We start from the raw sequence: 57,671 nt of genomic DNA on the forward strand, positions 1-57,671 counted from the left end.
CGCTTAATTAATTCTTCAGCGGTAACTTCAGTTGAATACCTGAAGTTACCGCTGAAGAATTAATTAAGCGCGTGCTTAATATCCTAGATGCTCACGGTTTAAATTACGACATCGATTGGGTGTTCAATGGGTTACCTTTTTTAACTGGTGACGGTCCATTATTAGAGGCAACTAAAGCCGCGATACTTGAGGTTACTGGTTATGAAACTGATCCACAAACCTCTGGTGGTACTTCAGATGGTCGTTTCATTGCCCCAACCGGAGCACAAGTGATCGAGCTTGGTCCTGTGAATGCCACTATTCATAAAATTAATGAATGCGTGAAAATTTCAGACTTAGAAATTTTAGCGCTGTGCTATGAATCTATTTTGGAAAAGCTACTTTGCAAATAAAGTTGCCATTACCAGCACTAGCACATCCAGTCCTGTATGGGCTGGATGATGCTCACTTAGTCCCATTTGGTAATTTCCTGCTAACTAAAGCAACATTATCAGCCTTTAAATCAATGCAGCAAAAAGCATTAGCTGATGGCATTGATATCCAAGTATGTTCTGCTTATCGCAGTTTCGAACGTCAAATGGCAATTTGGAATGGAAAAGCTCAAGGCAAACGCCCTTTACTTGATATTCAAAATCAGCGATTAGATCCATCATCTTTATCAGATAATGAATTGGTTGATGCCATTTTATGCTGGTCAGCTCTGCCCGGTGCATCGCGGCATCATTGGGGCACAGATATCGATGTTTTTGACGCAAAGCAGATTAATAAAGCTGACTTGCAATTAGTTAGTGATGAATATGCCAATGAAGGACCCTGCGCCAATTTGGCCCATTGGCTAAATAATCATGCACAGCAATTTGGTTTTTACTTACCTTATCAACCAAATCAATCTGGGGTTAGCCCAGAGCCATGGCATTTAAGTTATTACCCTGAGTCTTCAAAGCTCTTATCACAATATCAACCAAATTCCTTAAGACAGCTCTTGTCTCAATCTGAAATCACTTTACAATCTGCCCTGCTTAAAAGGCTCGATGAACTAGTCGATCAGTATGTGTTTTATGTTGCCGATATCCCGAAGTAAATCGCTGGCATCATTTAACTAGCGAATTTGAATTATCGATAATTAAGATACAAAGCTTGCTTGTAAATTAATCTATATTAATAACATTAATCACCGTTTCACTTATTTGAGAACTCCATGACGCCATCAAAATCTCACTGCTTTAACATCAATAATCAAAACCTTCACTTTACTGATGTTGGCCAAGGACCTGTTTTATTTTTTATTCATGGTTTTCTTGCAGATAACACAATGTGGCAGCCTCAAATCGATGCCCTAAGTGAACATTATCGCTGTATCGCAATCGATTTATGGTCACATGGTAAATCAGATCCAATGCCATCAGGTACCACATCACTGGTGACAATTGCTGAACATTGCTTAGCCCTTCTGGCCTCATTAGACATCAGCCAATGTTCAGTCATTGGTAATGGCACGGGTAGTGCTATCGCTGCAGAAATGGTACTCGCTAAACCGGCACAAATAACGAAATTAGTGATGGCAAATGGTTTTATTGGGTTTGAGCCACAAGTCAATTGTGCTAAATACCAAGCTTGGATTGATCAAGCCAGCCAGCAAAACAAGTGTAATGAAGAGCTAGCTATAACTGTCGCCGAAAAATTCTTTACCCCAAATAGTCAATCAGAGGCTAAAACCGTCTTTACGCAACAACTAACCCAATTGTCTAAACAGCAAATTGAACACCTCGCATTATTCAGCCCATTAGCCTTATATAAACGCGATACATTAGAGCTTGTTGAACAGTTTACCTTGCCTTGTTTAATTGTGATTGGTGAACAAAACCAGCTAAGAACCATGCTAGAAGCTTATTTGATGCAAGACTGCATTACAGGTAGTCAGTTAGTCCAAATAGCAGAAGCTGGACATTTTGCTAATATCGATCAACCGACAAAAGTGAATCAACTCTTGTTAAGTTTTCTTAACGGGGCTTGAAATGTTTTCAAACCGTTAATTCAAATGGATAGACCAGCATAATCAAATTTGCTGATATACTCTTGAAATTGATGAACATCAGCTAAATAGCTGATTAAAATATACTCTACATCTTTCACTTTTATTTGGGTCTATAACAATAAATGAAATTACTTAAGCCTCTTTTTGATAACAATCGCCGCTGGGCTGAGCGTATAAACGAAGAAGACCCTGATTTCTTCAAACAACTGGCAGAGCAGCAAAATCCAGAATACTTATGGATTGGTTGTTCAGATAGCCGTGTACCCTCAAATCAAATTATTGACTTGATGCCAGGTGAAGTTTTTGTTCACCGCAATATCGCAAACATGGTCATCCACACCGACCTAAACTGCTTATCAGTGATTCAATACGCTGTTGAAGTATTAAAGGTTAAACACATCATGGTTGTAGGTCACTACGGTTGTGGTGGTGTTAAAGCGTCAATGAGTAACGAGCGCTTCGGCCTCATTGATAACTGGTTAGGCCATCTAAAAGATATTTATCGTTTGCATCAGGCGGATCTTAATGAGCTCGACGAAGAACAACGTTTTAATCGACTGTGTGAGCTGAACGTCATGGAGCAAGTTGCCAATGTCACCAGTACATCAATAGTTCAAGATGCGTGGGATAGAGGTCAAGAAGTTGCCGTTCACGGCTGGATTTACGGAATTAATAATGGTTTGCTGACGGATTTAGATGTCACAGTGTTTAGTGAACATGCTAAAAATAACTCAGAAGATTCAGCCGTCTAAATACACAAACTAATTGATTCTCAATCGTAAATATTGAGTTTTAAAATATCAAAGCCCACTTAAACGTGGGCTTTGACGTTTTTGTCTACAATAAACTAGCATTAGTGCATTGAATTTAGTGTGCTTCAGACGAAAATTAGCTTTTAATGAATCTAAAGCGCTTTATCTGCCATACAATCACACGTAAACGTCATATAGTTAATGCAATTAACGCCCTAACCCAGTTATAATCTTCGGGTTTATTTAGCGCGACCTCGCGCACTGCATTTTTTAGGAGATAATTTCCATGCCAGGTTTTGAATTATTTGGTCCAGAGGAAAAGCAAGAAGTCGCTGATGTGATGGAAAATGGTTTTACCTTTCGTTATAACTTCGATCACATGCGTAATGATCGTTGGAAGACTCGTGAGATGGAAGCCCTTCTTTGCGAAAAGATGAATGCTAAGCATGCGCATCTTGTTTCTAGTGGCACCGCCGCATTACAAACAGCTATGGCTGCCGCAGGTATTGGCGCTGGTGATGAAGTTATCGTTCCTCCGTTTACTTTTGTTGCCTCAGTAGAAGCTGTATTTATGGCTGGCGCTGTGCCAATTTTCGCTGAGATTGACGAAACACTTTGTCTATCTCCTGAAGGTATTGAAGCTGCAATTACTCCACGCACAAAAGCAATTAACCTTGTTCATATGTGTGGTTCTATGGCTAAAATGGATGAAATTTTAGCGGTATGTAAAAAACACAATTTAGTGATCCTTGAAGACGCTTGTCAAGCCATTGGCGGCAGTTATAAAGGTAAAGCATTAGGCACTATCGGTGACGTGGGTTGTTACTCGTTTGATTCTGTTAAAACCATCACTTGTGGTGAAGGTGGCGCTGTAATCACTAATAACGAAACTATTTACAACCATTCTCACATGTTCTCAGATCATGGTCATGATCATGTTGGTAATGACCGCGGCGCTGAAGGTCACCCAATCATGGGGCTTAACTTCCGTATTTCTGAAATGAACTCAGCAATGGGTCTAGCTCAGTTACGTAAATTAGACAAAATCATCGATATTCAGCGCACTAACAAAAAGCTAATTAAAGATGCAATGGCAGATATTCCAGAAGTCACATTCCGTGAAATCCCTGATCCTGAAGGTGATTCTGCAGGCTTCCTTACTTTCTTAATGCCAACTGAAGAGCGCACAGTTGAAATCAATAAGAAGTTAGCAGAAAACGGTGTTGATGGATGCTTCTACTGGTATGTGAACAACTGGCATTACCTAAATAACTGGAAGCACATTCAAGATCTTAAATCTCCTGCTGCATTACCGATCACATTAATTCAAGATCGTCCAGATTACACTAAGGTTAAAACACCTAAGTCTGATGCCATCATGAGCCGCACTATTTCAATGTTAATTAAACTGTCTTGGACAGAAGAAGAAATAGCCCAGCGTATTGAAAACATCAAACGTGCTTTCGCTTAATTAATCAGATTATTTCTATCGCGCCTTATATTTTCTGGCGCGATAGTACTTTTTACAGTACTAATCTCAACGGAGAATGTTGTAATGAGTTTCAAAAATTTCAAATGCGTACCAAAAATGATTTTTGGTCGTGGATCATTTGCTCAATTAGATGCAGTGCTAGCTGAAGAACGTAAAGTTGAAAATGACTTCGTTGTATTTCTAGTTGATGACGTTCATCAAGATAAGCCTCTTGCTGGCCGTGTACCAGCTAAAGCACATGATTTACTTATCTATGTGAACGTTGATGATGAGCCAACAACTAAACAAGTCGATGCACTGACTGAACAAGTTCAAGCGTTCAATACTAAACTTCCAGTGAGTGTTATTGGTCTGGGTGGTGGTTCTACACTCGATTTAGCAAAAGCTGTTTCACTCATGCTGACTAATGAAGGCGGCAGTGCTGAATACCAAGGTTGGGATCTGATTAAGAACCCTGCAGTTCATCACATTGGTATTCCAACAGTTTCAGGTACTGGTGCAGAAGCATCACGCACCGCTGTTCTTTGTGGCCCTGTTCGTAAACTTGGTTTGAATTCAGATTACACCGTATTTGACCAAATCATCATGGATTCAGAACTTATTGCTGGCGTACCGACTGATCAATGGTTCTACACTGGTATGGATTGCTACATCCACTGTGTTGAATCGTTAGAAGGGACTTACCTAAACGAGTTTGCCAAAGCATTTGCTGAAAAGTCTATGGACTTATGTCGTGAAGTCTTCGTTGATAACCACGAAGAAAAAGACGATAAACTAATGATGGCATCGTACATGGGTGGTATGAGTATCGCTTACAGCCAAGTCGGCGCATGTCACGCTGTTTCTTACGGTTTAGGCTATGTACTAGGCTACCATCACGGTATTGGTAACTGTTTAGCGTTTGACGTTCTTGAAGAGTTTTATCCTGAAGGCGTTAAAGAATTCCGTAAAATGATGGAAGTTCATAACATCACGTTACCGAAAAATATCTGTAGAGATTTACCAGATGAAACTATCGCTAAGATGGTTGCTGTCACCAAGAGCATGGGACCATTATGGGACAATGTTTACGGCGCAGGCTGGGAAGAAAAAGTTACCGATGAAATGCTAACTAAGCTATTCCGTCGTATATAGTTTAGCCCTAAGCTAATTATAAGGGCTCATTAGAGCCCTTTTGTTTATCGTTTAAGATAAGTAGGTTTATTGATGAAAGTTACTCTTTTAATCCCTGCTAGATATGGTTCTAGCCGTTTTCCAGGCAAACCATTAGCACCAATCAATGGTAAGCCAATGATCCAACACGTTTTCGAACGTGCTTCATTAGCCAAAGGATTAGATAATATTTATGTTGCAACCGATGATGACCGCATTAAAGAAGCGGTAGAGTCATTTGGTGGTCAAGTTGTGATGACAAGCCCAGAAGCAGCATCAGGCACAGATCGCATCAATGACGCTATTAGCCAGCTAGGTTTAGCTGATGATGATTTAGTGATTAACCTTCAAGGCGATCAACCTCTTATTGATCCAATTTCTATTGAACAAATTATCAGTCTTTTTGAACGCCATCCAGGTGAGTTTGAAATGGCGACATTAGGCTTTGAGATTATCGACAAACAAGAACGTGATGACCCACTTCATGTTAAAATGGTATTCGATAATGAATTTAACGCATTATATTTTTCTCGCTCATGTATTCCTTTTGGCCGCGATACTGACGACTATCCAGTTTATAAACACTTAGGTGTTTATGCATACACCCGTCGCTTTGTTAACGCTTTTGCTAAGTTACCTCTTGGACGTTTAGAAGATTTAGAGAAGTTAGAGCAGCTCCGTGCACTAGAATATGGCCATAAAATCAAAGTCGCAATTAGCGCGTTTGATTCGCCAGAAGTGGACACACCTGAAGATATTCGCAAATGTGAGCAACGTTTAGCTGTTGATTAAACGCATTATAATTCATTGAGGTCGCCATGGATTTATCTGGTTTAGAAGTATGGATTATTATTATCTTAGTTGTTGGCATCATTGCCAGTAATTTAGCAGTACTGAAATACAGTGCTAAATTTAAGATGCCTCAGTTTGGTGATCCTAAAAAGCCTAATAATGAAAGTCACTCTGATACTGATAGCGACAAAACTGAACCTTCTGCTGATAGTGACAATAATAAAACGGGTCACTAAAACAAAGCACACAGAACCAAATAAATTGCACTTTAAAAAAAGAGACTCATTTGAGTCTCTTTTTCAATTCAGCTTTTGAACCTATCAGTTAGGTTCTGCTTCATCATCTCGTTTAGCAACTAATGGCTGACCAGTGTCAGGCCAAGCGTTAATCACAGCTTTGACAAGTGATGCTAGTGGGATTGCAAAAAATACTCCCCAAACTCCCCACAGGCCACCAAACACTAATACTGCAGCAATAATTAACACAGGGTGCAAATCAACAGCGTCTGAAAATAAAATAGGAACTAGCACATTACCGTCTAATGCCTGAATAACGCCGTAACCTATCATTACATAACCGAACTCAGGACTCACGCCCCACTGTACAAACGCAACCAGTGCAATTGGTAATGTTACTAATGTCGCGCCCACGTAAGGAATGAGAACTGATAGCCCTGTTAATACACCCAATAGCGCTGAATATCTTAATCCCATAACAGCAAAGAAAATATAACTTACAGTACCGACAATCACGATTTCAATTACTTTACCGCGAATGTAATTGAAGATTTGCTGATCCATTTCAAACCATACATTTCTAGCAAGGTCACGATTGTTTGGGAAAAAACGTTTACTGCTTTTGATAAGTTGATCTTTATCTTTTAAAAAGAAGAACACTAATAACGGCACTAAGATAACGTAAACCATCAGTACAAGTAATGAGGCTGAATAACCCAGTAACTGTTTACCGATATCCAATAGATGTTGTGTATCAACAAGCTTTTTAAGTTCAATCACCATCGCATCAATTTGCTCAACACTAATGTACTGAGGATATTTTTCGCTGAAAGAAACCAGCGATTGCATCCCAGTATCAATCATTAGCGGTAAATCAGTAGCCAAGGATATGCCCTGTCTCCAAAGACTTGGAACAAGTCCAAATGCGACTAACACCATCAAACCGATAAAGAGCACTAATATCAAAGAAGCACCTAACGTTCGGTTAATACCAAAACGTGCAATTTGCGCAACAGGCCACTCCAGTAAAAATGCCAACACTAGCGCCACTAGTAACGGTGCCAGCAAACCTCCAGCAAAATAAAGTAATAAACCAATCCCAAGCAAAATAAACAATAATGTAATCGCTTGTGGATCACTGAACCTGGCTTTATACCAATCGTTTAAAAATGAGAGCATTGTGTTACCTAAAAAGAAGTCACAGTTTGAGTTGTTATAATCGAAGTTTATCTTAATAGAATACTAGGATTATACTTATATATTGTTAAGTTTTGTGATGCTTAATGACATTGATTTGTCATTGTCATCGGTTATTTGAACTTGGTAGCCAAATTTTTTTAAAAACAGCGGAACATCTTGGCGTGAACCAGAGTCAGAGATACTAATTGCCAACTTTTCACCTGGTTGCATTTTTTTTAATGCTAGCTTAGTTTGCACCAAGGGATAAGGACATTGATAAGCTGTTAAATCAATAAATTTCATTATGAACTTGCTTTACACATTCTATGGCTATTATCCTAGCAAGGACAAAAAACCACAAGCGATACCATTGAGGTGTGGTGGTATTTTTGCTCTCCACCCTGTTGAAATAATTATAATAAAGGTTTCATTTGCGCAAATTATCGTTTTCTCAGTTTTCTAAAGGTGTTGTTACCACTGCTGTCAGCTTATTGCTAACCGCAGGAGTTGCTAAAAGCTTCGCAAATAATGACCTTCCTGATCTTGGTACGGCTGCGGTAAATACCTTCAGTCTCGAAAAAGAAATGGTTTACGGTGACGCTTATATGCGCGTCATACGCTCCTCGGCGCCAGTTATTAGTGACCCAGTATTAAACCAATATTTATCCGAGCTTGGTAACAAATTAGTGGCACATGCGACTGGTGTAAAAACGCCCTTTTATTTCTTCCTATTAAGAAATGATGAGATTAACGCATTTGCATTCTTTGGTGGTCATGTTGGGGTTCATACAGGGCTATTTTTACATGCAGACACTGAAAGCGAATTAGCATCGGTTCTTGCACATGAAATTACTCACGTTACTCAACGACATTTAGCACGTTCTCTTGAAGCACAGGATAAAAGTTCAACAGCGACAATTGTGGGTATGCTAGGCGCAATTCTGTTAACTATCGCAGCTCCTCAAGCTGGTATGGCAGCCTTAGCAACAACCCAGGCACTATCCACTCAAGCAAGAATTAACTTTACCCGTCTGCATGAGCGTGAAGCAGATAGAATCGGCATGCAAATTCTGGCTGATGCCGGTTTTGACCCTAATGGTGCATCTGACTTTTTCCAAAAACTTGCCATTCGCTATCGCTTCACTAGCACGCCACCACAAATGTTATTGACTCACCCATTACCAGAATCACGTATTACCGATGCGCGAAATAGAGCGGCTCAATATCCGAACCGATATATACCAGATCAGCTGAACTATCAGTTAGCAAAAGCGCGAATTCAGGTTCGATTTTCAAGCTATAGCGATCAAGCTGCGATTTCATTATTTGAAAAACAATTAAAGAAGAAAAACTACACATTTAAAAGTGCGGCGCTTTATGGCAAAGCCTTAGCTTTATTTAGAACCAAAAAATTTGAAGAGTCTGAAGCCATTATTGATGAGTTGCTCGAAAACGATCGTAATAACTTATTTTATATTGATACCAAGACAGATTTATTAGCCCAGCGTGATGATTACGAAACGGCTATTGAATTACTAAAGCATCACCACAGGTTGAAACCCACATCCTTGGTGATTGCGGCAAACTTAGCCAATATCTACGTTGAAGCTGATCAGCCGCGAAATGCTATTCCACTATTGGAAGATCTGATTTTCTTAGACAGGCAAAATGTATTGCCGTATCAAATAATGACTCAAGCTTATCGTAAGCTAGGAAATAAGGCACTTGAGCATTACAGTAACGCAGAAGCAATGGCACTTGCCGCCAATTATGACGGCGCGATTGATCAGCTCAATTACGCTTATCGTCACTCCGAAGGCCAAACCTTACAAATCGCCAGAATTGAAGCTCGTATCCGACAATTCCGCCAAGCTAAGCGTTCTTTAGACGCATTACAATAATTTTCAATTTCAAATCTAACCAAGCCACATCGATAGATGTGGCTAACCAACCTAATCAAAGTTTGATAAACTGTCGCCAAAATAAAGATAACAAGTGATCCTATGACCAATGTAACGCTTTACCACAACCCTCGCTGTTCAAAAAGCAGACAAACACTCGCCTTGCTTGAAGAAAATAATGCCAATGTCACTATTGTTGAATACTTAAAAAATGTACCGACAACTGAAGACATCAATCAAATTTTGGCACTACTTACGATTGATCCTAGGCAATTAATGCGCACCAAAGAAACTGAATACAAAGAACAAAATCTATCCGATGAAACACTTACTCAAGCTCAACTAGTGCAAGCGATGATAGATACGCCAAAGTTAATTGAAAGACCAATAGCCCTTGCTAATGGTAAAGCCGCAATTGGCCGTCCACCTGAAAATGTTTTAGCTATTCTGTGAGTAATAAGATGACCACACAAACTTTATTTCAGCTTTGTCGTACTGGTTATGTTGCATTACTGATGCTGTTATCTGGATGGTTTATACAACAAGGGATGACTGGCGAATACTCTATGGTATTTAGCTTATTGTGGATAGTACCGTTACTTTTACCAATAAAAGGAATATTAACAGGTAAACCTTACACTTACGCATGGGCAAGTTTTATTTTATGTCTATATTTGCTCCATGGTTTAACCTTAGTTTATGTTACTGAAGACGCACTTTATTTTGCGTTGATTGAATCAGTATTAATAAGTGCTTTATTAGTCGGGTTTCCATTTTATGCACGTATGCGTGGTAGAGAGCTAGGTTTAGGTTTAAAGAAAAAATCTAAAGATAGCTAATTTGCTAACGTATCAATACAAAGCGCCTTTCGGCGCTTTTTTATTCGACAAAACAGGGTAAATAAAACATTAATTCGCTGTTACTAGTCAGTTAATCCACTCTTTTTGTACAACAAATCCCATGCTATAGTGAAATGTCAGTCATTTGATTGAATGTGGTAATAAGCAACGGAGATTGTGTATGAAGACGTTAAGCCATAACGCTATGTTTGATAAAAGTAATTTGAACAAGCTAGCCTGTAAAAAACAGCAATATAGAGCCCCAAAGTATGCCATATTAAATTTGGTGGTTGCTTCAGTTATTCTAAGTGGCTGTGGTGGTTCTAGCGATTCATCAGACAATATAGATCAAAGTACGCCAGATAACTCATTACCCATTAATACTTGTGAAACTAGCTCTGGTCTTACTCAAATCAATACCTCTTCAGCACTTAGCTTCAATGTTGAGCAAGCTTATTCCGCAGGACAATCCGCTGTAATAATTGCCAGCGTTAACAACAGTAATTCAGCTGGACTCACTTATCAGTGGCAGCAAACATCTGGCCCTGCCATTTCTCTTGTATCTCAAAACAGTCCCGTTTTATCGTTTATTATTCCAGAGTCAGGTGAATATGGCTTTTCAGTCAATGTTTCAGGCGCACAAACTAACCTTAGTGAAACTATTAGCATTACTGCTAATGAAACAACAAACCAATTAAACATCAACAGCGATCATCAAGTCGTTCAAGGAAACGGTGTCAGCCTTCGTGTTGAGCGCATAAATAACCAATTGGTTGACGATATTGAATGGTGTTATTTCTCAAATCAAGCTGTAGAACTTGATTTAACAAACCCTGAACGCCCCTTGTTTACGGCTCCTGCAGTAAGCGCTGATAGTATTATCGGATTAAAAGCCACTGGCCAGTTTGCCGGTGAAACTTTTTCAGATGAAGTGTTTGTTATGGTGACTGCGGAATCTAGCATTACATCACCTTATTTTGACCAAGCTGTTGCACGAACTTATTCGTATAATCAAACATCAATTTATGCTGAAAATGCATCTGATTGTGTCTATTCAAACCAGCTGAATCAAACTTGTAATATTGCGGATTTACCCTTAATTGGCCAAGTCGCTAATTCTGAAAATATTAATTCGGTTATGGACCGAGTTGTGGTTTCACACGATTGGATGGGTGAGAACTTCGAAACCTTTTTGACTCAAGCAGATCCCAATAGCGATTTCATCAAACTACTTCAATCTGTAACCGCTGTTGTCATTAGCTCAGATATCAGACCTTCTTTTTATTGGGTGGCAACAGGGGCTATTTATTTAGATCCTGAATATCTATGGTTTACACCAGAGCAACGTGACAGCATTAACGAAGCACCAGATTATCGAAGTGATTTTGGTAATGATTTGCAATTTATAATGCCTTGGCGATATGTAAAAGATAATGACTATGCCTACAGTAGCTACGATCGAACCCAAAGACAAACCAGAACATTAGCAGACATCACCCCAAGTTTAGCCAGTTTGCTTTACCACGAACTGGCTCATGCGAATGACTTTTTCCCGCGCTCGATTCATAGCACGTTAACTGGTCCTACATTAATTGATGACTTTTATCGCCGTACGGACAACAACGCCCTCATATCGGATCAACTACAAAATGTTGACCCGCTGACTAGTAGTGAAATGTTTGGGTTAGCTGGGGTCAGTTTTTTAGGCGATACAGCAAATAACACCCAAAAAGCTTATTTACCAGGCGATGTAACAAGTTTCTTTTTAACTGACCATGCCAATGACTATTATGCCTATTCTTCCACACGAGAAGATGCAGCTATGTTATTTGAAGAGTCATTTATGAGTCATCGATATCAAATACAAAGAGATGTGGCTGTCACTGACACCACAGAGTATATCGTTGACTGGGGTCAACGAGGTCGAATAGGCTCGGCAGAACTACTGGATAGAGCTGCATTTGTAATTGATGAAATTATGCCTGAAGTTGATGGTAAAACATTACTCAATGCTTTGCCTGAACCCATTAATATGACTGCGGGCTTAGATTGGTTTGAAAACATTGGTATTAGTCCAAGCAATACACAGTCAAAGTCTATCATGAGCAGTATAAGTGCAATGGGTACAGAGGCTGAGAAGCGTCCTCTACAAGTTGGAAGAGAACATAAAGAAATGCCATTACCTAAACGTTAACGCATTCAGTGAATATTAATCGCTGCTATGTAACTATTTATCAATTTATCAAAGTGATTGGTATCGAATAACCATAAAGTCACAATCAAAAAAGCCACCTTCTCGGTGGCTTCTTATTCATCAATTAACCTAAATTAAAGCCTTAACATTTCTTTTATGAAAGGAATGGTTAACTTGCGCTGATGAACCATAGAAGCTTTATCGAGCTTATCAAGAACATCAAATAATGTTCGTAAATCACGTGCCATTCGCGTTAATAAGAAGCGCCCTACTTCATCAGAAAGCTGTAAGCCTCGCATTGCTGCTCTTCGTTGCAATGCAAGTAACTTCTCTTCATCAGCCATTGGCTGTAGCTGATAAATTAAGCCCCATTGCATACGAGAAATTAAATCAGGTAATGCAAAACCAGCTTCTGTTGGAGATGAACTACCGCTGACAATTAATCGGCAATCATCTTGTTCAGCAACGCGATTATACAAATGAAATAACGCTTCTTCCCAAATAGGATGACCTGCAATGGCATCTATATCATCAATACAGATTAAATGAAGTGACTCAACACCTTCGAAAAGCGCAGGCGAAATACTGGCATGGATCCCGAGCGGAATATATAAAGTACGTCTATCAAGATCGTTTGCATGGGCACAAGCAGCATGCATTAGATGAGTTCGGCCAGACTTAACGGGGCCAAATAAATATAAACTAGACGACAAACTGCCTTCTGCAGTAGCTTGAAGCTTTTGAATTAACTCATCATTACCCACAGCTGGATAATAACTTTGAAAAGTTTCATCGTCAGGTAAGTATACGGGTAACGATAGTTGTTTTGGTGAGTTTTGGGTCACTCAAAAATTCTCTAATAATGTAAACAAGCGACTGTAAGTATAACACAATCGTTTCAATGTCTGTTGCTGAATAAGCGGTCTAACTTGTTCAACAGCGAACAGTTAGACCGTTATCACGTATCTATTGAGGAAAAGGCATTTTGCGTAATATCATTTGCTCAAAAAATAGCACTAATGATTAATGCCACTGATAGAAAAGAGTCGTGACTTGCTCAGGAGCAAATTTCATGTCAGCTAATTCATCATTGGTATCTAATTGAGGGATTTCGGTGAGACGCTTATTAATATTCAGTAACTTCTGTAAATCATCTGCATCACCAAATAATTCAAGCTTATAAGTGACGGTATTCGCTTTAAATTGACTCAAACTCACCGCTTTAATTGCACTAAGTTGATTCAAGTAAGACTCAATTTCAACTAACTGCGCCATACTTTGGACGCCAGTCAAAGACAGTAATGTTTCGGCGCTATTGCCACTATCAGCAAAAGCATACTGGCTAACAAAGTATTCGGCTAAAGTGCTAAGAATTTGATCTGTAGCCTCTTGGTAATCAAGTACTTCAGCTTGGTGATGGATTAATGGTTGCATGATGCCGCCTTGACTGTCTTTATCAAATAAAGACACTTGAAAACGAACAAAACCACCTACTTTATCCATATCTGCAACAGCAAAGTAATCGGCACGGTATCTCGTTGATGCATCAGCAACCACATCAGTAAACATACCTCTTACATCAGATACGCTGATTTTCATCACATCATCTAAATCCATTACAGGCAAAATGACCGGAATACCTTTATTACTTGAATCTAAATCAATCTGAGCGCGAGTATCAAGCTCGGATGCATCAGATAAAATACTACGCTCACCTTCATCTTCAATCGACAACCACAATAACGTTAACGGGCGTTGACGTCCCCAAACAGGGAGATCTGCTTGGCGAAGCGTAGATATAATACGTTTATGATCAAAGTTGGCTTTTAAAGTCAGTTCATCATCTATTTCCCTATAGCCGTATTGGGTTAACAAGACTTCAGGTTTATTGATTTGCGCTTTAACTAACGGGTGTTCTAAGACAGAAGGTAAACCTGAATTTTTTACAAATACTGATGACAATGCTGTTTTTAACGCAGCTTGTCGCTCCGTTCTTGCTCTTGAAGACACAACAACATCAGCCTCGTCTAAAAGGCCAATTTCAGCAGAAATCGTTTTAGGACTATAAATGCCAAATAGCGTACTAATAACAATAATTTGTAAAAATATTTTTTGCATAGGAAAATAATAGCAATAGATGAAAGTGCTCGAAGTGTAGCATATTAATTTTGCTTCTAAAATTACATTCCCTTACCAATGTTTGAAGTGTTTTAGTTCATCTCTGTCAGTAAACAGCTCATAAACTTGATTTATATTACAGACATTTAACCAATATTGGCCTATCTTACAGCTTAATTTATACCTGAATGGAAACTATCAACATATGAATCGTTTATTCATCCCATTGCAAGGAGCTCAAATGCTTTTTGTCGCATTTGGCGCTTTAGTATTGATGCCGCTGCTCAGTGGTCTAGATACCAGTGTGGCATTATTCACTGCAGGTATAGGTACCCTGTTATTTCAATTAGTCACCAAAAGACATGTCCCTATTTTCCTTGCTTCATCCTTTGCGTTTATTGCACCTATTATGTATGGCGTACAAACATGGGGGATACCCGCGACCATGGGCGGTTTAATGGTTGCTGGCTTTGTGTATGTCATATTGGGAGCATTAGTTAAAGTTAAAGGTAGTGGTTTTATTCATAAGCTTTTACCACCCGTGGTTGTCGGTCCGGTGATCATCATCATTGGCCTTGGACTTGCGCCTATGGCGGTGAATATGGCTTTAGGTAAAACAGGTGATGGCAGTGCAGTTTTAGTTGATCAAAACATTGCCCTATTTATCGCTATCATGTCCCTTTCAACCACAGTTGCCATTGCCGTTTTCGCTAAAGGTATTTTAAAGGTTATGCCTATTTTAGCAGGGATTTTAGTCGGTTATGGCTTAAGCATGGCATTTGGTATTGTTGATTTCAGTCCAGTTCAACAAGCTCCTTGGCTCGCAGTCCCAAGATTTGTCGCACCAGAATTTCACTGGCAAGCAATTCTGTTTATGATCCCAGTAGCTATTGCTCCAGCTGTTGAGCACATTGGTGATTTACTGGCAATTTCAAATGTTACTGGTAAAGATTATATGAAAAAACCAGGCTTGCATCGCACTTTAACAGGTGACGGCATCGCAACCATGGCAGCATCAGCTTTTGGTGGTCCACCAAATACCACTTATTCGGAAGTTACAGGCGCAGTGACGCTAACAAAGAGTTTTGATCCGCGGATCATGACATGGACCGCAATAACGGCAATCATTTTGGCTTTCATCGGTAAATTAGGCGCACTGATGCAAACTATTCCTTTACCAGTAATGGGCGGAATTATGTGTCTATTGTTTGGTTCTATTGCTGCAGTAGGTCTAAACGCATTAATACGTAATCAAGTTGATTTAAATGAACCACGAAACTTAAGTATTGTTGGCGTGACATTAGTATTTGGTATTGGCGGAATGGCTTTTGGTATTGGAGAGTTCAGTTTAACGGGGATTAGTTTGTGTGGTTTAGTAGCAATCGTTATGAATCTTATATTACCTAAAACCCCTGAATCAGAAAAAATAGAAAGTTAAAACCTTAATAAAAAAGCCCTAACTGAATCCAGATTAGGGCTTTATTGTATCAAGCTAACTCAACCTACAAAATAGGTCTATTGAATATTATTCAGCGTCTTCTTCTGTGCGAAATTTATCAGCAGTTTCTTTGATAATTGGCTGTAATTCGCCTTTTTGGTACATTTCAGTGATGATGTCACAACCACCAATCAACTCACCTTCTACCCATAATTGTGGGAATGTAGGCCAGTTAGCAAATTTTGGTAATTCAGCACGAATATCTGGGTGCTGTAAAATATCAACGAATGCAAACTGCTCACCACAGTTAATCATAACTTGAGCGACTTGAGATGAAAAACCACAGCTTGGTAACTTTGGTGACCCTTTCATGTATACGATGATTGGGTTTTCACTGATTTGCTGTTTAATCTTGTCTACTGTTTCCATTGTAATTCCTAAGTGCAACTTAATAATCTTCAGCCATTGTACGCGAGCTAAGCCAAGAACAAAATCCCACAGTTTGTAGGGTTATAATAAAAATAACTTTTTTAGATTGCGTCTATCGACATAAATCATCAAACAATGATTCACATCACAAAAATTTTAAGTACAATGTCGGCAGAGCAATGATGCCTAAGTGGTACTCATAAAAAAACGATAACCTATGTCCATGGAGAGATAATAATGGCTTTCGAATTACCAGCATTACCATATGCTAAGAACGCACTTGCACCACACATTTCTGAAGAGACTATTGAATATCACTACGGTAAGCATCACAACACTTACGTTGTTAAGCTTAATGGTCTTGTTGAAGGTACTGAATTTGCTAACAAAACATTAGAAGAAGTTGTTAAAACTTCTACTGGTGGCATGTTCAATAACGCTGCTCAAATCTGGAACCACACTTTTTACTGGAACTGTCTAGCACCTAACGCTGGCGGTGCTCCAACTGGCGCGATTGCAGATGCAATCAATGCAGCATTTGGCTCATTCGAAGAATTTAAAGCTAAATTCACTGACTCTGCTGTAAACAACTTCGGTAGTGCATGGACTTGGTTAGTCAAAAATGCTGACGGTTCAGTTTCAATCGTTAACACAAGTAATGCAGCAACTCCTCTTACTGATGAGTCTGTCACTTCACTACTCACTGTTGATGTATGGGAACATGCTTATTACATCGATTACCGTAACGTTCGTCCTAACTATATGGCTGCGTTTTGGGAATTAGTTAACTGGGATTTCGTTAACGCGAACTTCGCTGGTTAATCTACCTATTTAGGTAAAAAGAGATGAGATAAAAGGAGCCTTCAGGCTCCTTTTTTATTACTCAAAATGAGATAGATAAACTCATAATTCGCCATTCATATTTAGAACACATTTCAGTATTAACTTTTGCAATAGTTGCAATTGCAACTGTTTATCTTTGTTTTTATTGAAGTTTTCATATTCTCTTCCTCGCAAATATCCAACCTCTGACCTAGACTTAAATTAGCAAACAGTTTTTAAAGATAAAAAATAATCGAAAATATTTTCAACTTTACCAACTAAAAATGCGCTATCAATCACTTTCTTTCGGCTAAGTTTCAAGGGGTTTCTTATGGGCATATTCGAACATTACCAACAACGTTATGAACAAAAGCTAGATGAAGAGTATTCACTGCAGCAATTTCTCGAAATCTGTAAAGAAGATAAAAGTGCATATGTGTCTGCAGCAGAAAGAATGCTAATGGCCATTGGTGAATCAGAAACTATCGATACTTCAAAAGATCCGGTGCTTAGCCGAATTTTTTCAAATCGACTCATCACACATTATCCTAGTTTCAAAGACTTTTACGGTATGGAAGAGTCAATCGAACAGATTGTGTCTTACCTTAAACACTCAGCTCAAGGGTTAGAAGAATCAAAGCAGATTTTATATTTACTTGGCCCTGTAGGTGGTGGTAAATCTTCACTTGCTGAAAAGCTTAAATCGTTAATGCAAAAAGTACCGATTTTTATTTTAACTGCCAACGGTGTTCGTAGCCCAGTTAATGACAGCCCGCTGTGTTTATTTGATTCAGAAGAAGACGGCGAGCTATTAAAAAACGAATATAATATTCCCACTCGTTACATTAAAACCATTATGTCACCTTGGGCTGTAAAACGGTTGCATGAATTTGGTGGCGACATTACTAAATTCAAAGTCGTTAAAGTCTACCCTTCTATTCTTGATCAAACTGCTATTGCTAAAACTGAACCCGGTGATGAAAACAACCAAGATATATCGGCGCTTGTGGGTAAAGTCGATATTCGCCAGTTAGAGCATTTTTCACAAGATGATGCCGATGCTTATGCCTACTCAGGGGCTTTATGTCGTGCTAACCAAGGTGTAATGGAATTTGTGGAAATGTTTAAAGCACCGATAAAAGTGCTACATCCATTATTAACAGCGACACAAGAAGGGAACTACAACGGTACTGAAGGGTTATCAGCCTTACCTTATAATGGCATGATCCTCGCTCACTCTAACGAATCAGAATGGACAACATTCAGAAACAATAAGAACAACGAAGCATTTTTAGACCGTGTTTATATCGTTAAAGTGCCTTACTGTTTACGTGTATCTGAAGAGATTGAAATCTATCAAAAACTTTTGAGTAACTCGGAGCTTTCAAGCGCCCCTTGTGCCCCAGGAACGTTAGAGACACTAGCTCAATTCAGTATTTTATCTCGCCTTAAAGTACCTGAAAACTCGTCTATTTTCTCAAAAATGCGTGTTTATAACGGTGAAACATTAAAAGATACTGATCCTAAAGCGAAATCATTCCAAGAATACCGTGACTACGCGGGTGTAGATGAAGGAATGAATGGCTTATCCACTCGTTTTGCATTCAAGATTCTATCTCGAGTATTTAATTTCGATGATACTGAAATAGCAGCTAACCCAGTGCATTTATTTTATGTGTTAGAGAAACAAATTGAACAAGAACAGTTCCCCAATGAAATCAGTGAACGCTACTTAGAGTTCTTAAAAGGTTACCTAATACCTAAATACGTTGAATTTATTGGTAAAGAAATCCAAACCGCCTATCTTGAGTCTTACTCAGAATACGGCCAAAACATCTTTGATAGATATGTCACTTATGCCGACTTCTGGATCCAAGATCAAGAATTTCGCGACCCAGAAACAGGCCAGTTATTTGACAGAGCGGCACTTAATGCAGAGCTAGAGAAAATTGAAAAACCAGCGGGTATTAGTAATCCAAAAGATTTCCGCAATGAGATAGTCAATTTTGTATTACGTGCTCGCGCCAATAACGAAGGCAATAACCCTCTGTGGACCAGTTACGAAAAACTCAGAGTCGTGATTGAGAAAAAAATGTTTTCTAACACCGAGGATTTACTGCCTGTCATCTCTTTTAATGCCAAAACCTCTGCTGACGATCAACGTAAGCATGATGATTTTATCAATAGAATGATGGAAAAAGGATATACACAAAAGCAAGTCAGGTTACTTTCAGAGTGGTATTTGAGGGTTCGTAAATCGTCATAAGTCTTGCTCACTTTGGCCTTATTCCGCTTGGTTCGTTTTAAGGTCAAAGTTCATTAGGAGTTGTGTATGGCAAATTTTATAGATAGACGCCTCAATGCTAAGGGCAAAAGTACCGTTAATCGACAACGATTTATCGAACGTTACAAAAAACAAATCAAAAAATCGGTAAGTGAAGCGGTAACACGTCGAAGCGTGACTGATATCGATAAAGGCGAAAAAATCAGTATTCCAACACGCGACATCAGCGAACCGATTTTTCATCAAGGTCAAGGTGGTATTCGTGAGCGTGTTCACCCTGGTAATGACCAATTTAACCAAGGCGATCAAATAGAACGACCTAAAGGTGGAGGCGCTGGAGAAGGAAGCGGTGAAGGAGAAGCGTCTAATACTGGTGAAGGTAAAGATGAGTTTTTATTTGAAATTTCAAATGACGAATATTTAGAATTATTATTTGAAGACTTAGCCCTTCCAGAGCTGCAACAAACTAACGCTAAACAAATGGTTGAGTTTGAAACATACCGTGCAGGTTTTACCAATGTCGGTGTACCAGCCAATATAAATATTGTTCGTTCACTTCGATCGTCACACGCTCGCCGTATCGCTATGACGGCAGGGAAAAAGAAGCAACTAGCAGAACTTAAGTCCAAATTGAATGAGCTTGAAAATACCCCTGGTACCCAAGCTGAAATCATCATGGATTTGAAACAACAAATAGAAGATTTACAGAAAAAAATTGATAGCGTGCCTTTTATAGACAGCTTCGATTTACGTTTTAATAATTTTGCTAAGCGAGAAAAGCCTTCAAGCCAAGCCGTGATGTTTTGCTTAATGGACGTGTCAGGTTCTATGGATCAAGCGACCAAAGATATGGCAAAACGCTTTTATATTCTGTTGTATTTGTTTTTAACTCAAACTTATAAAAATCTAGAAGTCGTTTATATCCGTCATCATACACAGGCAAAAGAAGTCGACGAACATGAGTTTTTTTACTCTCAAGAAACTGGCGGCACTATAGTGTCTAGTGCATTGAATTTAATGCATGAGATCCAGCAAGAGCGTTATCCTGCAGATGAATGGAATATCTATGCAGCGCAAGCATCTGACGGAGATAATTGGGCCGACGACTCCCCTGCTTGTCGGCAGTTACTAGCAGAGAAAATACTGCCCGTTTCACGCTACTTTAGTTACATAGAAATTACTCGCCGTGCTCACCAAACCCTTTGGCGGGAATACGAAGCGTTACAAGAGCAGTTCAGTAATATCGCTGTTCAGCATATTAAAGAGGTTAATGATATCTACCCCGTGTTCCGTGAATTATTTAAAAAGCAGCCAAGCTAAGGAGAACACAATGACAACAACGAATAATCATTTCACCGAAGCTGACAGTGTAAAAAAACAGCCTTTAGATGATGGTCCAGACTGGAGCTTTTCGTTACTTGAAACCTATATGGAAGAAATTGAAAAAGTGGCCGCTTTTTACAAGCTTGATAGCTACCCCAACCAAATTGAGGTCATTACAGCAGAACAAATGATGGATGCCTACGCTGGCATTGGGATGCCGATAGGTTATACCCATTGGTCTTTTGGTAAACGCTTCATCGAAACCGAGCAAGGGTATCGTCGTGGCCAAATGGGTTTAGCGTATGAAATCGTAATTAACTCCGATCCATGTATAGCGTATTTAATGGAAGAAAATACCATCACCATGCAAGCCCTCGTGATGGCACATGCAAGTTTTGGCCATAATAGTTTTTTTAAAAACAATTACCTCTTTAAAACTTGGACTGATGCCAGTTCAATCATCGACTATCTTGTATTTGCTAAAAATTATATTCATGAATGTGAATTAAAGTTTGGAGTTGAACAAGTAGAACTGACTCTCGATTCTTGCCACGCGTTAATGAATTATGGCGTTGATAGGTATAAGCGCCCTGCAGAAGTCTCTTTTAAAGAAGAAAAAATGCGTCAAAAAGATCGTGAGAGTTATTTGCAAAGTCAGGTGAATGATTTATGGCGTACTGTGCCCAAAAATCCAGATGAACAAATAAACGATCAGCAAGTTAACTTTCCTGATGAACCACAAGAAAACATACTGTATTTCATTGAAAAAAATGCGCCTTTACTTGAGCCATGGCAACGTGAAATTGTCCGTATCGTTCGCAAAATGGCGCAATATTTTTATCCTCAAAAGCAAACCCAAGTAATGAATGAAGGCTGGGCAACTTTTTGGCATTACACCATATTGAATCATATGTTTGATGAAGGCACTGTGACAGATAGGTTTATGCTAGAGTTCTTGCAAAGTCATACGGGCGTTGTTGCACAACCAGCTTATAACAGCCCTTATTACAGTGGCATTAACCCTTATGCGCTAGGCTTTAATATGTTTGTTGATATCAGACGAATTTGCGAAAGTCCAACAGAAGAAGACAAAAGATGGTTTCCTGATATTGCTGGTAGCGATTGGTTAACGACAGTCACTTTTGCTATGGAAAACTTTAAGGATGAAAGCTTTATAAGCCAATACTTGTCACCAAAAATTATTCGAGACTTTAAGTTATTCAGCATTCTCGATGATGATAGCTGTAATAAATTATCAGTATCAGCAATTCATGATGACCGCGGCTATCATTTAATACGCGAGAAACTATCGCAGCAATATAACCTATCTAATCTAGAACCCAATATACAGGTGCAACGAGTAGATATTAATGGTGACCGTTCATTGACTTTACGCTACGTCCCTAATAAACGCATCCCTCTAGGTGGAAGCAATGAAGAAGTATTAAAGCATTTACACAGATTATGGGGCTTTGATGTATCTCTGGAACAAGTTGATGCGAGCGGAAAGATTAAAACATTAGCCCAATGCCCACCGCCAAGCGAAGATAGTAAGATGACAACCCTATAAAGGATTCTATAACGATAAAAAAACCAACCTCAGAGGTTGGTTTTTTTGTTTTGAAATTAGCGTTTGTTATTTATCGTTGTTTGCTATTTCTGCTGGCATATCATCACGAAGCTTTTGCCACATAATGCCACTATTAATGCCATTAGCTTTCATCAGTGCATTAACTTCTGTGTATTTACCTTCAATTGCCAATTGTTCTAATGCTTTATAAAAATCTAAAGCAATAGTTCGTGCTTCTTGGCTAGAAAAGTAATAACGACCAACTCGGCTATACAAACCTTTAAACCCATTCAGAATGAGTACATAAAGTGGATTACCAGATGAAAATGCTAATGCATGATGCAATTCATAATCGTAATCAGCATATGCTTCAGCCGTATCTTCTAACTGATGAATTTTTGCTAACACTTCTTGTGCTTTGTCAGGGTTATTACGAACCGCACCGCGGAAATAAATCGTGCTCACATTGGCTCTTGCAGATAATAATTGATCTACAAGTAACGGAAAGCCATCTGGATTTAAATCTGCGATAGTTTCAAGGATATTAAGCCCTGACGTTTCCCAAAAATTGTTAACTTGAGTTGGTTTGCCGTGTTGAATCTTTAACCAGCCATCACGTGCCAAACGTTGTAGTACTTCACGTAACGTGGTTCTTGTAACACCAATTAATTCTGAAAGCTCACGTTCTGCAGGCAATATAGAACCTGGTGGAAACTTGTTTTCCCATATCGAACGAACGATATACTTCTCTGCAAAACTTGCAGGACCTTTTGCATTGATAATTGTCAACTTGAACATCCCGTGGTTACCCAATGAACTGATCATACCAGAGCTAATGCAATTACACACCATTGAGAGTTGTTAAACCGCTGAATTGGATAACTTAGCGACCAATTTTTAAACAGTGCACGCAAAGAATGTGATATAGCAGTTATATTCGTTACCTTTTTGTCGTCGAATAAATTTATTCGCATTACAATGCGATTCAGTTTGCGCTAAAATACCGCGCAAATTATGGATGTAAGTTAGTGGCACAGCTAACGAATTTTGAGTAATTCAAATATTAAGCGCTAAGAATTAATAAAATTAATCACGAAAAAACGCTAAGTCGTTACTCAATAAACAAAAAATAGTTTATGTACGGTTTTGCAATCAGTGATCATTCAATCAATTATTTCAGCTAAGATTTGTCCGCAAAATTCCTTCCTCCAACGTTCACTATTTAAAATTCACAACTGGAGAGGCTACTATGCCGTCAACCACTGGTGCTGCATTTTTTAGTAACTTCTTGGGTAATTCTCCAAGATGGTACAAATATGCAATATTATCGTTCCTTGTAATAAACCCATTATTATTCTTCTTTGTCAGTCCGTTCGTTGCCGGATGGGTACTTGTCTTAGAATTTATTTTTACCCTGGCTATGGCACTTAAATGTTACCCGCTTCAACCAGGTGGTCTGCTTGCCATACAAGCTGTCTTTATAGGCATGACTTCACCTACCCAAGTATTGCATGAGATAGAAGCAAACTTAGAAGTACTTTTACTGCTAATCTTTATGGTTGCAGGCATTTACTTTATGAAGCAATTACTATTATTTGTGTTCACAAAAATGATCACAAAAGTACGTTCTAAAATCATTGTTTCATTAATGTTTTGTGTTTCTTCTGCTTTTTTGTCAGCTTTCCTTGATGCGTTAACGGTTATCGCAGTCATTATTGCTGTGGCCATTGGTTTTTATTCGATTTACCACAAAGTGGCTTCAGGTAAAGACTTCAGTTGCGATCATGACCATACCTCTGAAGAACGTGAGCAGCTAAATGATGACGAATTAGAGGCTTTTCGCGGTTTCTTACGTAATTTACTTATGCACGCAGGTGTAGGTACAGCGCTTGGTGGTGTTTGTACTATGGTAGGTGAACCACAAAACCTCATTATTGCAGCCCAAGCGCATTGGCAATTTAGTGAATTCTTTATTCGTATGTCTCCTGTGACCATTCCAGTTTTTGTAGCTGGTATCACTACCTGTTTCATCGTAGAAAAGTTCAAATGGTTCAGCTACGGTGCAGAGCTACCTGATGCTGTGCATAAAATTTTGAGTGACTACTCTGATTACGAAGATCAAAATCGGACTAAAGCAGATAAAGTAAAACTATTGGTTCAAGCGTTAGTCGGCGTATGGTTAGTGGTTGGTCTTGCCTTTCATTTAGCATCTGTTGGCTTAATTGGACTGTCAGTTATTATCTTAACCACGGCATTTAATGGCGTCACTGATGAACATGCATTAGGTAAGGCCTTCGAAGAAGCACTGCCGTTCACTGCATTATTAGCTGTTTTCTTCGCCGTTGTAGGTGTGATTATCGATCAACACTTGTTTGCACCTGTTATTCAATGGGCACTAAGCTTTGAAGGTAATGCGCAGTTAGTTGTCTTCTATATTGCCAATGGTTTGCTTTCAATGGTCAGTGACAATGTCTTCGTTGGTACGGTTTACATTAATGAAGTCAAAGCGGCATTAATTAGCGGCCAGATCACTCGAGACCAATTTGACCTTCTTGCTGTAGCGATTAACACTGGTACTAACCTACCTTCTGTAGCAACGCCAAATGGGCAAGCAGCCTTCTTATTCCTACTCACATCAGCATTAGCACCATTAGTTAGATTATCTTATGGCCGAATGGTTTGGATGGCATTGCCATATACCATCGTGCTATCTATTGTTGGTATCGTGATGATTGAATCTGGTTTCCTAACTGAATCAACTCAATACTTCTATGATAATCACATCATTCTTCATCATTCAGCCAAAGATGTAATTGGCGGCGGTATTGGACATTAATACTGTTTTGATTTAACGTTTGTTTTGAAAACACCCTCATTTGAGGGTGTTTTTTTATCGTCATAAATCGACAGGAGATTGATTTGACTGGATTACAGAAATTTAGCCGTTCTCGAACAGCATGGATTGTGCTATTACTTTCCGCAATTGGACTTGAAGCCGCTGCTCTATTCTTCCAATACGTAATGGAGTTAGACCCATGTGTGATGTGTGTTTATGTGCGCGTGGCAGTATTAGGGTTAATAATTGCGGGCATCATCGGCGCTATAGCACCAAAGTTTTGGCTCACCAGAATTCTGGGACTCGTTAGCTGGGGTATTAGTGCAATATGGGGGCTCAAGCTTTCACTAGAGTTAAATGAGCTACAAGTTGACCCTTCCCCATTTTCAACCTGTTCGTTTTTCTCTGAGTTTCCTTCATGGATGCCTTTAGATGAATGGTTACCTGCTGTTTTTTCACCAACAGGTATGTGTAGTGATGATCCGTGGACATTTCTATCTGTCAGTATGGCGCAATGGATGATAGTTACTTTCATCATTTACTTAATCGTTTTAGCGGTTATGCTCATTCCGGCTTTAAAACCACTAAACTCAAAGTAATAGCAGATTGAGATGAAGCCCGTTTCTGTCAACCCTTGAGCATTTACAATCATGTACTTCAACTCAAGCGGTTAAATTCAAGTTGTTAAACAAAAAAAGCACTCTTAATAGAGTGCTTTTTAGATTTTAAAACAGTTCAGACGTTAATCTACATCTTTTAATGGCCAAATCACGATATGGTCAAATACATCACGCACTTTGTTTTCGTTGATTGTCTTTCCTTTGACGGAAATCCCCGCCGCATGCATGGCATCTTTAGAGCCTGTAATTAAAGGGTGCCAGCTAGGTAATTCTCTTCCTTGATGAAGACGCTTATATGCACAAGAGTCTGGCAGCCAAGTTAACTCAGCTATGTTGTCAACGGTAATAGCAGTACAAGCTGGTACGTATTTAAAACGTTCAGGGTAACGACGGCAACTACAGGTTTGATCATCTAACAAATGACAAGCAGCATCCGTGTAGTACAACTCTTCCGTTTCATCATCAATTAATTTATTTAAACAACATTTACCACAACCATCGCACAATGCTTCCCATTGTACGGTGGTGAGTTGGTTTAGTTTTTTCTCAATCCAAAAAGACATATTTGATACAGCATTAACTTTACATTGCCGATATTATATCACTAATTGATTGGCGGATTTTTGATTCGTTCTGAAAGGTAAGTCACAGTGAGTAAAAAATGTTCTTTTACTGACCATGCTTGTAATAAACGGAAGTTATTATAAACCAAATATTGGCGACCATTTTCACCATCAGGCATTAACAGCGACACTTGCATATCATCACGTTTAGGCAAATCATTACCGTTGTAACGTCTTACACCAAGCTCTTGCCAATCATTAAAGGTTTCAGTGTGTTCAGCACCGACAAGCTGGCTAGAAATAGGATTGATTGAGCTAACTTGACGTCCCCAAGTTTCATCATTTTTCCAACCCGATTCTTTTAGCATTGACGCTGCGGTAGCAAAAGCATCAAATTGGTTATTCCAAATATCTTTTACACCATCACCATTGCCATCTTGAGCATAGGCCAGATATTGAGAAGGCATTAATTGCATATGACCCATGGCACCAGTAGATGAGCCAATTAATTGTTCATATTGCACTTGATTGGTATCAAGAATTTTTAATGCTGCAATAAACTCGTCGATATAAAACTGTTCTTTATTACCTGAGTAAGCATTCGAAGCTGTCACTGACAAAATAGGGAAATTGCCCTTTTGTTCTCCAAATTCAGATGTCATTCCCCACAAAGCAACTAAAAATCTGGGCTGAACACCGTATCTATCGCCTAAGGCAATTAGAGCATCTTGTTGTTCTTTGAACATTGCACGAGCTGTGCTGACGGTAATTTCTGGAGAGTTTTGCGGGATGTAGCTTTCAAGGTTTAATGCTTTGTTTGAACCATTAGCAGTGGCGCGCTTAAACACTTTTATTTTGGCAAAGTGTTTATCAATTGTGTTTTGTGAAACACCTGCAAGCGCCGCTTTTTCTTTTAATGTAGCTAAGTAATCATCAAAACTTACACCCTGTTGAGCGTAAGCTAAGTTAACAGTAAACAAGGTTACTATTACAGATGAAATGATCTTCCCAATCATAAATTGTCCTAAATTAACTCATTATTGCTATTTTTGTTCTTATTAACTAAACGTTAACACATTTGTGTTAACGTCGAAATACAAAATATATAACCATATCAAAATCAAGCTATTATCTTATACAAACTGGAATTTAAAACAAACCAAATTGCAAAAATACCACTCTATTAAAAAAATACCACTCTATTAATAAGCGACGCTAGTCTTTTATTCCTAAACTTTTGCGGTGCTCATTCAATAAATTGGTTACTGGTGGTGGAATTTGCAAATAAAAACCTTTGTCATCTAACTCAGATTTAACTTTTTCAATATCAGCCATCGCTAACTCAGTTCTTTTTGATAAAGGAACCATCATCACCAATTTTGGCGTACCGAACATTTTCATTAAAGGCTCTGGAACTGCATCAAAAACATCACGTTTTTCAACAAATAAGTAGGTATCCAGTTTTCGGCTACTTTTATATACGGCGCATATCATTTTGGAGTTAAATTCCTCTGTTTCTTGCTTGATAGTCAACTACGCACACTATAACATGGACAGCTATTAATTTAATTGCAATTCAGTTCGTACACTGACATTTTTTGGAGATTATCGCCTGGATGGCCATACAAAGTCTTGAGTTAAAAGCCACTTCTTTTACTCTTTCTGTGCTTCATATAAATACTCATGATTTTAATGCAATTGCTGCAGATCTAGATAATAAATTATCTCAAGCACCTCAGTTCTTTATTGGTGCTCCTTTAATTTTAAATTTAAGTGCAATTGAAAATCATGAAGTAGATCTCGCTGCATTAAAACAACTTCTTACTGATAACCAACTGATCATTGTTGGTGTAACATCGGCTAATGAAAGCATTAGTCTGCAAGCAAAAGCGTTAGGCTTAGCCATTGTTAAATCAGGCAAACAGGCTAAAAATATGCCTGCCCCATCTAAAGAAACCAAAATCGTTAAGCAAAACGTCCGCTCAGGGCAGCAAATTTATGCTAAAAACGCAGACTTAATTATTTTTGGTGCTGTAGGTAATGGTGCTGAGGTTATCGCTGATGGTAGCATTCATATATATGGCGCTTTACGAGGTAAAGCGATGGCAGGAGCTGCAGGTGATAAAAATAGTATCATCATTGCAAACTCGCTCGATGCCGAATTAGTTTCAATTGCTGGACAATATTGGCTAGCAGAACATTTGCAGCAGCATTGTAGCGATCAACGAGGTTGCGTTCGCTTAAGTAGCGATACACTCATGGTTGAATCATTGCCTCAATAGTTGGCAACATAAAAGGATATAATAACAAATGGCACAAATAATTGTTGTCACATCAGGTAAAGGTGGCGTTGGTAAAACAACTTCAAGCGCTGCAATTGCAACTGGTTTAGCCTTAAAAGGCAAAAAAACAGTTGTTATTGATTTCGATATCGGTCTTCGTAATCTTGATTTGATTATGGGTTGTGAACGCCGTGTGGTTTATGATTTCGTTAATGTCATCAATGGCGAAGCAAACTTAAACCAGGCACTCATCAAAGATAAACGCTGCGACAAGCTATTCATTTTGCCAGCGTCGCAAACTCGTGACAAAGATGCCTTAACCAAAGAAGGGGTTGGCGGCGTATTAGACGAGTTGAGTAAAGACTTTGACTATATTGTGTGTGATTCCCCTGCCGGCATCGAGCAAGGCGCAATGATGGCATTGTATTTTGCTGATATTGCCATTGTCACAACAAACCCAGAAGTGAGTTCTGTTCGAGATTCTGACCGTATTTTAGGTATGTTGCAGAGTCGTTCTCGACGCGCTGAGCAAAATATTGAACCAATTCAAGAGTTTTTATTACTAACTCGTTATTCACCTGCTAGAGTTAAAACCGGTGAAATGCTAAGCGTTGAAGATGTATCAGAAATTTTAGCGATTAAATTAGTTGGCGTTATACCTGAGTCACAGGCTGTATTAAAAGCCTCAAACTCTGGTATTCCAGTCATTAATGATGAAGAAAGCGATGCAGGCCTCGCTTACGCTGACACAGTACAACGTTTACTTGGTGAAGAAGTACCATTTAGGTTTCTTACTGAAGAGAAAAAGGGATTCTTAAAAAGGATTTTTGGTAGCTAATTATGTCAATACTCGATTATTTCAGAAGCAATAAAAAACCCAATACTGCTGTGACTGCAAAAGAGCGTTTGCAGATAATTGTTGCCCATCAACGTGGTGAGCGTGATGCGCCAGATTATTTCCCTAAAATGAAACAAGAAATTATTGAAGTTATTCGTAAGTATGTTCAGATTTCTGAAGATCAGGTATCTGTACAACTTGACCAAAATGATGACAAACTTTCAGTATTAGAGCTCAATGTGACTCTTCCAGATGGCAAATAACTCTGATTGAATAACCATTTGAAGTATTGTGTTCAATATACTAAAAAGCCTAGATAGCGATATCTAGGCTTTTTTTAATTGATTTGAAGCATTATCATCGATTGATTAACCGAATTTGATTGCATCAAGCGAATCAGCAACCAAACTACCTCGCCAGCCAGTCAATAATAACGGCGTTTGAGTTTGCTTTTTATGGTGCAGCCATAATAAAAATTCATGTATCAATCTTTTTGATCCAATGAACTCAATTGCGACGTCTTTTTCTTCTGCTATGGCCGCCAAAATGACTTTCACTTCTTTAAATGATGCTTTATAGCCATTCTTAAGTGCAATAACATCAACAGCTTCAGGTAGATTCTCTAAATCAGCTGTTTGTAATACCTTAATCAATTCTTTGCCATGAAAACGTTTCTCATGATCAGTTAAATCATTTAGCTGATTTAACTCAGTAACGGTTTTGGGCTGTTTCTTGGCTAAAGCAATCATCGCATGGTCTTTAATGATAAAACCCAGTGCCGAATCTTTTTTAAGCGCCTTTTGCAAACGCCATGTTGCTAATACTTTTAAATAGGCAAGTTGCTTAGGAAACAGCTGAAAAGCATTCTTTACTTTAAGATAAGCAAGCTCTTCATTAGGCGGTGTTAGACGCCCTTCTGTCATTCGCACACCTTCTTCAAGTAACCATTCCATTCGGTTAGCTTCTGTCACTTTAGCTAACAACTCTGGGTAAAGTTTATAAAGGTAATAAACATCGTTGGCAGCATATTGAAGCTGGGCGTCAGTTAATGGCCTTTTCATCCAATCAGTGCGAGATTCACCTTTATCAATTTCGATATCTAAGAACATCTGGACTAATTTTGCATAGCCAACACCGTGACCCAATCCGCATAAACTTGCGGCAATTTGGCTGTCAAAAAGAGGAGTTGGTTGGCAATTTCCGTAACGGGCAAAAACTTCTAAATCTTCACTACAAGAATGCACTAACTTGGTAATCTTAGGATCAGATAGCAGCTGCCAAAAACTACTCAAGTCTGGTAATGCAACAGGATCAATTAAGGCCAGCGTTTTACCATCATAAGCTTGAATTAAACCTAATTTAGCATAGTAAGTTCTTGTTCTAACAAACTCAGTATCTAATACCAGTAAATTACTTTGCTGGTATTGGGCGACTAATTGCTCAAGACTTGCTTGGTCGCTAATGTATTCAAACGATAACAAAATTCTCTCCAGTTTTGACTTTGCGCCAATGTAAGGGGGAATGACATGCAATAAAAAGCCGGCTATTGCCGGCTCTACTTTACGCTGATTTAACTTCGTCTCGAAGTTCTCGTCGTAAAATCTTACCTACATTGGATTTTGGTAACTCATCTCTGAATTCTACCAGCTTTGGTACCTTATATCCTGTTAAATGATGACGGCAATGCTTAATAATATCGCCTTCAGTTAATCCGTTATCTTTAGCAACAACAAATATTTTAACTAACTCACCACTAGCATCGTTAGGTACACCTACTGCAGCTACTTCAATAACCTTAGGGTGCAGTGCAACCACATCTTCTACTTCATTCGGGAAAACATTAAAACCAGAGACTAAGATCATGTCTTTTTTACGGTCAACAATGAAGAAAAAGCCTTTTTCATCCATATAACCAATGTCACCCGTGGCTAACCAACCATCTTTATCTATCACCTTGGCGGTTTCTTCAGGGCGTTGCCAGTAACCTTTCATCACTTGAGGACCTTTAGCGAATAGCTCGCCAGTTTCACCTTGTGCTAAAACATTACCTTCATCGTCACGGATTTGTATGTCTGTCGAAGGAGCAGGAAAACCAATAGAACCATTGTAACCATCAAGATTATATGGACAACACGTTACCAAAGGTGATGCTTCGGTTAATCCATAACCTTCAAGTAAACGCGTCTCGGTAATAGTTTGCCACTTATCTGCTACGGCCTTTTGAACAGCCATACCACCACCGATAGATAGTTTTAGGCGACTAAAATCTAAACTCTTAAAATCTTCATCATTCACTAATGCATTGAACAAAGTGTTAACCCCAGTTAATGCTGTAAATGGATACTTTTTAAGTTCACCCACAAAGGCAGGTAAATCACGAGGATTGGTAATTAATAAGTTTTTACTGCCCTTATGAAGAAACAATAAGCAGTTAACTGTTAGCGCAAAAATATGGTAAAGCGGTAGTGCCGTCACGACAAACTCTGAGCCGTCTTTAAGCGCTGGAGAATAGGCGCCATTTGCCTGTAAAACGTTACTTAACACATTACCATGTGTCAGCATTGCACCTTTTGACACACCTGTAGTACCACCTGTGTATTGCAAAAATGATAAATCTTCAGAGGTGATTTCTGGCTTGATGTACTGCAGTCGACGGCCTTTTGTCAGTGACTGTCTGAAAGAAAGTGCATGGGGTAAATCGTATTTAGGCACCATCTTTTTAATATACTTAACGATGAAGTTTACTAAAGTCCGCTTCGGTGCACTTAACTGATCACCAAGACCTGTAATGATCACTGATTCAACTGGCGTTTCAGCAACAACTTCTTCTAAAGTACGAGCAAAATTAGAAACGACCACAATGGCTTTAGCACCTGAGTCGACTAATTGATGTTTCAATTCTCTAGGGGTATAAAGTGGGTTTACGTTAACCACAACCATACCGGCTCGTAACACACCAAACAAAGCAATTGGGTATTGCAATAGGTTTGGCATCATTAAGGCAACACGGTCACCTTTTTCAAGCTTCAATTCATTTTGTAAATAGGCTGCAAATGCACGACTTCTTTCTTCTAACTTACGATAAGTTAATGTCGCCCCCATATTAATAAACGCAGGTTGGTCAGCATATTTTGATACTGCAGATTCAAACATATCGACTAGAGAAGTAAATTGGTTAGTATCAATTTCTGCCGGTACGTGTTCTGGTAAGTTATTTATCCAAGGCTGGTCCACAATTTTCTCCTATTTATCCTGACACTCACCATGAAGCAACGACTTCAATAATCAATGTGTCAAAGAACACTGCATATAAAGCTAGCGTAAATTTTTATTGTTATTACTAGCTACAGTAAAAACGTTATTGTTAATTATTATTTTCAATCATACAAAATCATACGACCGTTTAAATTCGAACCATAATCACATAAATGAAAAAAAAATCCTAGTGATTTTAATCTACAAAAGGCTTAATTTAGAATAAATGTTCTAATCATGTTAGCAACTTGGTCTGCGCTTCCCATGTGTAAATGGTGATCACCCTCTATTTGCACATCGATTAAATCGTTAAACCATAGTTTTGCTTGGGGTAAAGCTAATTTTAACTGTTTAAAGCCCTGTTCGGCTAATATTAATAAACAAGGGGTGTCACTGACGCTCATTAAAACATCAACCTGTTCAAAGGTTAGTCTATAAGGTGAATCCAGTTTTAAACGAGGATCACTTTTCCAACAATATTGCTGATTTTTAATTTCAAGATTGCGCTGAATAATTAACTCACACCAATGCTTATCCATTCCGGTCAGCTGATGGCGAGCATTAACCGCTCTTTCAAGGGTGAATTCTCGGCTCGTATCAGGTTTAAGTTCGCTTGCCGATCCCGTTTCAAACTGAGGTGCATCAGATAGTTTTTTGTGATTTGTTTGATTAAAACGATGATGCTGCTTAAAACTGCGCGCTAATCGTTCTTTAGAGTGGCTTGCTGACTCAAATAATGGTGATAGTGCTTCAATAAGCACTAACTGAGTCACTTTATGTGGAAATGCGGCGTTATATGCCGCTGCGACAATACCGCCTAATGAATGGCCAATAATACTCACAGGTTGAGTTTTAGTTAGCTCAGTCATCAATTCGTCTAAATCATACAGATAGTCTATCCAGTGCAGTGGATAGTGACCAGGTCTATGTTGAGACAAACCATGCCCTGGCCAATCAATCGCTATAAGCTGAAACTCATTAAGTAATCCCAGTTGTTCAATAGACTGTGCAAGAGGAATAAAACTATCGGCGTTATCTAACCAGCCGTGAAGTGCTAATAATATAGGTTTGTCTGTATTACCGTAGCGTTTAGCTGCTAAACGAATATGAGCCAATTGAAAATCGACATCCTCATACTGCAGCGATTTTACAATTGACTCATTCATTTCAGACTTCTTATCTTACTAAATTGAGATTCATACTTTAGTTAAACGATTACTTAAGCTAATAGATTATTTAGCTTTTTTGACAAATTTAAGTGTCATACGATCACTTTCACCGATATCTAGATACTTTTGCTTGTCTTGTTCTTCAAGCGCTAAACGTGGAGGCAAAGTCCACACGCCTTTCGCATAATCTTTAGTGTCTTTTGGATTGGCATTGATTTCAGATGCAGCAACCAAAGTGAAGCCCACTTTTTCAGCTAAGGCAATCATTTCAGCTTGATCCATATAGCCGCTTTCAAAAGACATACCTGGATTTGCACGGTGTTCAACCACACCGAAAACACCGCCATCTTTAAGGACTTTATAAGACGATGCAAACGCATTTTCTAATTGTTTTTGACCAGCCCAGTTATGAAGGTTACGGAAAGTCAGTACATAGTCAGCACTATTTTCAATTCCTAAATCAACGGATGCAGGTGGCTGGAAAGTTACTGTTGAAGCATTACCTACCGCTTCTTTATTTTCACTTAACCAAGCTTCAAATTTCTTACCTGCTTTAGCATAGTATTGTGTACGCTTAGTATCTTCTTTCGGGTTTGTCTCAAAAATCCCGCCAATGTATTGGCCTTTCTCTGCTAAATAAGGCGCTAAAATCTCTGTATACCAACCACCGCCTGGCCATAATTCAATGACAGTATCGTCGGCCTGAATACCTAAAAAAGCCAGTGTTTCAGCAGGATTACGGTAGTTATCGCGAGCAGCGTTTTTTTCACTACGAAAATCACTGGCAACGGCAGCTGCAAGTTGTGGGTTAATTTTGACTGCTTCAACTTTCTCGCTGCTTGCATGACCGAGATCATGTGCAATGACACTACTACTGACTGCGGTTAAACCTAGTGTGCTTAATCCCAGCGCAGTGGTTAATAATAACGTACGTTTCATTGTCTTCTCCCTGAAGAATTTATCTTTTAAAATCAGCAACTGATACGGCAAAAATTGCTAAGTTGATCACTCTAAACTGTTTCTGGCTTTTTGTCGTCAACTCTTCGCCAGCACATCCATAACATAAAACAACTAAACACTAACCACATAATGACCCAAAGCCAAGAAGGTAACCAAGTGAGCTGAGAAAGCTTAGCTGCATCACCTTGAGTAGATAGGCCAAATAAAACCGTTGGGCTTGTCATGGCGTTGAGCACGATCATAAGACCGAGCATACGCAATAAACTATTCAACCATGCACTATGGTCAAATTTGAGCGGCAGTAATAAAAACAAAGCAAGAGAAATGAGAATACCAATGGTGAGTATATCTCGCGCCCAAAACACTATAGATGCCACCACGGTTAAGCCTAATAAACCCAAAGTAAAACGTATACCTGAGCGCCATGTGGCTAATAAGAAAATGAGATATCCCCATAGGGCTGCGCCAAAATAACCACTAAAAGTAATTAACGGTGCAAAGCCACCTTGAGTGAAACATAAACCTGCACCATTTGGGAATAATTGAATTTGAACCACTGTGCCCCCACTGATGATTGCAGCTATACCATGAGAGATCTCATGAAAATAACTTTCAAACCATTTGAAGGGAATACTGATAAAAGGCAGTTTAGTGATAACGAATGCGACAATAAGTTCTAGAAAAAATAGCCCTTTAGAAGGGATAGCAGATAAGCTTTTCGGCTTAGGATCATGCATATAAATCGATACCCACCATTTGTTGGATTTGCTCTCGCTGCGTTGCATGCTGATTAAGTAAATACTCTTTTATTGCCCCTGCACTACCTTGAGAGTGATGCTGTTGTGGGTTGCTCGAGGTTTGATGATCATATTGCAATTTTGCATCGACAGCAGATTTAATCGCCGACTCATCAAAATAATAGATTGCTTGCTCATTATCAGAAACAAGTTGGCTATCATTTTGATTGAGGCTATTAACGGTAGCGCTAGTTTTTGATTGCGCTTTAATGGCTGACACATCACTAACAGCATCGACTTGCGCTGATACGTTAGGCTTAATAGCCTGAGACGCCGAACCATTACTGATTGAGAAAGGGTTATAGGAAGACAATGGCTGAACGGCCGAATACATTCTTGATTGCATTCTTGATTGCATAGATGATTGCATTGTTGAGTGCATAGCTGATTGCATAAATTGTCCTCCTTTTGTTAATTAACTCACGTGCACAGATTAAAAATGTGATGATAACCTAGATTATTCTCTGCCAGGAAGCTTTTTCCAAGTCACAGTATCCCGAAGGTAAACAGGTGCTAAATCATCAACTGGGGTAGATAAACCTTGCTCAAAACCAACCTTAGCTAGCTTCAGCATAGCAGCAGCATCAGGGAGTTTAATATCAGTCATTTTAATTGTAGCAACTTCAGCTAACAAATCTGGGTAAGCATCAAAGCCGGTACCGCACAACATAATATCTTGGGTGGTATCTAACGCCAGTTCCACTTTATCTGGGTGGGTAACATGCTCATCACCCACTAATGTGGCAATACCATCAACTGAAGTAAATTGTCCCCAGTAAATTTCATTCATTCTGGCATCAATCGCTACAAAAACCTGTTTTGCATTCATTGAATCTATCGCCATTTGCGCCATTGCAGCCAGAGTCGATATGCCAATAACGGGAATATCATGGCCTAGAGCCAAACCTTGAGTCATGCTGGTACAAATGCGAATTCCAGTAAAACTACCAGGTCCACGTCCGTATGCAATTAAGTTTACATTGGCAATGTTAATCTGCGCTTCTTTAAGAACCTCGTCGACCATAGGCAGCAAACGCTGGCTATGCTCTCGCGGTGCATTGGCAGCGCGATTAAAAACCTGTTGCTGATGCGACAAAGCCGCTGAACAAGATTCTGTACAAGTATCTAATGCAAGTATGGTTAAATCTGAATCAATTTGAGTCATGTAAGCCTTGTTAACCCTAGGGCCTGTTGAACTTTGTTGGTTAAATTTTGTTCGAAGTAAAAGCGTTTTAATCGAGGCGGATGACTTGATGCCTAGTCATCTAAGCACCTTTCACTTACAAAGATGCATCCAACAAAGAGTAAAACGCTTTTAGTCGAACCCTTTGGGCAGCGTTTGTTGAACATTTTTACTGCGTTATCGACTTTTTATGTAGAATAACTACACCGCAAAGTCTCTGCCTTGTATAAATGGCCAACAATTCGCTGCAAAAACAACCTTGAAAGTTCAACAGGCCCTAGACTTTAAATAATGGCCAATATAATAACTTATGGGATACTTTTTAAAAAGCTCAACGCAGTATCTAAATCGCGAGTTCGGCTCATAGGCGGTAGTGAGTTAATAAAAGCTTCACCATATGGACGATTAACAATGCGGTTATCACATAGAATTAATACCCCGCGATCCTTCTCATCTCGGATCAGTCGACCTACTCCTTGCTTTAAACTGATAACTGCTTGAGGCAATGAAATAGTTTGAAAAGGATCTCTATCACTTCTTTCAGCATTAGCGGCGCGAGCCCGGTATAAGGTATCGTCAGGTGACACAAAAGGCAGTTTATCAATAATCACACAACTTAATAGTCGCCCTCTTACATCAATACCTTCCCAAAAACTGCTAGTACCAAGCAAAACACCATTACCCAGTTGCCTAAACTTATTTAATAAGCTTTGTTTGCTCGCCTGCCCTTGTACCAGCAACGGATAGTTAACCTTGCGCTGAAGCGCAATAGCAACTTGTTGCAACATATGATGACTGGTAAATAATATAAACGTTCGACCTTGAGCAGCATTTATTGCTTGAGTACAAACATCAACCAGCTGATTGACATTGGCCGCTGACTGACCAGACTTTGCTAAATGTCTAGGTACGCAGAATAAAGCTTGGTTAGGATAATCAAACGGACTATCTAGAATGAATTGTTTCGCTTTGCTTAGACCTAATTCGTCAGCAAAATGCTTGAGCTGGCGATTAACTTGCAACGTTGCGGACGTAAAAACCCATTGAGTTTGTTTATCAAATAACTGCTGGCATTGCTTAGCGATATTAATCGGAGCTATTCGCAGCATAGTAAAACGACCATTGGGTTCAACGCTGTAAGCTGCATTTTGATCATTACACTCAAAATAGCTTTGTAAATTGCCAACAAGATTAGCTAACTGTGTCACTACCGCATCTATTGACTCACTTCTGCCCACATGCTCAGAAGTCACAGTGACCATACTAGTCAGTTCTTTTAATAAGTCCCAAGATTGCGTTGCTAATTCTTTACTTGAAATAACTTGGCGCCAATCAGTAATTTCAGCTTCAAGCAATTCATTTTGCCATTGAGACAACTTAACTAGAATACGCTGACTTAGCTGCTCTAACTGGATACTGTCACGTAATTCAGTTCGATAGATGTCGATAATTTGATTCAGTAATCGATCGATTTCTCTTGTAGCAATTTGCTGACCAAAGTAATTAATGCAAACGTCAGGTACTAAATGCGCTTCGTCAAATACCACGACATCAGCTTCAGGCAGAAGCTCGGCAAAGCCGGTATCTTTTAATAAACGATCAGCGAAAAATAAATGATGATTCACCACCACAACTTTGGCATCTTGCGCTTTAATTTTTGCTTTGCGGCTAAAACAGACATCATAGTGACTGCATCTTTTCCCTGTACAGCTCTCTTTAGTACTGGTTACGGTTGCTATGGTGGCTGAGTTTTCTGCAACAGAGGTTAAATTACCGATATCACCATCTTTTGTCATGCTAGCCCACTGATTTATCTTTATCAGCTCGTCGACTACTTGAGGGGACATTTGGCTAATTTGAAGAAGGTTTTTTTCAAGTCTGAGTTGGCATAAGTAATTACTGCGCCCTTTTAACAAGGCCGTTTTAGGCGCGACTGAAAACATTTTTAGTAATAACGGTAAATCTTTAAAAAATAATTGTTCTTGTAAGTTTTTACTACCGGTACTGATGATCACCTGTTTTCCGCTTAGTAAAGCTGGGATCAAGTAAGCATAGGTTTTACCTACACCGGTACCCGCTTCAAGTATCACATTATGTTTTTCTTCAATTGCAGCACTCACCGCCATCGCCATATCAAACTGGCTTTGTCTAGGCCGATATTGATGAACACTTCTTGCAAGAGCACCCTGAGGAGAAAAAGCCAGCTCGACTTCTTTTTGTAATCTACTGCTCACATTGAACTCTTAAAAAAAACGCTATTAATTGAATTCTCGTCATCACTCTTTTGGAATAACCCATCTAAAACATTCGTTAGACCATATTATCTATTTAATTAATATGCTTAACAACGAAAGAAAATTTCTCGCCTCCATTACCAGATTAAATCTAACCTTAAAAAGTCTGACCATTGATAAGTATTTTATACCAACTTGTATACACAAGCAGTGTAAAAATAACGCTAAAAATCATACGGATATAAGTTATATTTTTTATTTTGAAAAAAATTACAATTAGTCTTTATTCTGTATTGCAAACAAATTTAAAAGGGGTTAGATTGTTTGTAATGAAATTACACAAGCTAATTTAATAGAGAATTTATTATGTTCATCCGAATCGATACAAATCATCATCACCACCATTTGCGGTAGCCTTCGGATGCTCACTGCCGGAGGACTATTTCCTTCAGGCGGTTGTAAAAAAATACACAAACCCCTGAAAAACATTTCAGGGGTTTTTTAGTTTTAGGCTTTAAATATTTGTTTTTATATTAAATTTATTAGGGGTTACATCATGAGCGAAAATAACAGACTACGTATTGCGATTCAAAAATCAGGTCGACTTTCAAAAGAGTCACAAAAACTGCTAAAAAGTTGTGGCGTTAAATTCAACGTTAATGAGCAAAGATTGATTGTTCACGCAGATAATATGCCTATTGATCTATTACGTGTTCGTGATGATGACATTCCAGGCTTAGTGATGGATGGTGTGGTGGATTTAGGCATTATTGGTGAGAATGTTCTTGAAGAAGAACAAATAGAACGTCAAACATTAGGCAAGCCAGCTGACTGTGTGAAATTACGTGAATTAGATTTTGGTGCATGCCGTTTATCACTTGCTGTTCCTAATGAGTTCAGCTACGAAGATGCAAGTTCACTTGAAGGTTTACGTATTGCCACTTCTTACCCGAACTTGTTGCGTCGTTACATGCAGGAAAAAGGCATTAACTATAGCGACTGTATGCTTAAAGGCTCTGTCGAAGTAGCGCCGCGCGCTGGTCTTTCAGATGGTATTTGTGACTTAGTTTCAACCGGTGCAACGCTTGAAGCTAATGGCTTATACGAAACCGACATTATTTATCAATCAATGGCTTGTATTATTCAGTCTGCTGAAGAGCAAGAGCCAGGTAAACAAGCGCTAATTGATAAAATCTTATCTCGCATGAACGGTGTTGTTAGAGCTCGCGAAAGCAAGTACATCCTACTGCATGCTCCAAGAGAAACATTAGACCAAATTGTTGCTTTACTACCAGGCGCGGAAAACCCAACAGTATTACCACTTAATGATGATACCGATCGCGTCGCTATCCACGCAGTTAGCACAGAAGATTTATTCTGGGACACTATGGAAGAGTTAACGGCATTAGGTGCAAGCTCTATTCTGGTTATGCCAATTGAGAAAATGGCTGGATAATTTATTCCAGTCAATTTGAAAACATCAGCGCATTATAAAAGTAGTAGCGGAGCCACCAATGCAAACTAAATCATCAACACCAACCAAACAATCAATGCAAATTCTGAACTGGGCTGAATTAAGTTCTGAAGCACAGCAGAAAGCTTTATCACGCTCGCCCTTGATTGGTGATAACAGTGTTGAGCAATCTGTTCACGACATCATTAATACTGTCGTAGCTGATGGTGATTCTGCGCTCAAAAAGTTTAGTGAACGTTTTGATGGTGTAAATCTTGAGTCTTTAGCGCTCTCGCCTGCTGAGATTGAGCAAGCGAGCGCAAGAGTGTCGAGCTCAGTTAAGCAAGCAATTGCCAATGCTGTCAGCAATATAGATACTTTTCACCAAGCACAAAAGTTCAATCCAATTGATGTTGAAACTAAGCCTGGGATCCGCTGTGAACTTCGCTCAGAAGCCATTGAAAAAGTCGGTTTATACATTCCTGGGGGTAGTGCTCCGCTTATCTCAACAGTGATGATGCTGGCACTTCCTGCAAAAATTGCTGGCTGCGAGCAAAGAGTGTTAGTCAGTCCGCCTCCAATCAATGATGCCATTGTTTATGCGGCGCAAGTTTGTGGTATCACAGAGATTTACCAAGTCGGCGGCGCGCAGGCGATAGCAGCCCTCGCTTTTGGCACTGAATCAGTACCATCCGTCGATAAAATTTTTGGCCCAGGGAACCGCTTTGTAACTGAAGCCAAAAGATTAGTGTCACAAGACGGTCGCTGCAGTGTGGCTATTGATATGCCAGCAGGCCCTTCTGAAGTGCTAGTCATTGCAGATAAACAAGCAAACCCTGCATTTATCGCAGCAGATTTGTTATCTCAAGCAGAACACGGACCAGACTCTCAAGTTATGCTTGTGACGGAATCTGAAACGATTGCAGATGCTGTTAACTCAGAACTTGAAATACAGCTTGCAGCTTTATCTCGTCAAGACATTGCAGCTCAAGCCTTAAGTTGCAGCCGCACTATTTTAGTTAAAGATATGGCTGAAGCCGCTGTAGTTTCAAATCAATATGGCCCAGAACATTTAATCATTCAAACCGACACTCCACGAGCCGTTTTAGCCAATATTCGCGCGGCAGGCAGTGTCTTTTTAGGTGCTTATACACCTGAATCTGTTGGCGACTATGCCAGTGGCACTAATCATGTATTACCCACTTACGGTTATAGCCGCAGCGTATCAAGCCTGTCATTAGCGGACTTTTGCCGTAGGTTCACAGTGCAAGAGCTAACGGCACAAGGTCTACAAAGCCTTGGAGAAACAGTGATGGTTTTAGCGGAAAATGAGTTACTAGATGCCCACAAAAACGCCGTAGCAGTGAGATTAGAAACGCTTAATAGTTAAAGCTGTTAACAAGACATAACGATGATGGACATCGGCAAGTCCAAGATGGGTATATAAGGCAAAGACTTAAGGTAGTAAAACAATGACAATCAGCAGTGACAATTACAACGATAATGAAAATGGCAATAAGCAATCACTTGCACAGAAATTAGCAAGACCTGAGTTATTAGCCTTAACGCCTTATGAAAGTGCAAGAAGAATTGGTGGCCGTGGCGATGTATGGATCAATGCCAATGAATCTCCTTTTAATAATAGTGATGTCGAAAAGCTTAATCGTTACCCTGAGTGTCAGCCAGAAAGTTTAATTAAAGCTTATAGTGACTATTCAGGGGTTAAAACTGAATTAATCGTTTCGACTCGCGGCGCTGATGAAGGAATTGAGCTACTTATACGGGCTTTTTGCACCCCTGGCAAAGATAGCATTGCTTGTTTTGGTCCGACTTACGGTATGTATGCCATTAGTGCGCAAACCTTTAACGTCGGTGTGATAAACCTGTCATTAACTGACCAATATCAATTACCCCGTGACTTTGCTACGCAAACAGCTGATGCCAAAATAGTGTTTATTTGTAACCCAAATAACCCAACAGGCACAATCATTGATAAGCAAGACATTGAACAAGCGATTGCCGCAATGCCTAATGCAATCGTAGTAATAGATGAAGCCTATATTGAATTCTCTTCAACTTATTCGGTGGCCGACTTAATTGATACTTACCCTAATCTTGTTGTACTGAGAACGTTATCAAAAGCATTCGCTTTAGCTGGTGCACGATGTGGTTTTTTAATGGCCAATAGCGATATTATCGATTTAATTATGCGCGTTATAGCACCTTATCCAGTGCCACTACCTGTATCTGAAGTCGCTGAGAAAGCTTTATCTGAGCAAGGTGTTTTGCTGATGAAGCAACAAGTTGAGCAGTTAAAAGAGCAAGGCAGTCGCCTCAACCAAGCATTAACTCAATTTGGCGCTAAGGTGTTACCAGCAAACGGTAATTTTGTGCTTGCTGAGTTTCAAGATACTCAGCAAGTTAGCCAAGCCATTCAGCAAGCAGGCATTGTCGCTCGAGCATATAAAGATGCTCGTTTAAAAAACCGTATTCGATTTAGCTTTAGTAGCGAGTCTGATACAGAACGACTCATCGCGGTTTTTAGCTCAAAAACATCTACGCCTAATGCATCTAGTCCTAATAAATAAGGTTATCAATAAATATAAATAGAACTTGATAACCAATATCCTAAATAAAGAATATACAAAATAAAGAATATTAAGAAATTAAAGGAAGTCCCATGAAACAAAAGATTTTATTTATCGACAGAGACGGCACCTTAGTTGAAGAGCCTGCGATCGATAAGCAATTAGATAGATTAGACAAGCTGGTATTTGAGCCACAAGTCATACCTTCACTATTGAAGCTACAAAATGCAGGTTACCGCCTAGTGATGGTATCGAATCAGGATGGTTTAGGGACTGACTCATTTCCTCAAGCAGACTTTGACGCCCCTCATAATATGATGATGCAAATATTCGAAAGCCAAGGGGTTAAATTTGATGATGTATTGATTTGCCCGCACTTTGATCACGAAAACTGTAGTTGCCGTAAGCCTAAGCTTGGCCTTGTGAAAGATTATCTTACCCAAGGTAAAGTAGACTTCACCACTTCAGCTGTCATCGGCGATCGCCACACTGACGTTGAGCTTGCTAATGCCATGGGCATCGCTAGTTTTCAATATCAGCCACAAAGTTTAAATTGGCTTGCTATTACTGACGCCCTCCTTAACAAAGGTCGTATTAGTGAAGTGATCCGCACCACCAAAGAAACTGACATTAAAGTCAACATCAATCTAGATGATACCAGCAAAGGTAAGATTGATACTGGCATTGGCTTTTTTGACCACATGCTAGATCAAATTCAAACCCATGGTAATTTTAAAATGGATGTGAGTGTTGATGGCGATTTAGAAATCGACGATCACCACAGTGTTGAGGACACTGCATTAGCTATAGGCGATGCACTACGCCAAGCATTAGGGGACAAACGAGGCATTGCACGCTTTGGCTTTAGTTTACCAATGGACGAAGCGAATGGTGAATGTTTAATGGATATTTCTGGTCGTCCGCTAATCAAATTCAATGCTCAATTTGACCGTGAAATGGTCGGTGAAATGGCCACAGAAATGGTGCCTCACTTTTTCCGCTCATTTGCAGATGGCTTAAGATGTACTCTGCACATCAGCACGGATGGCGATAATGATCACCACAAAGTTGAAGCCTTATTTAAAGTGCTAGGCCGCACATTACGCCAAGCAGTTAAAGTCGAAGGTGATATTTTGCCTTCAAGTAAAGGCGTTCTTTAAAGGTTGAATAAATGACAAACTCAACAACAAAAATCAGCAGCGATACTACTGTTATCCTTGATACTGGTTGCGCCAATTTAAGCTCTGTGAAATTTGCTTTCGAGCGATTACAAGCCGATGTCATTGTTTCAGCAGACCATAAGGTGATTAAATCAGCGGCGCGAGTTGTGCTTCCCGGTGTTGGCACTGCTGGGGCTGCGATGGATGCATTGGTTAACCGCGATTTAGTTGCCATTATAAAAAGTTTAACCCAGCCTGTAATGGGCGTGTGTTTAGGCATGCAAATGCTCACACAAAAATCCTTGGAACACGGCGGCCGGACAGATAAGGATATCGATTGTTTAGGGTTAATCCCGACACAAGTCGATGATTTAGATAGCCAAGGTTTACCTCTGCCACATATGGGCTGGAATCAAATTAGTGTCACTGACCACCCGCTTTTTCAAGGAATACCTGATGGCAGCTATGTTTACTTTGTTCATAGCTTTAAAGCTCCTATCAGCGAATACACCATTGCCACATCACAATATGGTGAGCAATTTAGTGCAGCCATAGGCAAAGATAACTTTTTCGGGGTTCAATTCCACCCAGAAAAAAGCGCTGCAATCGGTTCCAAGATATTACAAAATTTCCTAAATATGGGGAAACCAGCATGATTATTCCTGCAATAGATTTAATTGATGGCCAAGTCGTTAGATTGTATCAAGGTGACTACCAACAAAAGACCACATTTGATTTAAGCCCGCTAGCACAACTGCAATCTTATGAAGCTCAAGGGGCAAATTTACTTCATATCGTAGATTTAACGGGCGCTAAAGATCCTGATAAAAGACAAATCAAATTAATCTCAGAGCTTGTCGCTGGCTTAAAAACTGATATACAAGTTGGCGGTGGTATTCGTAGCGAGCAACAAGTCAAAGAATTACTGGATATCGGCGTAAAACGCGTTGTTATCGGATCGCTTGCGGTAAAAGAGCCTGAACTCGTTAAAAGTTGGTTTGTAAAATATGGCAGTGAAGCCATTTGTTTGGCCCTTGATGTCAATATTAATGAACAAGGCGAGAAAATCGTCGCGGTTTCAGGCTGGCAAACCGGTGGTGGTAAATCGCTAGAATCATTAGTCAGCGAATTTAGTAGCGTCGGGCTTAAGCATGCTCTTGTCACTGACATTAGCAGAGACGGTACGCTACAAGGCGCCAATACAAATTTATATCAAGAACTCGCTGCAAGCTACCCTGAGATTACCTGGCAAGCATCTGGCGGTATCGCTACTCTTGATGATGTTGCCGCAGTTCGTGACAGTAAAGCTGACGGTATTATCATAGGTAAGGCATTATTGATTGAAAACTTCAGCGTCGAGGAGGCAATAACATGCTGGCCAAACGCTTAGTTCCTTGCCTTGATGTTAGAGATGGGCAAGTAGTTAAAGGGGTACAGTTTCGCAACCACGAAATCATCGGTGAAATAGAGCCCTTAGCCGCTAGATATGCGCTTGAAGGTGCTGATGAATTGGTTTTTTATGATATTACTGCTAGTGCCCATGACAGAGTAATTGATAAGTCTTGGGTGAGTCGAGTCGCAGCGCAAATCGATATTCCATTTTGTGTTGCTGGCGGAATTAAAACCGTCGAGCAAGCTAGGCAAATGCTGGCTTATGGCGCCGATAAAATTTCGATTAACTCGCCAGCACTTAGCGACCCAAGCTTAATATCGCGATTACAAGATGAGTTTGGTCGTCAGTGTATCGTCATTGGTATTGATTCATTTTATGACGCTGAATCCAATAGTTATAAAGTAAAGCAGTTTACTGGCGATGAAGCAGCAACCAAAGACACTCAATGGTATACACAGGATTGGGTTGAAGAAGTGCAAAAGCGAGGTTGCGGCGAAATCGTGCTGAATGTAATGAATCAAGATGGTGTTCGCGGCGGTTATGATATAAAGCAACTCAGCATAGTTAGAGCCATATGTGACGTGCCATTAATCGCTTCAGGCGGTGCTGGAACCATGGCGCATTTTAAAGACGTATTTGAACAAGCCAATGTTGATGCAGCCCTTGCTGCCAGTGTATTTCACAAAGGCATAATTGATATCAATGAGTTAAAGAAATACTTAGCCAATGAGAATATTGCGATACGTCTATAGTTAATGACAAATAGTTAATTACAAATCGTTAATTAAATATAGTCATTTAAACGCAGCCAAATAAGACAGATGTGCTAATTAACAAGAGAAAAGAATAATGACACAATCTTCAACAGTAAATTTTGATGCTCAAGAGCTGGCGTGGGATAAACAAGATAATATGATCCCTGCAGTGGTTCAAAATCACCTAACGGGTAAAGTGCTGATGCTTGGCTACATGAACAAAGCCGCATTTGAACATACAATCGCAACAGGAAAAGTCACCTTCTTTAGCCGCTCAAAGCAGCGTTTATGGACAAAGGGTGAAACTTCTGGCAATACCTTGGATTTAATTGCGATTGACAAAGATTGTGATAATGACAGTTTACTAGTGCAAGTTATTCCAAATGGCCCCACTTGTCATACTGGTAGTGAAAGCTGCTGGCCAGATGGTAACGCTCACCCATTTATCGACAACTTAACCAACCTTATCATTTCCCGCAAAGGACAAAGTGCAGACTCTAGTTATACCGCCTCTTTATTTGAACGCGGCACGAAAAGAATCGCCCAAAAAGTGGGTGAAGAAGGCTTAGAAACTGCACTTGCAGCAGCAACCCATGATAAAGAAGAGCTAATTAATGAAGCATCAGATTTGATGTACCATTTAATTGTGTTGCTTGAAGATCAGCAGCTTTCAATGGCTGAGGTGAATAAAAACCTAATGCAGCGCCATATAAAAAGTCAATAAGCGTCAGTTTCAATTAATATAATGGTCAATAACTGAAAAAGGCACCGATTAGGTGCCTTTTTAATGTTGAACGACATATCGCTAGTTTCGAACCTAACTCTGCTAAGTTCAAATCTAATCAAGAAAGCGCTTAAGCCTGCCCTTCCCACAATTTTTCATCATTTTGCATTTTATATAAGCTCTCAGCTCGAGAGACTAATAAGTTAGCAAATTTTAATTGGGTTTCATCACGTGTAGCCCCAGACTTATGTAGGTTCTCAGCTTTAAGTTGCCACATCATTGAGAAATGACGAATCGCTTCACGAGCGGTCCCAGCCACTTTCACATCGACATAATCTGAAGGTAAATCACCAGACATAACCCAAAATGTTTGCTTAGTTGGTTGCTTAGATTCCATTTTCCAAATTGCAAGGTATGGCACTAAGTAACGGCTTTCATCAGCAAGTACTTTAGACGGGATGACCCCTTTCTCAGCGAGGAATCGATTGGCTTTTTGGAATTGCGCTTGGACCCATTGTTGTCTTTGAACTTCAGGATCTTGTTGTTCTGTTTTCGGCTCAGCCACTGACTCGGTCATTCTTTCTTCCTATTTTATTGTTATATTTGCCATCATAAAAATAACATCAACACCTATAAAAAGGTGACAAATGTAACGAAACGCATAAAAAGTTTACGTTTACGTAAAGTGGCAAGCTAAATTGCCACGTAGATCACAAAATTATATGAATCTAACTTTGTTGAGAGTATCGCTAAATGCTATCGTTCTGCAATAAATAATAACAACCAGTCGTTATCCCGTATCATTCTAACGACTTTTTTATCGCACAGCGGAGATCACAAGTGGCTTTATTTAATCATGTATCGTTTGATAACCACGAACAAGTCGTTTTTTGTCACGATGAAGAAAGTGGCTTAAAAGCAATTATTGCAATTCATAACACCAACCTTGGCCCAGCTGTAGGTGGTTGTCGTATGTGGAACTACGATTCAGATGATGAAGCAGTTAACGACGTTTTACGTCTTTCACGCGGCATGACATACAAAAATGCCCTTGCAGGTTTAACTATGGGCGGTGGTAAGTCAGTGATTATTGCCGATCCTAAAACAACAGATCGTGAAGCACTATTCCGCGCATTCGGTCGTTGTATTCATACTCTTGGTGGTAAGTACTTTTCAGCAGAAGATGTTGGCGTTTCAACAGCTGATATCATGATTGCACATCAAGAAACACCTTACATGGCAGGTCTTGAAGGTAAAAGTGGCGATCCATCTCCTTTCACAGCCCTAGGCACGTATTTAGGTATTAAAGCAGCGGTTAAGCATCAACGCGGTCTAGATAGCCTTAAAGGCCTTAAGATTTCAGTACAAGGTGTTGGCCATGTAGGTTACTACTTATGTAAACATTTACATGAAGAAGGCGCTGAACTTATCGTTACTGATATTCATCAAGCGTCTTTAGATAAAGTGGCTACAGAATTCGGTGCCACGGTAGTTGCACCACAAGACATCTATACCCAAGACGTTGATGTTTACGCACCATGTGCATTAGGTGCAACGATTAACGACACCACTATTCCGCTATTAAAAGCAACCATAGTGGCAGGTTGTGCAAACAATCAACTAGCTGAAGTACGTCACGGTGAAACGCTTAAAGCCAATGGCATTTTATACGCTCCAGATTATGTGATTAATGCTGGTGGTATTATTAATGTCTCTTTCGAAAGTGATTACGACGCGGCTAAATCAACCGCTAAAGTTGAAGAAATCTATAATACGCTAATCAAGATTTTTGATGAAGCAGAAAAGAACAATCGCACCACAGGTGATGTGGCTGACGACATGGCTCGCGCTATCATTAACGCAGCTAAGTAAGACCTATTGCTCAGACAATGTGCCCATTGCTACTGACTTAATCGTCTTATTTAAAGGAGTAACTGTCTACAGTTGCTCCTTTTTTATATATGTTAGCTTAAGGAGCATAAAGCGTATCTTAAGCAAAAGAATCACAGCCCTTCACTTTCCCCAAATCACTAACAATTATTTAACTATGTCACCAATCTGACATACTGGCGTCATCTATTATTCAAAAACATGCCATAAGCTAGCCTTGAAATCCATTGATAGGCGATGCGTAAATGTCTCAAAGTCATGTTGATAGCAAAGCAAGCTTTAACCCATTTTCCAATGCAAATCTGGCAAATGGTAATGCCCTTCCACCTTCCAACATTAAACAAAAATTCAATGCGCTTTGGCTTTCAGATGTCCACCTTGGAAGCCTTGATTGTAAAGCAGAGTTTTTACTGAACTTACTCACACAAACTCAAGCCAAACAGATTTATTTAGTTGGCGATATTATTGATATCTGGGCATTAAAGAAAAGAGTTTATTGGCCTGAGAGCCACAACTTAGTTCTGCAAAAATTGCTTCAACTCGCTAAAGATGGCACTCAAATAAAGTATATCCCTGGTAATCATGACGAAGCCTTTAAGTCTTATACCGACTTTCATCTATGGGGCATAAGCATGGCAAACCAACATATTCATCAATGTATTACTGGTGAAAGAATTCTCATGCTTCACGGCGACCAATTCGATTCAGAAGTTTGTATCAGCCGAACCTACGCTAAGCTCGGGGATCATCTATACGACGTTTTATTATTTCTTAATCGCAAGTTACATCAAATAAGACACGCTTGTGGATTCTCATACTGGTCATTGGCGAGCTACGTAAAGCTTAGGGTTAATAAAGCGCAGCACGCAATCGAAATGTATCGCGATGCAGTACTGCGTTATGCCAAAACTCAAGATGTACAAGCAGTTGTCTGCGGCCATATCCATCAGCCAGAGCTATCACTTCATGACGACATCATTTACGCCAATGATGGCGACTGGGTTGAAAACTGCACACTCATTGCCGAAACCCTCACTGGCGAACTCCAACTATTACGCTGGAGTGATGAAGCATCAACAACAAAAATGCTGAAGCAATTCCAACTGAATACGCAACAAGCTGATGAATATAAACAAAAAGTAGCTTAGCCGAAAGTCATTGTCACAGTAATGACTAAACCTAGCAAAAACAATAAAAGAATAGAAAGGTCATTATTATGATTTTTACCGTAGAGAACGTTGTTCAAAAGAACTTACCAAAACTTAATCAAACACCATGGCTTGCCACGCCAACCAAAGCCATGTTGCGCTATTTGCTTAATGAAAAACAATGTAATGAAATTGCCGCTGAGTTTGCGTATTTAAAAGGGGTCGATTTTGTAGAGCATGTTCTCGATTGTTTCGACTTTAACTATTCAGTACCCAGTAATGAAATCGAAAATATTCCTATTGAGGGGCGAGTCGTCATTTACGCAAACCACCCTATTGGCTCGCTTGATGCTTTGGCACTAATAAAACTTATTAGCCAAGTCAGGCCAGATATCAAAGTCGTCGCCAATGAACTGCTAATGGCATTAGAGCCTATGCATTCTCTCCTTTTACCCGTGAATAACATGTCTGGCGGCACTCCAAGACAACATCTTGAAAATATTCACCTTCACCTTAAAAATGAAGGTGCGGTGCTCATCTTTCCATCCGGTGAAGTATCAAGATTACGACCATCTGGCGTGACTGATTTAAAGTGGCATTCAGGTTTTTTAAAGATGGCGAATACCTGTAATGCTCCTTTATTGCCTATGTATGTTGATGCAAAAAACTCCGCAACCTTTTATGGTGCATCAATGATATATAAGCCTCTTGCGAGCTTATTGTTAGTAAAAGAAATGTTCAAACAGGCAAAACGCACTATGCCTGTTCGAATTGGTAAGTTAATCCCTAAAGAAGCAATTAGCAGTAATGACTTTACCCTTAAAACGAAAGTGCAATTACTCAAAAACCACCTATATCGAATTGGTAAAAACCGCAGTCCGATTTTTGCAACTCAAAACGCGATAGCCCACCCAGAGTCGCGCAGCGAACTGCAACACGCCCTACAACAGTGTGAATTATTGGGTGAAACCAACGACAACAAACAAATATTTCTATATCAACACCATGATTGCAGTCCTATCATGCGTGAAATTGGTCGCTTACGTGAAATAGCCTTTCGCGCAGTCGGTGAAGGAAGCGGCCATCGTCGTGATAATGATCAATACGACCCTTATTACCAACACTTAGTTTTGTGGGATAAGGATGCTTTAGAAATTGTGGGGTCATATCGATTTGCCAGTGCTAAACAAGTTCATGAACAACATGGTAAATCTGCCCTGTATAGCCAGTCCTTATTTAATTACAGCGAAGAATTTGCGCCTTACTTTGAAAATGGTCTGGAGTTAGGCAGAAGCTTTGTTCAGCCCAAATATTGGGGAAAGCGTAGCCTTGATTATTTATGGCTAGGCATTGGCGCTTATTTGGCTAAAAACCCACAATTTAGGTATTTATTTGGCCCAGTTTCAATCAGCGATCAATTACCTGAGCAAGCAAAAGAAATGATGGTTCATTTTTACCAACAACATTTTGCTACAGCAGATAAGCTTGCTCAGTCAAATACCCCATACAAGTTCACAGATGAACGCCTACAACAATTAAACCGTTTATATTCGGATGATGACTATTCAAGTTGCTTTAAGGTGCTTAAACACACCTTAGCTAATATGGGAGCTGCAGTGCCACCTCTATATAAACAGTACGGTGAACTGTGCCAAGATGACGGAGTGAAGTTCCTTGATTTCGGTATCGATACCGATTTTGGTAACTGTATAGATGGCTTAGTGCTCGTTGATATACATGCTCTAAAACCTAAAAAAAGGCAACGCTACATTGAGTATCATTTAAATACTGATAAAAAAGCTTAAAGCGCTATCACTTCAACATCAGCAAGCATTGATAAAATTGTTGGTTTAGATATTAACTATAACCTTGGGATGATTTGTTCACTTTACAATTGTCTGATATAAATAGATTAATTGAAAAGGAGAAACATTATGGTCACAATTGAGCAAATCATGAGCCCAAGGGTTGTCACCGTAGAAATGGATGATCGCATCAGCACTGCCAAAGAAATCTTTGATAATGTGCCTTTTCATCACTTAGTCGTGTTGGATGAAAACAAAACAATATCTGGGATTTTGGCACGTACTGATTTAATCAATGCCATCAGCCCCAACTTAGGTACAGCGGCGGAGCTCACTCGTGATATTGAAACCCTAAATAAACGAGTGCATCAGGTCATGGCCCATGGTCCAATTTCTGTGGCTCCTTCCCTCGATATTGATACTGCTGCGCAATTAATGTTAACCAAAGGAATAACTTGTTTTCCTGTTTTACAAGAAGATGAATTAATTGGAATCGTCAGCTGGCGAGATTTACTAGGTCATTATTGTGGATTAACTAAAGGCCAATAACTAAGAACAGTAACTAAGAACAGTAACTAAGAACAGTAACTAAGAACAGTAACTAAGAACAGTAACTAAGAACAGTAACTAAGAACAGTAACTAAGAACAGTAACTAAGAACAGTAACTAAGAACAGTAACTAAGAACAGTAACTAAGAACAGTAACTAAGAACAGTAACTAAAGTTAAACAGCTAAAACCAACAATAGAATAAGCGATTGTTTTAAAAGGTTTATTGCAATTCAACATTCAAAACCTATAAAGAACACCTTTAGCTTAAAAGCGTTTTTTGTCAATTAAAAATAATTAAAATAAAATTCTTTAGCCTCAACAAACACATACCCTTTGATTCAAAAAAACTTCATTTTACTCGCTGGAAAACGTCACATTTGTCTGCTTATCTTAAGGTAGGTTCACAGGCCAAGGAGACACTCATGACGAGTTTTAAATACCATCTAAATCAGGAAAAAATTGAATTACTGGCTAGTGACTGGATCGGCTTAGAGCGTGTATTAGTCAATGACAAAATTGTGTCGACTAAAGTTAATTTTGGGCAAAGAAGTACCCACAAAATTGAACTTAAAAATGGTAAACCTTGTCGATTACAGCTCTTAATAGACCCTCAAACTGAACAACTTACCTGCAGGCTGTATAAGCAGAATGAGTTTATCGCAAGCTTAAAGCAAGGAAAGCAAAGCTTATTGAGTAGTAAAACGTTTTTTGAGGCAAGCATAATGCTGGCGTGTATGAGTAGCTTAGGCCTTTACTGGCTAAGTTAGTTATTAATACACAAGTTTCTAGCACATCGAAAAAAGCCGCATCAGCGGCTTTTGTGTTTTTATGCGCATAACATGAACAAAGTACAGTAAGTGTCTCTGATAAACACATTACTAACAGCCAATTTTTATGCCCTATTTATGACCAAGTTAGTCGCATTTTGAAACAAGGCTGTCATTAACACAAATAAACAATTCATCTTGGTAGTTACCACTTCCTGCTGTCACAGTGGTGATTTTTAGCTTTTGTTTAGCTGAAGTATCTTCAACAATTGCTACCGACAATATGGTTCCATCTCTGGGTATAATTATCCCTTGAGTAAAATCACCTACATATAAATCTTTGTATAACTTAATACTTATTGAACCAATAGATCTTGGTTCAATACGCCCCTCAGCAATCACAACGCTCTGACCATTGTCAAAAGTGAAAGCTTTGACGTAAGTGCCACCATTGGAAGTTGTTAGCTCATAACCTTCCTGTGATTGAACCGAAATACTAGCGAGCATTATTGCAATTATAGTGATTGTTTTAATCAGTATTTTCATCTTAGACACCTCTTCCCTGCCATAATTAAGCTTCAAGCTCTTACGCTACTGTTGTTATGAATTACGTTATGAGTCACGCTATGAATCATGTTATGAATGACTAGATAGTTCGTGTAATCATTAATCAAAGTACGCTAAATAGCGAATATAAAAAAAGCTACCTTGTAGGTAGCTTTATTATTCACTCACTTAATTGTGATAACTTAGTTAGAAAACGCGAGCAACAAGGCCTTTTAAATAAAAACCTTCTGGAAATGCACTACCAATCGGGTGATCGCTAGCTTGACTCAATCTATCAATAAATTGGACATCTCTTTTAGCATCAAGTGCGGCATCAGCAACCACTTTTTGAAATAGATCCGCTGCCATTAAGCCAGAGCATGAGAATGTCAGTAATGTGCCACCAGGATTAAGTAATTGCATGGCGATCATATTAATGTCTTTATAGCCACGACAAGCGCCATTTAGCTGTGCTTTGTTGTCGGCAAACTTAGGAGGGTCTAACACAATCACATCGAAGGTTTTACCCTCATCACGATACTGACGTAATAGCTTGAACACATCCGCTTCATGATAATTAACATGTTCATCATTAAAGCCGTTAATTTCCATGTTCAATTTAGCTGTATCTAATGCTAACTTTGATACATCAACATTTTCGATGCTGGCAGCACCACCTTTAGCGGCATACAAACCGAATGTACCTGTATAGCAGAAACAGTTTAATACTGATTTATCTTTGACAAAACGAGCCGCAATTGAACGGTTATCTCGCTGATCCAAATAAAAACCTGTCTTATGTCCTTTCGTCACATCGACAGAAATTTTGATGCCATTCTCTTCGATAATGACAGGCATTTCAGGAAGCTCACCGTGTAATAAGCCCGTAATAGGTTTCAAGCCTTCCTTTTTACGAGAATCGACATCTGAGCGCTCGTAAATAGCACAATCAGGGTAGAGTTCAGCTAATACTTCGACTAATGTGTCACGCCAAAAATCAGCCCCTGTACTCAATAGCTGACAAACTAATACATTGGCATACTTATCAATAGTGATACCAGGTAAGCCGTCTGATTCAGCTGCAATAAGGCGGTAACCCGTTAGACCTTGTTCAGCGATTAATGCGTCTCTGCCTGCTTGTGCACGCTGTACACGCCGCATGAAGAAGTCTTTATCAATTTGCTCTTCTTTATCAAATGTCCATACGCGAACTTGGATCTGTGACTCTGGTGACCAAGCACCACGCCCTAACCAATGGCCATCATGCGCAACAACATCAACAGTTTCACCAGCTTGCGGTTTACCTTTAATGTTATGTATACCACTGGCAAAAACCCATGGGTGTTTACGCTCTAGTGATTTTTCACGCTTGGGTCTAAGCTTGATTCTGATAGCCATGATGGTGCCTTTTTCATTTTGGGATCGCGATGATAAGGATCCTAACAAGGGAACGCAAGTTACAATCGCCAATTATAGTGCTTTAGTGTTAAATTTGGAGGCTAGCAATAGCAAATTGATTAACAACAAATTATCTGGCTATCAAGTATGGTAATTAGTGCAAACAAACACGCCACTTAACATCAATTAAGCAGCGCTTTCCCTAGGATATTTCCCATACATTATTCTTTACCGATACTAAGCTCATTTAATATATTGAATAGATATATATTTAATTGAAATATATAAAACTCTACAAGACATAAAAACTATAGTTAATGTCAAATTAACTATTTATTTAATAATATCAATGTAAACAATTGAGACTGGCTTAATAGTGTTACATCTTGCGCTTGGCCATCAATGGATAATGATAAAACAGGGTTTTGTAAAAAATCTTTTGCATCATCAGCTGAATATAACTCTGGTAATTCAAGGTGATACTTCTCAGTACCTGCAACATCTAGTTTTAAATAAAGCGGCTTAGACTTTACCCAATGGCCTGAATCATCTGCGTTATCCTGAAATAAATCGCTATAGCTGACTTCAATTAGTTGCTCACCGGCAACCAGGTCGACTTCACGTTGAAACTCAACGACTACGCCATTTACGCTATCAATATCCAGATCATCATGGAAAGTTATGCTAGAAGATTGCGCAGCAAAACTGGTTAACAGTAGGCCAAAGGCTGCAGATAATGTTAATTTAGTATTCATATTAAACTCCAATCTTAATTTAATTATTCCGTAAATTCATTTCATACCACACAATTTAAAAGACCAACGAACAATTAAAAAAATTTCAAAAAAGTTTATGTTTTTAATTTTTTATTTTTAACCGAATGAAATACCAAGCAATAGCTTAATCAAATTTTGATAAAATCGTTTATTGAAATTTTAAAATTTACAACATTAAATTTGAATTTATTGATTTAATGCAAAGAAATATCTGCAACATTAGATAGAATCACGCAACAAAAGTAACAACCAAGTAATTATTTCTAAGGTATTGGGGTACCTAAGTAATGAGTAAAATGAGTCAAGGGAAAGTCATATGCACTCGTTGCCAAACAGAGATCATCGAAATTACAGTAAGTTGCAACTGCACAAACCGTGATAATGACAATTGTAAAAAACAACATGAGCCTAGATCTGCAACTAGAAACTCTCAACTCAAGCTCTCAACAGTTTCATTGCTTGTACTGAGTAGCACCAGTATCATTTTGTCAGCTTATTTCTGGTATTCTGTCATTGTTGATTTATCTGCTTACACGTTACACCAAGGCAGCACTTACGCAAATTTCGAATTAATTTGTGCTGGATGGTGTTTTTTCATTGGTTGGTATTGTCTCTTCATAACAGTGGCTCAAATGCTTCTCCAGGAAAAGTCTATTCCATAAATACTAGGGCCTGTTGATCTTTGCTGGTTAAGTTTTGTTCTAAATAAAAGCATTTTAATCGAGGCGGATGAATTGATGCCTAGTCATCTAAGCCCCTTTTATTTACAAAGATGCATTCAACAAAGAGTAAAATGCTTTTAGTCGAACCCTCTGGGCAGCGTTTGTTGGCCATTTTTACTGCGTTACCGACTTTTTATGTAGAATAACTACACTACAAAGTCTCTGCCTTGTATAAATGGCCAACAATTCGCTGCAAAAACAATCTTGAAAGATCAACAGGCCCTAGAGATAAATGTTTAACTCTGTTCGATACTATTTGTCTTTCGATTAAAAAACTCTTTCAAAAAATCAATGAGTAAACGAACTTTTTTGGAATCAGCTGCGCCTGGCGGAAAGACAGCATAAATATTAATATCAGACAATTGATAGTCATCGAGTACAGTTTCTAACGTACCTTGCTTTACCTTAGGCCAAGCATCATAAGTCGGTATTCTGCCAATACCGTGGCCACCTTCGACAAAGGCAGTTCTTGCTGAAGCGTTGTTAGTGGTAATGCTTCCTTTCATTTCGATACTAAACGAGCGAGAGCCTTTTTTAAGCTCTAAAACTCGTTTTAATGGCTTGTAAACGACCCAATCATGGGAACTTAACTCGCCAGGGGATTTAGGCCTGCCCTGCTTTTCAAAATAAGCGGGAGCGCCACACAAACAAGTTTTCATAACCGACAACTTAGTGGCTTGTAAACTTGAATCCACTAACGGA

The 57,671-nt window shown here is 39.2% G+C and carries 56 protein-coding genes and 1 pseudogene (1 of these 57 running past the window's edge); 35 read left to right on the forward strand and 22 right to left on the reverse strand.

From position 1 onward, the window contains the following. Positions 1 to 41 precede the first annotated feature (41 nt). The 8 genes and pseudogenes from FNZ24_RS05530 to FNZ24_RS05565 form a co-directional block, all read left to right on the forward strand. Positions 42 to 392, forward strand: a pseudogene (locus FNZ24_RS05530) (M20/M25/M40 family metallo-hydrolase); the annotation flags it as partial. Beyond that, entirely contained in the window at positions 383 to 1,081 is a 699-nt protein-coding gene (locus FNZ24_RS05535) for a M15 family metallopeptidase (protein WP_153913470.1), read from the forward strand. The pseudogene FNZ24_RS05530 and the gene FNZ24_RS05535, both read left to right, overlap by 10 nt. A gap of 117 nt (positions 1,082 to 1,198) precedes the next feature. Next, a complete protein-coding gene (locus tag FNZ24_RS05540) occupies positions 1,199 to 2,014 on the forward strand; it encodes an alpha/beta fold hydrolase (protein WP_153913471.1) in 816 nt (271 codons plus the stop codon). Positions 2,015 to 2,157: 143 nt separating this feature from the next. After that, positions 2,158 to 2,787 (forward strand): carbonate dehydratase, encoded by a 630-nt coding sequence (gene can, locus FNZ24_RS05545; protein ID WP_153913472.1) that lies wholly within the window; start codon positions 2,158 to 2,160, stop codon positions 2,785 to 2,787. A 286-nt stretch (positions 2,788 to 3,073) separates the two neighbouring features. Then, positions 3,074 to 4,258 carry an 8-amino-3,8-dideoxy-alpha-D-manno-octulosonate transaminase KdnA gene (gene kdnA, locus FNZ24_RS05550; RefSeq protein ID WP_153913473.1) on the forward strand — a complete coding sequence of 395 codons (1,185 nt, stop codon included), beginning with the start codon at positions 3,074 to 3,076 and terminating at the stop codon, positions 4,256 to 4,258. 84 nt (positions 4,259 to 4,342) lie between these two features. Further along, a complete protein-coding gene (gene kdnB, locus FNZ24_RS05555) occupies positions 4,343 to 5,413 on the forward strand; it encodes a 3-deoxy-alpha-D-manno-octulosonate 8-oxidase KdnB (protein WP_153913474.1) in 1,071 nt (356 codons plus the stop codon). Between the two features lie 72 nt (positions 5,414 to 5,485). Further along, complete coding sequence (gene kdsB / locus FNZ24_RS05560; protein ID WP_153913475.1) at positions 5,486 to 6,223, forward strand: 8-amino-3,8-dideoxy-manno-octulosonate cytidylyltransferase KdsB; 738 nt, start codon at positions 5,486 to 5,488, stop codon at positions 6,221 to 6,223. A gap of 26 nt (positions 6,224 to 6,249) precedes the next feature. Next, positions 6,250 to 6,459, forward strand: a complete 210-nt coding sequence (locus tag FNZ24_RS05565) for a DUF2897 family protein (RefSeq protein WP_153913476.1) — start codon at positions 6,250 to 6,252, stop codon at positions 6,457 to 6,459. Between the two features lie 84 nt (positions 6,460 to 6,543). Here FNZ24_RS05565 and FNZ24_RS05570 read toward each other — a convergent pair whose 3' ends face one another. Beyond that, the gene (locus FNZ24_RS05570; protein ID WP_153913477.1) at positions 6,544 to 7,638 is read right to left on the reverse strand and encodes an AI-2E family transporter; all 1,095 of its coding nucleotides are present in this window, start codon (positions 7,636 to 7,638) and stop codon (positions 6,544 to 6,546) included. Positions 7,639 to 7,713: 75 nt separating this feature from the next. Next, positions 7,714 to 7,941, reverse strand: a complete 228-nt coding sequence (locus FNZ24_RS05575) for a sulfurtransferase TusA family protein (RefSeq protein ID WP_153913478.1) — start codon at positions 7,939 to 7,941, stop codon at positions 7,714 to 7,716. A 128-nt stretch (positions 7,942 to 8,069) separates the two neighbouring features. Here FNZ24_RS05575 and FNZ24_RS05580 point away from each other — a divergent pair, with 128 nt between their 5' ends. The 4 genes from FNZ24_RS05580 to FNZ24_RS05595 all read left to right on the forward strand — a co-directional run bounded on the left by FNZ24_RS05580 (position 8,070) and on the right by FNZ24_RS05595 (position 12,572). Then, on the forward strand, positions 8,070 to 9,539 hold the full coding sequence (locus FNZ24_RS05580; RefSeq protein ID WP_153913479.1) for a M48 family metalloprotease: 1,470 nt from the start codon (positions 8,070 to 8,072) through the stop codon (positions 9,537 to 9,539). 102 nt (positions 9,540 to 9,641) lie between these two features. Beyond that, positions 9,642 to 9,992 carry an arsenate reductase (glutaredoxin) gene (arsC, locus tag FNZ24_RS05585; protein WP_153913480.1) on the forward strand — a complete coding sequence of 117 codons (351 nt, stop codon included), beginning with the start codon at positions 9,642 to 9,644 and terminating at the stop codon, positions 9,990 to 9,992. 8 nt (positions 9,993 to 10,000) lie between these two features. Continuing rightward, entirely contained in the window at positions 10,001 to 10,378 is a 378-nt protein-coding gene (locus tag FNZ24_RS05590) for a DUF2069 domain-containing protein (protein ID WP_153913481.1), read from the forward strand. Between the two features lie 181 nt (positions 10,379 to 10,559). After that, the gene (locus FNZ24_RS05595) at positions 10,560 to 12,572 is read left to right on the forward strand and encodes a hypothetical protein (RefSeq protein ID WP_194945003.1); all 2,013 of its coding nucleotides are present in this window, start codon (positions 10,560 to 10,562) and stop codon (positions 12,570 to 12,572) included. A 134-nt stretch (positions 12,573 to 12,706) separates the two neighbouring features. Here FNZ24_RS05595 and hda read toward each other — a convergent pair whose 3' ends face one another. Both hda and FNZ24_RS05605 read right to left on the reverse strand, forming a co-directional pair. Continuing rightward, complete coding sequence (gene hda, locus FNZ24_RS05600; RefSeq protein ID WP_153913482.1) at positions 12,707 to 13,417, reverse strand: DnaA inactivator Hda; 711 nt, start codon at positions 13,415 to 13,417, stop codon at positions 12,707 to 12,709. 178 nt (positions 13,418 to 13,595) lie between these two features. After that, the gene (locus FNZ24_RS05605; RefSeq protein WP_153913483.1) at positions 13,596 to 14,690 is read right to left on the reverse strand and encodes a DUF2066 domain-containing protein; all 1,095 of its coding nucleotides are present in this window, start codon (positions 14,688 to 14,690) and stop codon (positions 13,596 to 13,598) included. A 205-nt stretch (positions 14,691 to 14,895) separates the two neighbouring features. Here FNZ24_RS05605 and FNZ24_RS05610 point away from each other — a divergent pair, with 205 nt between their 5' ends. Then, positions 14,896 to 16,128 (forward strand): uracil-xanthine permease family protein, encoded by a 1,233-nt coding sequence (locus tag FNZ24_RS05610; protein WP_153913484.1) that lies wholly within the window; start codon positions 14,896 to 14,898, stop codon positions 16,126 to 16,128. Between the two features lie 87 nt (positions 16,129 to 16,215). Here FNZ24_RS05610 and FNZ24_RS05615 read toward each other — a convergent pair whose 3' ends face one another. Continuing rightward, positions 16,216 to 16,557, reverse strand: coding sequence for a Grx4 family monothiol glutaredoxin (locus tag FNZ24_RS05615; RefSeq protein ID WP_102526235.1), 342 nt, complete (start codon positions 16,555 to 16,557; stop codon positions 16,216 to 16,218). Positions 16,558 to 16,794: 237 nt separating this feature from the next. Between FNZ24_RS05615 and sodB the strand changes: the two genes are divergently transcribed. The 4 genes from sodB (at position 16,795) to FNZ24_RS05635 (ending at position 22,556) form a co-directional block, all read left to right on the forward strand. Then, the gene (gene sodB, locus FNZ24_RS05620) at positions 16,795 to 17,379 is read left to right on the forward strand and encodes a superoxide dismutase [Fe] (protein WP_102526236.1); all 585 of its coding nucleotides are present in this window, start codon (positions 16,795 to 16,797) and stop codon (positions 17,377 to 17,379) included. Between the two features lie 331 nt (positions 17,380 to 17,710). After that, entirely contained in the window at positions 17,711 to 19,645 is a 1,935-nt protein-coding gene (locus FNZ24_RS05625; RefSeq protein WP_153913485.1) for a PrkA family serine protein kinase, read from the forward strand. A gap of 66 nt (positions 19,646 to 19,711) precedes the next feature. Further along, complete coding sequence (locus FNZ24_RS05630) at positions 19,712 to 20,983, forward strand: YeaH/YhbH family protein (protein ID WP_153913486.1); 1,272 nt, start codon at positions 19,712 to 19,714, stop codon at positions 20,981 to 20,983. Positions 20,984 to 20,993: 10 nt separating this feature from the next. After that, entirely contained in the window at positions 20,994 to 22,556 is a 1,563-nt protein-coding gene (locus tag FNZ24_RS05635) for a SpoVR family protein (RefSeq protein WP_153913487.1), read from the forward strand. Between the two features lie 66 nt (positions 22,557 to 22,622). Here FNZ24_RS05635 and fadR read toward each other — a convergent pair whose 3' ends face one another. Beyond that, a complete protein-coding gene (fadR, locus tag FNZ24_RS05640; protein ID WP_153913488.1) occupies positions 22,623 to 23,354 on the reverse strand; it encodes a fatty acid metabolism transcriptional regulator FadR in 732 nt (243 codons plus the stop codon). Positions 23,355 to 23,805: 451 nt separating this feature from the next. Between fadR and nhaB the strand changes: the two genes are divergently transcribed. Together nhaB and dsbB are read left to right on the forward strand one after the other, a co-directional pair. Then, positions 23,806 to 25,392, forward strand: a complete 1,587-nt coding sequence (gene nhaB / locus FNZ24_RS05645) for a sodium/proton antiporter NhaB (protein ID WP_153913489.1) — start codon at positions 23,806 to 23,808, stop codon at positions 25,390 to 25,392. Positions 25,393 to 25,475: 83 nt separating this feature from the next. Then, positions 25,476 to 25,991: a disulfide bond formation protein DsbB gene (gene dsbB / locus FNZ24_RS05650; RefSeq protein WP_153913490.1), complete on the forward strand. Its 516-nt coding sequence runs from the start codon at positions 25,476 to 25,478 to the stop codon at positions 25,989 to 25,991. 143 nt (positions 25,992 to 26,134) lie between these two features. Here the strand turns inward: dsbB and FNZ24_RS05655 are convergent, their stop codons facing one another. The 3 genes from FNZ24_RS05655 to FNZ24_RS05665 form a co-directional block, all read right to left on the reverse strand. Continuing rightward, positions 26,135 to 26,575: a YcgN family cysteine cluster protein gene (locus FNZ24_RS05655; RefSeq protein WP_153913491.1), complete on the reverse strand. Its 441-nt coding sequence runs from the start codon at positions 26,573 to 26,575 to the stop codon at positions 26,135 to 26,137. 41 nt (positions 26,576 to 26,616) lie between these two features. Further along, a complete protein-coding gene (locus tag FNZ24_RS05660) occupies positions 26,617 to 27,591 on the reverse strand; it encodes a lytic murein transglycosylase (RefSeq protein WP_153913492.1) in 975 nt (324 codons plus the stop codon). A 199-nt stretch (positions 27,592 to 27,790) separates the two neighbouring features. Next, complete coding sequence (locus FNZ24_RS05665) at positions 27,791 to 28,069, reverse strand: YcgL domain-containing protein (RefSeq protein ID WP_153913493.1); 279 nt, start codon at positions 28,067 to 28,069, stop codon at positions 27,791 to 27,793. A 122-nt stretch (positions 28,070 to 28,191) separates the two neighbouring features. On the opposite strand from FNZ24_RS05665, the gene minC reads away from it, so the two are divergent. The 3 genes from minC to minE are packed head-to-tail and all read left to right on the forward strand — an operon-like array spanning position 28,192 to position 29,958. Beyond that, positions 28,192 to 28,857, forward strand: coding sequence for a septum site-determining protein MinC (gene minC, locus FNZ24_RS05670; RefSeq protein ID WP_153913494.1), 666 nt, complete (start codon positions 28,192 to 28,194; stop codon positions 28,855 to 28,857). 28 nt (positions 28,858 to 28,885) lie between these two features. Then, entirely contained in the window at positions 28,886 to 29,695 is an 810-nt protein-coding gene (minD, locus tag FNZ24_RS05675) for a septum site-determining protein MinD (protein WP_153913495.1), read from the forward strand. Positions 29,696 to 29,697: 2 nt separating this feature from the next. Continuing rightward, positions 29,698 to 29,958: a cell division topological specificity factor MinE gene (gene minE / locus FNZ24_RS05680; RefSeq protein WP_102526247.1), complete on the forward strand. Its 261-nt coding sequence runs from the start codon at positions 29,698 to 29,700 to the stop codon at positions 29,956 to 29,958. A gap of 105 nt (positions 29,959 to 30,063) precedes the next feature. Here the strand turns inward: minE and rnd are convergent, their stop codons facing one another. The 8 genes from rnd to FNZ24_RS05720 all read right to left on the reverse strand — a co-directional run bounded on the left by rnd (position 30,064) and on the right by FNZ24_RS05720 (position 39,293). Further along, positions 30,064 to 31,176: a ribonuclease D gene (rnd, locus tag FNZ24_RS05685; RefSeq protein ID WP_153913496.1), complete on the reverse strand. Its 1,113-nt coding sequence runs from the start codon at positions 31,174 to 31,176 to the stop codon at positions 30,064 to 30,066. A 79-nt stretch (positions 31,177 to 31,255) separates the two neighbouring features. Further along, positions 31,256 to 32,929 carry a long-chain-fatty-acid--CoA ligase FadD gene (fadD, locus tag FNZ24_RS05690; protein WP_153913497.1) on the reverse strand — a complete coding sequence of 558 codons (1,674 nt, stop codon included), beginning with the start codon at positions 32,927 to 32,929 and terminating at the stop codon, positions 31,256 to 31,258. 233 nt (positions 32,930 to 33,162) lie between these two features. Further along, positions 33,163 to 34,116: an alpha/beta fold hydrolase gene (locus FNZ24_RS05695; RefSeq protein ID WP_153913498.1), complete on the reverse strand. Its 954-nt coding sequence runs from the start codon at positions 34,114 to 34,116 to the stop codon at positions 33,163 to 33,165. Between the two features lie 66 nt (positions 34,117 to 34,182). After that, on the reverse strand, positions 34,183 to 35,058 hold the full coding sequence (locus tag FNZ24_RS05700) for a class I SAM-dependent methyltransferase (RefSeq protein WP_153913499.1): 876 nt from the start codon (positions 35,056 to 35,058) through the stop codon (positions 34,183 to 34,185). A 71-nt stretch (positions 35,059 to 35,129) separates the two neighbouring features. Then, entirely contained in the window at positions 35,130 to 35,816 is a 687-nt protein-coding gene (locus tag FNZ24_RS05705; RefSeq protein ID WP_153913500.1) for a M50 family metallopeptidase, read from the reverse strand. Continuing rightward, complete coding sequence (locus tag FNZ24_RS05710) at positions 35,809 to 36,270, reverse strand: hypothetical protein (protein WP_153913501.1); 462 nt, start codon at positions 36,268 to 36,270, stop codon at positions 35,809 to 35,811. The genes FNZ24_RS05705 and FNZ24_RS05710 overlap by 8 nt, the downstream gene beginning before the upstream one ends. 63 nt (positions 36,271 to 36,333) lie before the next feature. Then, positions 36,334 to 37,041 carry a tRNA (adenosine(37)-N6)-threonylcarbamoyltransferase complex dimerization subunit type 1 TsaB gene (tsaB, locus tag FNZ24_RS05715; RefSeq protein WP_153913502.1) on the reverse strand — a complete coding sequence of 236 codons (708 nt, stop codon included), beginning with the start codon at positions 37,039 to 37,041 and terminating at the stop codon, positions 36,334 to 36,336. Between the two features lie 326 nt (positions 37,042 to 37,367). Next, positions 37,368 to 39,293 carry an ATP-dependent DNA helicase gene (locus FNZ24_RS05720; protein WP_153913503.1) on the reverse strand — a complete coding sequence of 642 codons (1,926 nt, stop codon included), beginning with the start codon at positions 39,291 to 39,293 and terminating at the stop codon, positions 37,368 to 37,370. A gap of 556 nt (positions 39,294 to 39,849) precedes the next feature. Here FNZ24_RS05720 and hisG point away from each other — a divergent pair. The 8 genes from hisG (at position 39,850) to hisIE (ending at position 47,366) form a co-directional block, all read left to right on the forward strand. Continuing rightward, a complete protein-coding gene (gene hisG, locus FNZ24_RS05725) occupies positions 39,850 to 40,749 on the forward strand; it encodes an ATP phosphoribosyltransferase (RefSeq protein WP_153913504.1) in 900 nt (299 codons plus the stop codon). Between the two features lie 94 nt (positions 40,750 to 40,843). Continuing rightward, positions 40,844 to 42,136, forward strand: a complete 1,293-nt coding sequence (gene hisD, locus FNZ24_RS05730; RefSeq protein ID WP_153913551.1) for a histidinol dehydrogenase — start codon at positions 40,844 to 40,846, stop codon at positions 42,134 to 42,136. A gap of 82 nt (positions 42,137 to 42,218) precedes the next feature. Continuing rightward, positions 42,219 to 43,334, forward strand: a complete 1,116-nt coding sequence (gene hisC / locus FNZ24_RS05735) for a histidinol-phosphate transaminase (protein WP_153913505.1) — start codon at positions 42,219 to 42,221, stop codon at positions 43,332 to 43,334. 92 nt (positions 43,335 to 43,426) lie between these two features. Further along, a complete protein-coding gene (gene hisB / locus FNZ24_RS05740; protein ID WP_153913506.1) occupies positions 43,427 to 44,494 on the forward strand; it encodes a bifunctional histidinol-phosphatase/imidazoleglycerol-phosphate dehydratase HisB in 1,068 nt (355 codons plus the stop codon). Positions 44,495 to 44,505: 11 nt separating this feature from the next. After that, positions 44,506 to 45,150, forward strand: coding sequence for an imidazole glycerol phosphate synthase subunit HisH (hisH, locus tag FNZ24_RS05745; protein WP_153913507.1), 645 nt, complete (start codon positions 44,506 to 44,508; stop codon positions 45,148 to 45,150). Continuing rightward, positions 45,147 to 45,884 carry a 1-(5-phosphoribosyl)-5-[(5-phosphoribosylamino)methylideneamino]imidazole-4-carboxamide isomerase gene (gene hisA, locus FNZ24_RS05750; protein WP_153913508.1) on the forward strand — a complete coding sequence of 246 codons (738 nt, stop codon included), beginning with the start codon at positions 45,147 to 45,149 and terminating at the stop codon, positions 45,882 to 45,884. The genes hisH and hisA overlap by 4 nt, the downstream gene beginning before the upstream one ends. Next, positions 45,866 to 46,639, forward strand: coding sequence for an imidazole glycerol phosphate synthase subunit HisF (gene hisF, locus FNZ24_RS05755; protein ID WP_153913509.1), 774 nt, complete (start codon positions 45,866 to 45,868; stop codon positions 46,637 to 46,639). The genes hisA and hisF overlap by 19 nt, the downstream gene beginning before the upstream one ends. Before the next feature lie 97 nt (positions 46,640 to 46,736). Beyond that, on the forward strand, positions 46,737 to 47,366 hold the full coding sequence (gene hisIE, locus FNZ24_RS05760; RefSeq protein WP_416384817.1) for a bifunctional phosphoribosyl-AMP cyclohydrolase/phosphoribosyl-ATP diphosphatase HisIE: 630 nt from the start codon (positions 46,737 to 46,739) through the stop codon (positions 47,364 to 47,366). A 130-nt stretch (positions 47,367 to 47,496) separates the two neighbouring features. On the opposite strand, the gene FNZ24_RS05765 is transcribed toward hisIE, so the two are convergent. Then, the gene (locus FNZ24_RS05765; protein WP_153913511.1) at positions 47,497 to 47,943 is read right to left on the reverse strand and encodes a DUF4826 family protein; all 447 of its coding nucleotides are present in this window, start codon (positions 47,941 to 47,943) and stop codon (positions 47,497 to 47,499) included. A gap of 263 nt (positions 47,944 to 48,206) precedes the next feature. Here FNZ24_RS05765 and FNZ24_RS05770 point away from each other — a divergent pair, with 263 nt between their 5' ends. The 5 genes from FNZ24_RS05770 to FNZ24_RS05790 all read left to right on the forward strand — a co-directional run bounded on the left by FNZ24_RS05770 (position 48,207) and on the right by FNZ24_RS05790 (position 53,527). Continuing rightward, on the forward strand, positions 48,207 to 49,238 hold the full coding sequence (locus FNZ24_RS05770; protein WP_153913512.1) for a Glu/Leu/Phe/Val dehydrogenase dimerization domain-containing protein: 1,032 nt from the start codon (positions 48,207 to 48,209) through the stop codon (positions 49,236 to 49,238). Between the two features lie 263 nt (positions 49,239 to 49,501). Continuing rightward, on the forward strand, positions 49,502 to 50,404 hold the full coding sequence (locus FNZ24_RS05775) for a UDP-2,3-diacylglucosamine diphosphatase (RefSeq protein WP_153913513.1): 903 nt from the start codon (positions 49,502 to 49,504) through the stop codon (positions 50,402 to 50,404). Between the two features lie 68 nt (positions 50,405 to 50,472). Further along, the gene (locus tag FNZ24_RS05780; RefSeq protein ID WP_153913514.1) at positions 50,473 to 52,209 is read left to right on the forward strand and encodes a GNAT family N-acyltransferase; all 1,737 of its coding nucleotides are present in this window, start codon (positions 50,473 to 50,475) and stop codon (positions 52,207 to 52,209) included. Positions 52,210 to 52,335: 126 nt separating this feature from the next. Then, positions 52,336 to 52,758 (forward strand): CBS domain-containing protein, encoded by a 423-nt coding sequence (locus tag FNZ24_RS05785; RefSeq protein ID WP_416384818.1) that lies wholly within the window; start codon positions 52,336 to 52,338, stop codon positions 52,756 to 52,758. Between the two features lie 424 nt (positions 52,759 to 53,182). Then, complete coding sequence (locus tag FNZ24_RS05790) at positions 53,183 to 53,527, forward strand: hypothetical protein (RefSeq protein WP_153913516.1); 345 nt, start codon at positions 53,183 to 53,185, stop codon at positions 53,525 to 53,527. A 147-nt stretch (positions 53,528 to 53,674) separates the two neighbouring features. Here FNZ24_RS05790 and FNZ24_RS05795 read toward each other — a convergent pair whose 3' ends face one another. From FNZ24_RS05795 to FNZ24_RS05810, 4 genes are all read right to left on the reverse strand, one after another. After that, entirely contained in the window at positions 53,675 to 54,073 is a 399-nt protein-coding gene (locus FNZ24_RS05795) for a PliI family lysozyme inhibitor of I-type lysozyme (RefSeq protein ID WP_153913517.1), read from the reverse strand. 207 nt (positions 54,074 to 54,280) lie between these two features. Beyond that, positions 54,281 to 55,471: a class I SAM-dependent rRNA methyltransferase gene (locus FNZ24_RS05800; RefSeq protein WP_153913518.1), complete on the reverse strand. Its 1,191-nt coding sequence runs from the start codon at positions 55,469 to 55,471 to the stop codon at positions 54,281 to 54,283. A 329-nt stretch (positions 55,472 to 55,800) separates the two neighbouring features. Continuing rightward, on the reverse strand, positions 55,801 to 56,226 hold the full coding sequence (locus tag FNZ24_RS05805) for a DUF2057 family protein (RefSeq protein WP_153913519.1): 426 nt from the start codon (positions 56,224 to 56,226) through the stop codon (positions 55,801 to 55,803). Between the two features lie 979 nt (positions 56,227 to 57,205). Continuing rightward, positions 57,206 to 57,671 carry the 3' portion of a LysR family transcriptional regulator gene (locus FNZ24_RS05810; RefSeq protein ID WP_153913520.1) on the reverse strand. Its footprint extends 449 nt past the window's final position, so the window shows 466 of its 915 coding nt (coding positions 450-915); its start codon lies beyond the right edge, outside the window — the gene reads right to left on this strand; it ends in the stop codon at positions 57,206 to 57,208.

The sequence above is a fragment of the Shewanella sp. TC10 genome (genome assembly GCF_009663145.1).
Taxonomy (GTDB): Bacteria; Pseudomonadota; Gammaproteobacteria; order Enterobacterales; family Shewanellaceae; genus Shewanella.

What these genes read in the sequence shown, in the direction of transcription:
- FNZ24_RS05540 (WP_153913471.1), top strand. Translation starts at nt 1,199, where the DNA reads ATGACGCCATCAAAATCTCACTGCTTTAACATCAATAATCAAAACCTT.
- can (WP_153913472.1), top strand. Translation starts at nt 2,158, where the DNA reads ATGAAATTACTTAAGCCTCTTTTTGATAACAATCGCCGCTGGGCTGAG.
- kdnA (WP_153913473.1), top strand. Translation starts at nt 3,074, where the DNA reads ATGCCAGGTTTTGAATTATTTGGTCCAGAGGAAAAGCAAGAAGTCGCT.
- kdnB (WP_153913474.1), top strand. Translation starts at nt 4,343, where the DNA reads ATGAGTTTCAAAAATTTCAAATGCGTACCAAAAATGATTTTTGGTCGT.
- kdsB (WP_153913475.1), top strand. Translation starts at nt 5,486, where the DNA reads ATGAAAGTTACTCTTTTAATCCCTGCTAGATATGGTTCTAGCCGTTTT.
- FNZ24_RS05565 (WP_153913476.1), top strand. Translation starts at nt 6,250, where the DNA reads ATGGATTTATCTGGTTTAGAAGTATGGATTATTATTATCTTAGTTGTT.
- FNZ24_RS05570 (WP_153913477.1), bottom strand. Translation starts at nt 7,638, where the DNA reads ATGCTCTCATTTTTAAACGATTGGTATAAAGCCAGGTTCAGTGATCCA.
- FNZ24_RS05575 (WP_153913478.1), bottom strand. Translation starts at nt 7,941, where the DNA reads ATGAAATTTATTGATTTAACAGCTTATCAATGTCCTTATCCCTTGGTG.
- arsC (WP_153913480.1), top strand. Translation starts at nt 9,642, where the DNA reads ATGACCAATGTAACGCTTTACCACAACCCTCGCTGTTCAAAAAGCAGA.
- FNZ24_RS05590 (WP_153913481.1), top strand. Translation starts at nt 10,001, where the DNA reads ATGACCACACAAACTTTATTTCAGCTTTGTCGTACTGGTTATGTTGCA.
- FNZ24_RS05595 (WP_194945003.1), top strand. Translation starts at nt 10,560, where the DNA reads ATGAAGACGTTAAGCCATAACGCTATGTTTGATAAAAGTAATTTGAAC.
- FNZ24_RS05605 (WP_153913483.1), bottom strand. Translation starts at nt 14,690, where the DNA reads ATGCAAAAAATATTTTTACAAATTATTGTTATTAGTACGCTATTTGGC.
- FNZ24_RS05610 (WP_153913484.1), top strand. Translation starts at nt 14,896, where the DNA reads ATGAATCGTTTATTCATCCCATTGCAAGGAGCTCAAATGCTTTTTGTC.
- FNZ24_RS05615 (WP_102526235.1), bottom strand. Translation starts at nt 16,557, where the DNA reads ATGGAAACAGTAGACAAGATTAAACAGCAAATCAGTGAAAACCCAATC.
- sodB (WP_102526236.1), top strand. Translation starts at nt 16,795, where the DNA reads ATGGCTTTCGAATTACCAGCATTACCATATGCTAAGAACGCACTTGCA.
- FNZ24_RS05625 (WP_153913485.1), top strand. Translation starts at nt 17,711, where the DNA reads ATGGGCATATTCGAACATTACCAACAACGTTATGAACAAAAGCTAGAT.
- FNZ24_RS05630 (WP_153913486.1), top strand. Translation starts at nt 19,712, where the DNA reads ATGGCAAATTTTATAGATAGACGCCTCAATGCTAAGGGCAAAAGTACC.
- FNZ24_RS05635 (WP_153913487.1), top strand. Translation starts at nt 20,994, where the DNA reads ATGACAACAACGAATAATCATTTCACCGAAGCTGACAGTGTAAAAAAA.
- fadR (WP_153913488.1), bottom strand. Translation starts at nt 23,354, where the DNA reads ATGTTCAAGTTGACAATTATCAATGCAAAAGGTCCTGCAAGTTTTGCA.
- nhaB (WP_153913489.1), top strand. Translation starts at nt 23,806, where the DNA reads ATGCCGTCAACCACTGGTGCTGCATTTTTTAGTAACTTCTTGGGTAAT.
- FNZ24_RS05655 (WP_153913491.1), bottom strand. Translation starts at nt 26,575, where the DNA reads ATGTCTTTTTGGATTGAGAAAAAACTAAACCAACTCACCACCGTACAA.
- FNZ24_RS05660 (WP_153913492.1), bottom strand. Translation starts at nt 27,591, where the DNA reads ATGATTGGGAAGATCATTTCATCTGTAATAGTAACCTTGTTTACTGTT.
- FNZ24_RS05665 (WP_153913493.1), bottom strand. Translation starts at nt 28,069, where the DNA reads ATGATATGCGCCGTATATAAAAGTAGCCGAAAACTGGATACCTACTTA.
- minC (WP_153913494.1), top strand. Translation starts at nt 28,192, where the DNA reads ATGGCCATACAAAGTCTTGAGTTAAAAGCCACTTCTTTTACTCTTTCT.
- minD (WP_153913495.1), top strand. Translation starts at nt 28,886, where the DNA reads ATGGCACAAATAATTGTTGTCACATCAGGTAAAGGTGGCGTTGGTAAA.
- minE (WP_102526247.1), top strand. Translation starts at nt 29,698, where the DNA reads ATGTCAATACTCGATTATTTCAGAAGCAATAAAAAACCCAATACTGCT.
- FNZ24_RS05695 (WP_153913498.1), bottom strand. Translation starts at nt 34,116, where the DNA reads ATGAATGAGTCAATTGTAAAATCGCTGCAGTATGAGGATGTCGATTTT.
- FNZ24_RS05700 (WP_153913499.1), bottom strand. Translation starts at nt 35,058, where the DNA reads ATGAAACGTACGTTATTATTAACCACTGCGCTGGGATTAAGCACACTA.
- FNZ24_RS05705 (WP_153913500.1), bottom strand. Translation starts at nt 35,816, where the DNA reads ATGCATGATCCTAAGCCGAAAAGCTTATCTGCTATCCCTTCTAAAGGG.
- FNZ24_RS05710 (WP_153913501.1), bottom strand. Translation starts at nt 36,270, where the DNA reads ATGCAATCAGCTATGCACTCAACAATGCAATCATCTATGCAATCAAGA.
- tsaB (WP_153913502.1), bottom strand. Translation starts at nt 37,041, where the DNA reads ATGACTCAAATTGATTCAGATTTAACCATACTTGCATTAGATACTTGT.
- hisG (WP_153913504.1), top strand. Translation starts at nt 39,850, where the DNA reads ATGAGCGAAAATAACAGACTACGTATTGCGATTCAAAAATCAGGTCGA.
- hisD (WP_153913551.1), top strand. Translation starts at nt 40,844, where the DNA reads ATGCAAATTCTGAACTGGGCTGAATTAAGTTCTGAAGCACAGCAGAAA.
- hisC (WP_153913505.1), top strand. Translation starts at nt 42,219, where the DNA reads ATGACAATCAGCAGTGACAATTACAACGATAATGAAAATGGCAATAAG.
- hisB (WP_153913506.1), top strand. Translation starts at nt 43,427, where the DNA reads ATGAAACAAAAGATTTTATTTATCGACAGAGACGGCACCTTAGTTGAA.
- hisH (WP_153913507.1), top strand. Translation starts at nt 44,506, where the DNA reads ATGACAAACTCAACAACAAAAATCAGCAGCGATACTACTGTTATCCTT.
- hisA (WP_153913508.1), top strand. Translation starts at nt 45,147, where the DNA reads ATGATTATTCCTGCAATAGATTTAATTGATGGCCAAGTCGTTAGATTG.
- hisF (WP_153913509.1), top strand. Translation starts at nt 45,866, where the DNA reads ATGCTGGCCAAACGCTTAGTTCCTTGCCTTGATGTTAGAGATGGGCAA.
- hisIE (WP_416384817.1), top strand. Translation starts at nt 46,737, where the DNA reads ATGACACAATCTTCAACAGTAAATTTTGATGCTCAAGAGCTGGCGTGG.
- FNZ24_RS05765 (WP_153913511.1), bottom strand. Translation starts at nt 47,943, where the DNA reads ATGACCGAGTCAGTGGCTGAGCCGAAAACAGAACAACAAGATCCTGAA.
- FNZ24_RS05775 (WP_153913513.1), top strand. Translation starts at nt 49,502, where the DNA reads ATGTCTCAAAGTCATGTTGATAGCAAAGCAAGCTTTAACCCATTTTCC.
- FNZ24_RS05780 (WP_153913514.1), top strand. Translation starts at nt 50,473, where the DNA reads ATGATTTTTACCGTAGAGAACGTTGTTCAAAAGAACTTACCAAAACTT.
- FNZ24_RS05790 (WP_153913516.1), top strand. Translation starts at nt 53,183, where the DNA reads ATGACGAGTTTTAAATACCATCTAAATCAGGAAAAAATTGAATTACTG.
- FNZ24_RS05795 (WP_153913517.1), bottom strand. Translation starts at nt 54,073, where the DNA reads ATGAAAATACTGATTAAAACAATCACTATAATTGCAATAATGCTCGCT.
- FNZ24_RS05800 (WP_153913518.1), bottom strand. Translation starts at nt 55,471, where the DNA reads ATGGCTATCAGAATCAAGCTTAGACCCAAGCGTGAAAAATCACTAGAG.
- FNZ24_RS05805 (WP_153913519.1), bottom strand. Translation starts at nt 56,226, where the DNA reads ATGAATACTAAATTAACATTATCTGCAGCCTTTGGCCTACTGTTAACC.